This window comes from Flagellimonas sp. CMM7 (assembly GCF_021390195.1).
Lineage (GTDB): Bacteria > Bacteroidota > Bacteroidia > Flavobacteriales > Flavobacteriaceae > Flagellimonas.
Window position 1 is genome coordinate 2434800 of the sequence record NZ_CP090003.1, and the last position, 57671, is coordinate 2492470.

General features: G+C 36.8%; 55 protein-coding genes and 1 tRNA gene (2 of these 56 cut by a window edge). 20 read left to right on the forward strand and 36 right to left on the reverse strand.

The window, feature by feature from the left end; all coding sequences use genetic code 11:
- Positions 1–1028, forward strand: partial view of an exo-beta-N-acetylmuramidase NamZ domain-containing protein gene (locus LV704_RS11095; protein ID WP_163420119.1) — the 3' portion only. It extends 160 nt beyond the left edge of the window; only the last 1028 of its 1188 coding nucleotides appear in the window; its start codon lies beyond the left edge, outside the window; it ends in the stop codon at positions 1026–1028.
- 256 nt (positions 1029–1284) lie between these two features.
- Here LV704_RS11095 and LV704_RS11100 read toward each other — a convergent pair whose 3' ends face one another.
- From LV704_RS11100 to LV704_RS11165, 14 genes are all read right to left on the reverse strand, one after another.
- On the reverse strand, positions 1285–2316 hold the full coding sequence (locus LV704_RS11100; RefSeq protein ID WP_163420117.1) for an HNH endonuclease: 1032 nt from the start codon (positions 2314–2316) through the stop codon (positions 1285–1287).
- Between the two features lie 150 nt (positions 2317–2466).
- A complete protein-coding gene (gene argH / locus LV704_RS11105) occupies positions 2467–3750 on the reverse strand; it encodes an argininosuccinate lyase (RefSeq protein ID WP_163420115.1) in 1284 nt (427 codons plus the stop codon).
- Complete coding sequence (locus LV704_RS11110) at positions 3747–4157, reverse strand: ACT domain-containing protein (RefSeq protein ID WP_163420113.1); 411 nt, start codon at positions 4155–4157, stop codon at positions 3747–3749. The genes argH and LV704_RS11110 overlap by 4 nt, the downstream gene beginning before the upstream one ends.
- A gap of 4 nt (positions 4158–4161) precedes the next feature.
- On the reverse strand, positions 4162–5238 hold the full coding sequence (locus tag LV704_RS11115; protein ID WP_205597854.1) for a M20 family metallo-hydrolase: 1077 nt from the start codon (positions 5236–5238) through the stop codon (positions 4162–4164).
- Positions 5235–6014 carry an acetylglutamate kinase gene (argB, locus tag LV704_RS11120; protein WP_163420111.1) on the reverse strand — a complete coding sequence of 260 codons (780 nt, stop codon included), beginning with the start codon at positions 6012–6014 and terminating at the stop codon, positions 5235–5237. The genes LV704_RS11115 and argB overlap by 4 nt, the downstream gene beginning before the upstream one ends.
- A gap of 1 nt (position 6015) precedes the next feature.
- Positions 6016–6762, reverse strand: coding sequence for an SDR family NAD(P)-dependent oxidoreductase (locus LV704_RS11125; RefSeq protein ID WP_163420109.1), 747 nt, complete (start codon positions 6760–6762; stop codon positions 6016–6018).
- Between the two features lie 4 nt (positions 6763–6766).
- Positions 6767–7705, reverse strand: coding sequence for an acetylornithine carbamoyltransferase (locus LV704_RS11130; protein ID WP_163420107.1), 939 nt, complete (start codon positions 7703–7705; stop codon positions 6767–6769).
- Between the two features lie 101 nt (positions 7706–7806).
- Entirely contained in the window at positions 7807–8931 is a 1125-nt protein-coding gene (locus tag LV704_RS11135; RefSeq protein WP_163420106.1) for an aspartate aminotransferase family protein, read from the reverse strand.
- A gap of 106 nt (positions 8932–9037) precedes the next feature.
- A complete protein-coding gene (proC, locus tag LV704_RS11140; protein ID WP_163420104.1) occupies positions 9038–9832 on the reverse strand; it encodes a pyrroline-5-carboxylate reductase in 795 nt (264 codons plus the stop codon).
- A 13-nt stretch (positions 9833–9845) separates the two neighbouring features.
- Positions 9846–10820 (reverse strand): N-acetyl-gamma-glutamyl-phosphate reductase, encoded by a 975-nt coding sequence (gene argC / locus LV704_RS11145; protein ID WP_163420102.1) that lies wholly within the window; start codon positions 10818–10820, stop codon positions 9846–9848.
- Positions 10813–12003: an argininosuccinate synthase gene (locus LV704_RS11150; protein ID WP_163420100.1), complete on the reverse strand. Its 1191-nt coding sequence runs from the start codon at positions 12001–12003 to the stop codon at positions 10813–10815. The genes argC and LV704_RS11150 overlap by 8 nt, the downstream gene beginning before the upstream one ends.
- Entirely contained in the window at positions 12000–12614 is a 615-nt protein-coding gene (locus tag LV704_RS11155; protein WP_163420098.1) for a GNAT family N-acetyltransferase, read from the reverse strand. The genes LV704_RS11150 and LV704_RS11155 overlap by 4 nt, the downstream gene beginning before the upstream one ends.
- Before the next feature lie 217 nt (positions 12615–12831).
- Complete coding sequence (locus tag LV704_RS11160; RefSeq protein ID WP_163420096.1) at positions 12832–14196, reverse strand: mannosyltransferase; 1365 nt, start codon at positions 14194–14196, stop codon at positions 12832–12834.
- Between the two features lie 124 nt (positions 14197–14320).
- Positions 14321–14782, reverse strand: a complete 462-nt coding sequence (locus LV704_RS11165) for a GyrI-like domain-containing protein (protein WP_233782024.1) — start codon at positions 14780–14782, stop codon at positions 14321–14323.
- 225 nt (positions 14783–15007) lie between these two features.
- Here LV704_RS11165 and LV704_RS11170 point away from each other — a divergent pair, with 225 nt between their 5' ends.
- Positions 15008–15703: a GNAT family N-acetyltransferase gene (locus LV704_RS11170; RefSeq protein ID WP_163420094.1), complete on the forward strand. Its 696-nt coding sequence runs from the start codon at positions 15008–15010 to the stop codon at positions 15701–15703.
- A gap of 308 nt (positions 15704–16011) precedes the next feature.
- Here the strand turns inward: LV704_RS11170 and LV704_RS11175 are convergent, their stop codons facing one another.
- Both LV704_RS11175 and LV704_RS11180 read right to left on the reverse strand, forming a co-directional pair.
- The gene (locus LV704_RS11175) at positions 16012–16734 is read right to left on the reverse strand and encodes a YafY family protein (protein WP_163420093.1); all 723 of its coding nucleotides are present in this window, start codon (positions 16732–16734) and stop codon (positions 16012–16014) included.
- Positions 16735–16851: 117 nt separating this feature from the next.
- Positions 16852–17727, reverse strand: a complete 876-nt coding sequence (locus tag LV704_RS11180; RefSeq protein ID WP_163420091.1) for a winged helix-turn-helix domain-containing protein — start codon at positions 17725–17727, stop codon at positions 16852–16854.
- Between the two features lie 121 nt (positions 17728–17848).
- Here LV704_RS11180 and LV704_RS11185 point away from each other — a divergent pair, with 121 nt between their 5' ends.
- Positions 17849–18961 carry an alpha/beta hydrolase gene (locus tag LV704_RS11185; protein ID WP_163420089.1) on the forward strand — a complete coding sequence of 371 codons (1113 nt, stop codon included), beginning with the start codon at positions 17849–17851 and terminating at the stop codon, positions 18959–18961.
- Here the strand turns inward: LV704_RS11185 and LV704_RS11190 are convergent.
- From LV704_RS11190 to LV704_RS11210, 5 genes are all read right to left on the reverse strand, one after another.
- Positions 18958–20442, reverse strand: coding sequence for a cellulose synthase family protein (locus LV704_RS11190; RefSeq protein ID WP_163420087.1), 1485 nt, complete (start codon positions 20440–20442; stop codon positions 18958–18960). The two genes, LV704_RS11185 and LV704_RS11190, sit on opposite strands and share 4 nt — an antisense overlap.
- Positions 20443–20445: 3 nt before the next feature.
- Positions 20446–21135 carry a glycosyltransferase family 2 protein gene (locus tag LV704_RS11195; RefSeq protein WP_163420085.1) on the reverse strand — a complete coding sequence of 230 codons (690 nt, stop codon included), beginning with the start codon at positions 21133–21135 and terminating at the stop codon, positions 20446–20448.
- Positions 21136–21618, reverse strand: coding sequence for a toxin-antitoxin system YwqK family antitoxin (locus tag LV704_RS11200; protein WP_163420083.1), 483 nt, complete (start codon positions 21616–21618; stop codon positions 21136–21138).
- Position 21619: 1 nt separating this feature from the next.
- The gene (locus LV704_RS11205) at positions 21620–23224 is read right to left on the reverse strand and encodes a 4Fe-4S dicluster domain-containing protein (protein WP_163420081.1); all 1605 of its coding nucleotides are present in this window, start codon (positions 23222–23224) and stop codon (positions 21620–21622) included.
- A gap of 63 nt (positions 23225–23287) precedes the next feature.
- The gene (locus LV704_RS11210; protein WP_163420079.1) at positions 23288–24637 is read right to left on the reverse strand and encodes an NAD(P)/FAD-dependent oxidoreductase; all 1350 of its coding nucleotides are present in this window, start codon (positions 24635–24637) and stop codon (positions 23288–23290) included.
- 237 nt (positions 24638–24874) lie between these two features.
- Here LV704_RS11210 and LV704_RS11215 point away from each other — a divergent pair, with 237 nt between their 5' ends.
- From LV704_RS11215 to LV704_RS11235, 5 genes are all read left to right on the forward strand, one after another.
- On the forward strand, positions 24875–25597 hold the full coding sequence (locus LV704_RS11215) for a DUF547 domain-containing protein (RefSeq protein ID WP_163420076.1): 723 nt from the start codon (positions 24875–24877) through the stop codon (positions 25595–25597).
- 21 nt (positions 25598–25618) lie between these two features.
- Complete coding sequence (locus tag LV704_RS11220; protein ID WP_163420074.1) at positions 25619–26482, forward strand: hypothetical protein; 864 nt, start codon at positions 25619–25621, stop codon at positions 26480–26482.
- 46 nt (positions 26483–26528) lie between these two features.
- A complete protein-coding gene (locus tag LV704_RS11225) occupies positions 26529–27545 on the forward strand; it encodes a glycoside hydrolase TIM-barrel-like domain-containing protein (protein WP_163420072.1) in 1017 nt (338 codons plus the stop codon).
- 17 nt (positions 27546–27562) lie between these two features.
- A complete protein-coding gene (locus LV704_RS11230; RefSeq protein WP_233782025.1) occupies positions 27563–28825 on the forward strand; it encodes an outer membrane protein assembly factor in 1263 nt (420 codons plus the stop codon).
- Between the two features lie 86 nt (positions 28826–28911).
- Entirely contained in the window at positions 28912–29844 is a 933-nt protein-coding gene (locus LV704_RS11235; RefSeq protein WP_163420070.1) for an N-acetylmuramoyl-L-alanine amidase, read from the forward strand.
- 4 nt (positions 29845–29848) lie between these two features.
- Here LV704_RS11235 and LV704_RS11240 read toward each other — a convergent pair whose 3' ends face one another.
- The 5 genes from LV704_RS11240 to LV704_RS11260 all read right to left on the reverse strand — a co-directional run bounded on the left by LV704_RS11240 (position 29849) and on the right by LV704_RS11260 (position 33498).
- On the reverse strand, positions 29849–30559 hold the full coding sequence (locus LV704_RS11240; protein ID WP_163420069.1) for a TIGR04283 family arsenosugar biosynthesis glycosyltransferase: 711 nt from the start codon (positions 30557–30559) through the stop codon (positions 29849–29851).
- Positions 30546–31445, reverse strand: a complete 900-nt coding sequence (locus tag LV704_RS11245; protein ID WP_163420067.1) for a DUF547 domain-containing protein — start codon at positions 31443–31445, stop codon at positions 30546–30548. The genes LV704_RS11240 and LV704_RS11245 overlap by 14 nt, the downstream gene beginning before the upstream one ends.
- A 109-nt stretch (positions 31446–31554) precedes the next feature.
- Positions 31555–32370: a purine-nucleoside phosphorylase gene (locus LV704_RS11250; protein ID WP_163420065.1), complete on the reverse strand. Its 816-nt coding sequence runs from the start codon at positions 32368–32370 to the stop codon at positions 31555–31557.
- Positions 32367–32990 carry a TIGR04282 family arsenosugar biosynthesis glycosyltransferase gene (locus tag LV704_RS11255; protein ID WP_163420063.1) on the reverse strand — a complete coding sequence of 208 codons (624 nt, stop codon included), beginning with the start codon at positions 32988–32990 and terminating at the stop codon, positions 32367–32369. The genes LV704_RS11250 and LV704_RS11255 overlap by 4 nt, the downstream gene beginning before the upstream one ends.
- Complete coding sequence (locus tag LV704_RS11260; RefSeq protein ID WP_163420061.1) at positions 32971–33498, reverse strand: rhodanese-like domain-containing protein; 528 nt, start codon at positions 33496–33498, stop codon at positions 32971–32973. The genes LV704_RS11255 and LV704_RS11260 overlap by 20 nt, the downstream gene beginning before the upstream one ends.
- Positions 33499–33587: 89 nt before the next feature.
- Here LV704_RS11260 and LV704_RS11265 point away from each other — a divergent pair, with 89 nt between their 5' ends.
- From LV704_RS11265 to LV704_RS11275, 3 genes are all read left to right on the forward strand, one after another.
- Positions 33588–35138 (forward strand): glycoside hydrolase family 32 protein, encoded by a 1551-nt coding sequence (locus LV704_RS11265; protein ID WP_163420059.1) that lies wholly within the window; start codon positions 33588–33590, stop codon positions 35136–35138.
- Between the two features lie 128 nt (positions 35139–35266).
- The gene (gene gap, locus LV704_RS11270) at positions 35267–36259 is read left to right on the forward strand and encodes a type I glyceraldehyde-3-phosphate dehydrogenase (protein WP_163420057.1); all 993 of its coding nucleotides are present in this window, start codon (positions 35267–35269) and stop codon (positions 36257–36259) included.
- Positions 36260–36657: 398 nt separating this feature from the next.
- Positions 36658–37107, forward strand: a complete 450-nt coding sequence (locus LV704_RS11275; protein ID WP_163420054.1) for a hypothetical protein — start codon at positions 36658–36660, stop codon at positions 37105–37107.
- Between the two features lie 39 nt (positions 37108–37146).
- On the opposite strand, the gene LV704_RS11280 is transcribed toward LV704_RS11275, so the two are convergent.
- Together LV704_RS11280 and LV704_RS11285 are read right to left on the reverse strand one after the other, a co-directional pair.
- Positions 37147–37374, reverse strand: coding sequence for a hypothetical protein (locus tag LV704_RS11280; protein ID WP_163420052.1), 228 nt, complete (start codon positions 37372–37374; stop codon positions 37147–37149).
- A 153-nt stretch (positions 37375–37527) separates the two neighbouring features.
- Positions 37528–37600: transfer RNA gene (locus tag LV704_RS11285), tRNA-Phe, on the reverse strand.
- 110 nt (positions 37601–37710) lie between these two features.
- Here LV704_RS11285 and LV704_RS11290 point away from each other — a divergent pair.
- The 7 genes from LV704_RS11290 to LV704_RS11320 all read left to right on the forward strand — a co-directional run bounded on the left by LV704_RS11290 (position 37711) and on the right by LV704_RS11320 (position 45478).
- Positions 37711–38439 (forward strand): type III pantothenate kinase, encoded by a 729-nt coding sequence (locus LV704_RS11290; protein ID WP_163420050.1) that lies wholly within the window; start codon positions 37711–37713, stop codon positions 38437–38439.
- On the forward strand, positions 38440–39696 hold the full coding sequence (locus tag LV704_RS11295) for a hypothetical protein (protein ID WP_163420048.1): 1257 nt from the start codon (positions 38440–38442) through the stop codon (positions 39694–39696).
- A 102-nt stretch (positions 39697–39798) separates the two neighbouring features.
- Entirely contained in the window at positions 39799–41169 is a 1371-nt protein-coding gene (locus LV704_RS11300; RefSeq protein WP_163420046.1) for a hypothetical protein, read from the forward strand.
- A gap of 1 nt (position 41170) precedes the next feature.
- Positions 41171–41773 (forward strand): LPS export ABC transporter periplasmic protein LptC, encoded by a 603-nt coding sequence (lptC, locus tag LV704_RS11305; RefSeq protein WP_233782026.1) that lies wholly within the window; start codon positions 41171–41173, stop codon positions 41771–41773.
- Position 41774: 1 nt separating this feature from the next.
- A complete protein-coding gene (locus LV704_RS11310) occupies positions 41775–41978 on the forward strand; it encodes a hypothetical protein (protein WP_163420045.1) in 204 nt (67 codons plus the stop codon).
- A 5-nt stretch (positions 41979–41983) separates the two neighbouring features.
- Positions 41984–43273: a hemolysin family protein gene (locus LV704_RS11315; RefSeq protein ID WP_163420043.1), complete on the forward strand. Its 1290-nt coding sequence runs from the start codon at positions 41984–41986 to the stop codon at positions 43271–43273.
- 84 nt (positions 43274–43357) lie between these two features.
- The gene (locus LV704_RS11320) at positions 43358–45478 is read left to right on the forward strand and encodes a SurA N-terminal domain-containing protein (RefSeq protein ID WP_163420041.1); all 2121 of its coding nucleotides are present in this window, start codon (positions 43358–43360) and stop codon (positions 45476–45478) included.
- Positions 45479–45547: 69 nt separating this feature from the next.
- On the opposite strand, the gene LV704_RS11325 is transcribed toward LV704_RS11320, so the two are convergent.
- The 4 genes from LV704_RS11325 to LV704_RS11340 form a co-directional block, all read right to left on the reverse strand.
- A complete protein-coding gene (locus LV704_RS11325; protein WP_163420039.1) occupies positions 45548–46126 on the reverse strand; it encodes a GDYXXLXY domain-containing protein in 579 nt (192 codons plus the stop codon).
- Positions 46116–47402, reverse strand: a complete 1287-nt coding sequence (locus tag LV704_RS11330; RefSeq protein ID WP_163420037.1) for a DUF2157 domain-containing protein — start codon at positions 47400–47402, stop codon at positions 46116–46118. Before LV704_RS11330 ends, LV704_RS11325 begins: the two co-directional genes overlap by 11 nt.
- Positions 47403–47585: 183 nt before the next feature.
- Positions 47586–48497, reverse strand: a complete 912-nt coding sequence (locus LV704_RS11335) for a GYDIA family GHMP kinase (protein ID WP_163420035.1) — start codon at positions 48495–48497, stop codon at positions 47586–47588.
- Positions 48497–49813 carry a hydroxymethylglutaryl-CoA reductase, degradative gene (locus LV704_RS11340; protein WP_163420033.1) on the reverse strand — a complete coding sequence of 439 codons (1317 nt, stop codon included), beginning with the start codon at positions 49811–49813 and terminating at the stop codon, positions 48497–48499. The genes LV704_RS11335 and LV704_RS11340 overlap by 1 nt, the downstream gene beginning before the upstream one ends.
- Before the next feature lie 157 nt (positions 49814–49970).
- Between LV704_RS11340 and LV704_RS11345 the strand changes: the two genes are divergently transcribed.
- Positions 49971–52130, forward strand: a complete 2160-nt coding sequence (locus tag LV704_RS11345; RefSeq protein ID WP_163420031.1) for a S9 family peptidase — start codon at positions 49971–49973, stop codon at positions 52128–52130.
- An 18-nt stretch (positions 52131–52148) separates the two neighbouring features.
- Complete coding sequence (locus LV704_RS11350; RefSeq protein WP_163420029.1) at positions 52149–53681, forward strand: peptide MFS transporter; 1533 nt, start codon at positions 52149–52151, stop codon at positions 53679–53681.
- Here LV704_RS11350 and LV704_RS11355 read toward each other — a convergent pair.
- The 4 genes in view from LV704_RS11355 to LV704_RS11370 are tightly spaced (at most 32 nt apart) and all read right to left on the reverse strand, a layout consistent with a single transcriptional unit that may run on beyond the window.
- Positions 53675–55702: a ComEC/Rec2 family competence protein gene (locus tag LV704_RS11355; RefSeq protein WP_163420027.1), complete on the reverse strand. Its 2028-nt coding sequence runs from the start codon at positions 55700–55702 to the stop codon at positions 53675–53677. The genes LV704_RS11350 and LV704_RS11355 overlap by 7 nt on opposite strands.
- Positions 55702–56247: a C40 family peptidase gene (locus tag LV704_RS11360; protein WP_163420025.1), complete on the reverse strand. Its 546-nt coding sequence runs from the start codon at positions 56245–56247 to the stop codon at positions 55702–55704. The genes LV704_RS11355 and LV704_RS11360 overlap by 1 nt, the downstream gene beginning before the upstream one ends.
- 32 nt (positions 56248–56279) lie before the next feature.
- Complete coding sequence (gene lpxB, locus LV704_RS11365) at positions 56280–57392, reverse strand: lipid-A-disaccharide synthase (protein ID WP_163420023.1); 1113 nt, start codon at positions 57390–57392, stop codon at positions 56280–56282.
- Between the two features lie 19 nt (positions 57393–57411).
- Positions 57412–57671, reverse strand: partial view of a hypothetical protein gene (locus LV704_RS11370; RefSeq protein WP_163420021.1) — the 3' portion only. Its footprint extends 25 nt past the window's final position; only the last 260 of its 285 coding nucleotides appear in the window; the start codon falls outside the window, past its right edge; the stop codon is at positions 57412–57414.

Here is a 57671-nt window from a genome sequence, read left to right on the forward strand (position 1 = left end):
AAAAGATTTTTGGGCCTCAACATGGTTTCTCTACCGATGCCCAGGATAACATGATTGAGACGGATCATACCGTGCACCCCTATTTCAATATACCTGTATATTCTTTGTATTCTGAAACTCGTGTGCCAACAGATGCAATGCTGGAAGGAATAGATCATTTTTTTGTGGATCTTCAAGATGTGGGCTGCCGCATGTATACGTATATCTATACATTGACACTTTTATTGGAAAAATGTGCAAACAAGGACATTGAAGTGATCATTTTAGATCGTCCCAATCCGATCAATGGTGAAACACTTGAAGGGAATGTATTGGATACGGCATTTGCTTCTTTTATAGGAAGACATCCCATACCTGTAAGGCATGGACTTACCATAGGAGAATTGGGATTAATGCACCAAAAATTATGGACCAAGGAGAAAGCGAACGTAAAGGTAATACAAATGCAAGGATGGGAAAGGCAGATGTACTTCTTAGATACGGGGCTTTCATGGGCATTGCCCTCTCCAAATATAGCTAGAGCAGAGAGTTGCCTTGTTTTTCCTGCAACGGTGATGTTTGAGGGAACTTGTTTAAGTGAAGGCCGGGGCACCACCCAACCCTTGGAAATTATGGGGCATCCGAAAATTGAACCCTTTTCACTTTTTGCAGACCATTTAGAAAAAACAATGATGCGTTCGGGATTAAAAGGTTTTGCTATAAGACCCATACTATTTCTTCCCACGTTCCATAAATATGTTGATGTAGTTTGTGGTGGGTTTCAAATCCATGCTACGAACAAGACAACTTTTCAACCCTGGCGGGTAGGGCAGTTGATGTTAAGGGAACTTTTTCATCACTTGGGCACTGAATTTAAATGGTTGGAACCGCCATATGAATATATTCATCATCTAGAGCCTATTGACATTCTCAACGGAACCGATAAACTAAGACATTGGGTAGAAAAGAAGGGTTCCTTAGAGGATTTGGATGACTTGGAACAGCTGGATCTATATAAGGAACAACACCAATTAATCAGTCTTTATTAAAAGAGACTAGATTTTAGAATAATAGGGGATTGATAAAATAAGCTTCTTTAAAAGAATTATAAGGAGAGTTATTTTGTAGTTACACTTATCGTTTGAGCTATGAACAGTACGGGAGTAAGCTAGCGTTTGCTTTCCTCCACGTACATAGCAAAATCTTTTTGTTTTTCCCTTTCCTTGTTTAAAGCAAAATCCAAAAGATTTTGCGGACTTCATAAAAATACACAAACCCTGCGATTAAGCCCGAAGCCCGTATTGTTTATAGGTTGTGTTGTGCGCTGGCTTTTTTTCTGTCGTCCCAAATTAAAGCGGAACAGAATACTTTACTTTCATCTTTTAAATCAAGAAAAGGTTCCATAGTCGTAATTTCCATATCCAATTCTCCACCTTCATTAGAACATAATGTTTTGTTTATATTTTCATAAATAACGGCGTCTTCTTTATTATAGCCGGGGAATGCAATACTAATTTGAGCATTTCGTGATTTAGTTTTGAGAACGAAGGTGTTTAAAAAGCAAAGTAACTCACTTGGTTTATTAATAATGTTTACTCCTAAATACATTTCTGGAAACTCAAAATTTATCCAGAAAGGGTCAGTAATCAGGTTCTTTTCTGGATTTAATATTTGCTCTCGTATTTTATCGAGATTCTGATTGAAAAGGAAAATGTGGCCGTACTTTTCAAAACCTAATAAATAACCAATTTTCAATAAAGCTATTGAAGCTAACCTCATATTTCCATTATCAGGAATTTTCAAGTTGAATTGTAATTTTTTTGTAGCGAATTTTCCCAACTCCCCCTCAATTGGGAATAAACCTCTTTCTTCACTTTCTAAAAAATCATTATAGTCTTTTGGATTAGAATATTTACTTTGAAGATTTAAAGTCATTTTTCCATCTCCATCAAAACTTAAATCTGCTGTTACTTTTGAACCTTTATTATTTTCTAACTTAGTTCTATGCTTAGAATTAGGGCTAAAACTTTTAAAATCCTGTTCTAAAAGAAAGGTTAGTAATTCAACATCAGTTTTATGCCCACTTTGGTTATTACATTTTTTGCATGTCAAAATATTGTCTTTACCTCCTAAAGATTTTGGCGGATTATGTTCCAAGGTCAAGTAATTTTTTTCACTTGGATTTAAGTCGCTTTCAAGAAAAACCTTCAAACATAAAGGACATAAAACACCTTTGTCAAATTCAATATCAAACTTGGCATTCGTCTTTTCCTTTATCCATTTCAGGTTTTGAGAATAGGCTTCAAATATTTTCTTTTTCTTCTTTAATTTGCTCATTTTTCAGCTTGCGCACAACTAATAAGGATATGAATTCGTTTTAATGATTTATATCCAACGATAAGTGAAGTTCGGGAATTTTAGCTTAAAAAGCTATGTATAATTCATGGAGCTACATTATAGCTTGGCGAAAAGAGCGGATGAATTTTTTTAGGCCAGGACCTTTTCCATTTTCTTTTTGATTTCATCCAAACATAAATTCCCCAAGCTGCCTTCGTGGACATGTTTGATATCTTTTTTGGGTTTAAAAGTACCTGCCTCAATTTCTGCTCCCATTTTTTTATAAGCGTCTCGGAAAGGCATGCCACTATTAACCAATTCATTTAGCGTATCTACGCTAAAAAGATAATCGTATTTAGGATCATCTAGGATAGTGTTATTCACTTTGATCTCCTTTAAACTGAAATGGATCAACTCTAAACACGCTTTAATGTCTTGAATGGAAGGAACAATAATTTCTTTGACCAATTGTAAATCTCGGTGATACCCACTAGGAAGATTATTGGTGATCAACGTTAACTGATTGGGTATTGCCTGAATCTTATTGCATTTGGCCCTGATCAATTCAAACACATCTGGATTTTTTTTATGCGGCATTATGCTACTTCCGGTGGTCAACTCATCTGGAAAAGAGATGAAATCAAAATTTTGACTCATGTACAAACAAATATCCATAGCCAATTTAGATAGTGTTGCCGCTATGCTAGAAATTCCAAACGCTGTGGCTTTTTCTACTTTTCCACGTCCCATTTGGGCAGCGACTACGTTATATTTCACTGTTTCAAAACCCATTGCAGAAGTGGTAAAAGTTCGATCTATAGGAAAAGAACTTCCATACCCCGCGGCACTGCCCAAAGGATTTTGGTCTGCTATCTTGTGTGCGGCATTAATAAAATATAGATCATCAATTAAGCTTTCTGCATAGGCAGAAAACCAAAGCCCAAAAGATGAAGGCATGGCAATCTGTAAATGTGTATAGCCTGGGAGTAAGACAGATTGGTGCTTTTCTGCCAACTCCAATAGCAAATCAAAGAAGGTCTTGACTTCATTTTTGATTTCGGTCAACTCGTTTTTAAGATATAGTTGCATTGCCACCAAGACTTGGTCGTTTCGGGATCTGGCAGTATGGATTTTCTTTCCTGTATCACCTAATTTTTGGGTGAGCAAAAATTCGATTTTGGAATGCATGTCCTCAAAATCATCCTCTATGGTAAACAGCCCATCTTCAATACAGTTTGTAATTTTATCCAATTCCCTTACCAAGGCATTGGCCTCTTCATTGGTAATCAATCCTACTTTACCCAACATTTTGGCATGCGCCTGCGAAGCAATCACATCATATTTTGCCAAGAGCAAATCCAAGTCTCGATCATTGCCTACTGTAAAATGGTCTATTTTTTTATCGGTGCTAAAGCCTTTGTCCCAGAGTTTCATTTTTTCAATTTAGTGGTGTGTGTCATTTTTAGTAAAACGTTCATAGCTTTCTTTGCATCTAATTTGTCTACAAAGATGTGGTCATGATAATAAGCGGCAACTACATTACAACTGATTTGCTCTTCTGCCATGGCATTTGAAATTGCAGCTGTAAGTCCAACGGATTGTAAGGAGGAATGGACCATTAGTGTAATACAAGAGGCAACATAGTCGTAATTAAGATTTAGATTGTCTGCATTCTCTTTTTTTAAAATAAGGGTTGTTCCTTCTTTTTCTTTAAAAGTGCCATGAACTATGGCTAAGTCTATTTGAAAAGACTCTGGGACACTAACAAAAACGTAACTTTCTTCATGGAGAAAGGGTTTCATTTTGGATAAAAGTGCGACTAGATTTGTTTCTCCTGACATAGAATTATGAATTAACTAGAAATCCTTTTAAAATTTTGATATATAAATCTATTCCTTCCCCAATCTCGTTGACATAAATAAATTCATTGGCGGAGTGTGATCTAGTGCTATCCCCTGGCCCCAATTTTACAGATTGACAGCTTAAAGCGGCCTGATCTGAAAGTGTTGGGGAACCATAGGTCTTTCTTCCCAATGCAATACCGCTTTTCACCAAATCATGTTCAGGGTTTATAGCGGAAGAGTTTAATCGTAACGAACGCGGTGTCATTTTGCAAGGAGCTTCATTTTGCAAGATTCCGGCAATTTCCTCATTGGAATAACAATCGTTCACACGAACATCCACTACCAAATCTACTTGAGCGGGTACGACATTGTGTTGACTTCCTGCTTTTATTTGGGTCACTGTTAACTTTACCTCACCAAGAGCATCGGAAACCTTTTCAAAAGAATAGTCTTTAAACCAGTCCAATACTTTAATGGTATTGTAAATGGAATTGTCATCATTTGGGTGTGCAGCATGCGATGGTGTGCCTTCTACCACAGCATCAAAAACCACCAAACCTTTTTCAGCAATGGCCAAATCCATTAAAGTGGGTTCGCCAACCACCGCAACATCTATTTTGGGAAGAATAGGCAATAATGCCGTTAAGCTCTTTTTGCCAGCATCTTCTTCTTCGGCAGTTGCCGCCATGATAATGTTATGGGTCAAATGTTCATGCTCATAAAATTGTACAAAAGTGGCCAAAAGGGAAACCAAGCAGCCACCTGCATCATTACTGCCCAAACCAAATAGTTTTCCATCTTCAATATGCGGATTAAAAGGGTCTTTTGTATAAGCGCTATTGGGTTTTACGGTATCGTGATGAGAGTTTAAGAGCAATGTAGGTTTACTATCATCAAAGTGCTTGTTAAAGGCATATACATTATTGAATTGCCTTTGGGTTTTAACGTCAAAGCTCGCCAACCATTCCTCAATGGCATCTGCGGTTTTGTCTTCTTCTCCAGAAAAAGAAGGGGTAGCGATTAATTGCTGGAGCAATTCAATAGCTCTCGTGGTCAATATTTCTTGATTGATGTTCATAGGGTCAAAGTGGTGAAATTTGTGTTTGTTCCTTGAAGCATGGTATTATCTCCGATGCAGACTTGCTTTACATTCTTTTGAAGTGCTTGGAAGCAATTGTGCATTTTTGGAAGCATTCCGTCCGCTATAATGCCGTCCGCCAACAGTTCTTTGTATTTTTTAGAGTCTATGTGTTGAATTACTGAATTTTCATCATCAATGCTTTGTAGTACACCTTTCTTTTCAAAACAATAATATAAGGTGGTTTCAAATTCGGTTGACATGCCAGAGGCCAATTCAGCAGCTATGGTATCTGCATTGGTGTTGAACAATTGCCCTTTGTTATCATGGGTCAAAGCGCAAAAAACAGGTGTAAATTCTGCTTTCAACAAACTAGTAATATTGTTTGAGTTTATGGAATCTACGTCTCCTACCAAACCAAAATCAATTTCTTTTACTGGTCTTTTGTGTGCTACAATGGAATTTCCATCCGCACCGCTCATGCCAATCGCGTTACAATCAAAAGCTTGAAGTTGGGCAACAATTTTTTTGTTTACCAATCCGCCATAGACCATAATTGCCACATCTAAACTTTGAGCATCGGTTATTCTACGGCCGTTTGTCATTTTGGCTTCAATACCAAGCTTGTTGGCAATTTCAGTTGCTTTTTTACCACCGCCATGAACCAATATTTTATGTCCATCCATTTGGGAAAACAATTCCAACAAATGTGAAAGCTCTTTTTCATCCTCAATGATGTTACCTCCTATTTTTATAATGGATAGTTTTTGTTTCATTTTATGTATTTAGAATTCCGCCGTCTATGGTCATTGCTGTTCCGGTAATCCAAGAAGAATCATCCGAAAGCATAAAAAGAGCCAGTTTGGCAATGTCTTCTGGAGTACCTAACCTTTTTAATAAAGTTGCATTTTTAGCATTTTCAACAGCTTCCTTGGGTTTGTCAAAAGCCTTTGCAGAATCCCATATTAGTGGGGTGTCTACAGGGCCGGGACATATTGCGTTCACTCTTATTTTTGGGGCATATTCAACGGCCATCTGCTTCATTAAGGCGAGCGTTGCACCTTTTGATGCACAATAGGCTGGATGATTGGGAAAACTCTTAAAAGCTGCTATGGAAGAATTAATCAAAATAGTGCCTCCATCATCTTCCAGTAGATGCGGAATAGCATATTTTGAAAGGTAAAAAACAGAACTTAAATTGGTTTCCAATGTATTTAGCCAAGAAGAAATGGTAAGGTCAACAACATTACCCAATCCTAAGACTCCTGCATTCAATGACAGCACATCCAGTTTTCCAAACGTATCAAGTGCCACATTTACAAGTTCTTCATTGTAAGCGGCATTGCCAACATCACCAGGAACAAACACGGATTTTTCAAGGTTTTTGGCCAGGGCTTCCCCTCTTTTTAAATTTCGGCCGGAGAGTACAAGTTTTGCACCCTCACTAGATAGGGTTTCTGTTATGGCCTTTCCCATGCCACTTGTTGCTCCGGTTATGATACAAACTTTATCTTTTAGTTTCATATGTTTAAAGGGCTTCTAAAATTTTCTTAAGTACAACTTGCACTGAGAATATTCTATTATTAGCTTGTTCGATTACCAAGCTTTGGTTACCGTCCAGAACAGCATCCTCAACCACTACATTTCTTCTTACTGGTAGGCAGTGCATGAATTTGGCATTACCTAGTTTTTTTTGAGTCATCATCCAATCAGTATCTTGGCGAAGTACTTGTCCATACTTAGAATAACTGCTCCAGTTTTTTACATAGACAAAATCAGCATTTTCCAATGCTTTCTCTTGATCATATTCAATTTGGCAACCTTTGGTGATTTCCGGATTAAGTTCATACCCTTCGGGGTGGGTAATTACAAATTCGGCGTCTTGTTTTTGCATCATTTCCACAAACGAATTGGCCACTGCATGGGGCAGAGCCTTTGGGTGAGGTGCCCATGATAAAACCACCTTAGGTTTTAGTTTGGTGTTGTGTTTGTTAAGGGTAATCGCATCTGCTAGGGCCTGTAGGGGATGAGCAACAGAACTTTCCATATTTACTATTGGAATGGATGCATGTTTTGCAAAACCCGTTAGCACCTCTTCAGCCTCATCTTTTATTTTATCTTCTAATTTGGCAAACGCCCTGATAGCAATAATATCGCAAAATTGTGAAACCACTTGGGCAGCTTCCCTAATATGTTCAGAGGTTCCTTGATCCATTATAGTACCATCTTCATACTCCAATGCCCAACCTTCGGCGCCAAAATTCATGACCATGACTTCCATGCCCAAATACATTGCCGCCTTTTGGGTGCTTAACCGAGTTCTTAGACTATTGTTGAAAAATAACAGACAGATTGTTTTTTGCCTGCCCAAATGTTGAAATTGATAGGGATTTTTTTTAAGTGTTATTGCTTCATCAACCCAATCGGGAAGGGAATCAATATCATTTATGGATAGGTAATGTTTCATTTTTTACTTTTTTGTCACCTCGAGCGGGGTCGAGAGGTCTGTACTATTTTTTAAAAGGTCTCACATCTCGACTCCGCTCGATATGACAGCTCGACCAGATATTATAATTCTTTTTTTAGGGCTTCAAAAAACAAATCAATATGTGTTTTTGTAATGTTTAAAGCGGGCAAGAATCGGAGTAGTTGCTTATTCTTTGCGCCACCGGTAAAAACATGTTGATTGTAAATCAACCTTTTTCGTAAATAAGCAACTTCAAAATCAAATTCAAGCCCCAACATTAACCCTCTCCCCTTTATTTTTTTTATCTGTGGAATTTCCATTGCCTTTTCCTTGAAATAGATTCCTAAAGCGTCTGTGTTTTCAATCAAAGCTTCTTTTTCCAATACTTCCAAAACCGCCAAAGTAGCTGCACAGGCCAAATGGTTTCCGCCAAAAGTGGTTCCTAAAAGGCCATAGCTTGCTTTGATGTTTTCATGAATTAAAACACCGCCAACAGGAAAACCATTCCCCATTCCCTTTGCTATGGTAATAATATCTGGTTGAATGCCATGATGCTGAAAAGCAAAAAACTTACCGCTTCTTCCAAAGCCCGACTGCACTTCATCAGCAATTAAAACAACATTATTTTCCTTGCATTTTTCTGCAATAAATTGATAAAACTCTGTTGTTGGTTCGTCCAATCCGCCAACGCCCTGAATCGCCTCCAAAATCACTGCACAATATTCATTTGAGCTAATTGCGTTTTCGAACCCTTCAAAATCATTGAATGAAAGAAAGGTTACCTGTTGCTGTTTGTTTATTGGTGCATTTATATGGGGATTATCTGTCGTGGCGACGGCTGCAGAAGTTCTTCCGTGAAAGCTATTGTTGAATGCAATGACTTTGGATTTTCCAGTTTGAAAGGAAGCCATTTTTAATGCATTTTCATTAGCCTCGGCTCCAGAATTACACATGAATAAATTATAGTCTTCGCATTTAGAAGCACCCCCTAATTTAGTAGCAAGTTCTTTTTGCAAGGGGTTTTGAACAGAATTACTGTAGAACCCAATAGTATCCAACTGCTCCTTAAGTCGGTTTACGTAATGCGGATGCGAATGCCCTATGGAAATCACCGCATGCCCGCCATAAAAATCAAGGTATTTCTGGCCTTTATTATCGGTTACCTCAATACCTTTTGCAGATACTGGAGTAACGTCATAAAGCGGATATACATAAAATAGTTTCATAGTTGTTTTTTTTGTCACCTCGAGCGCAGTCGAGAGGTTTTGTAATGTATTTTTTATGGGGCTCGCATCTCGACTCCGCTCGACATGACAGCTCGACCTAAAATTTTTATCCTTTTTTGATGTGGCTTATTTTTTCAAATGAGGCTACAATTCCTCTAATCAATGAGGAACTTAACCCTTGATGCTCCATTTCATTTAACCCTTCAATGGTGCAACCTTTAGGTGTTGTTACCCTATCTATCTCTTCTTCTGGGTGACTACCAGAGTCTATTAAAAGGCTAGCAGCACCGTTACATGTATGCATGGCCAATTCTTGAGCCTCCTTGGCATCAAAACCAAGCTGAATTGCTCCTTGTGTAGTTGCACGTATCAAACGCATCCAAAATGCAATTCCGCTTGCACATATTACGGTGGCTGCTTGCATCTGATCTTCTGGAATTTCTAAAGTATGTCCCATTCTGTTGAAGATGGCCTTGGCCAAGTCGATTCGTTTTTTTCCAAGTTCATTTGTACAAAGACAAGTCATGGAATTGCCAACAGAAATTGCCGTATTGGGCATACTGCGAATAATGTATCTGTCCGAACCTATAATCTCTTCAATTTTGGAAATACTAAACCCGGTTATGGTGCTTATAATGACATGCTTTTCGGTCAATAAATCTTTGGCCTGTTCTAAAATGGACGCAAAATGACCTGGTTGAACTGCAAAAATTAGAACATCCGAATTTTTCACGGCTTCTTCATTGTCAGAAGTGACGGTGACATTCCCGTACTTTTCAAAATCTTTTATTTCTGAAGTATTTCTTTTGGTAAGATACATAGTGGTTGCCCCATTGCTATGCAAAATTCCTTTTGCGATTGCCAGTCCTAAATTTCCTGCACCTATTATTGCTATTTTCATTTTGTTTTTCTTTTTAAAATACCCCTGCTTTTAATTGTAATCCTAGACTCTCATTAAAACCGAATATTAAATTCATGTTCTGAACAGCTTGCCCGGAAGCCCCTTTTATCAAATTGTCTATCGCAGAAGTCACTAACAAAGTGTCTTCATGTTTATGTAAATGGATATGGCAGTGATTGGTGTTCACCACTTGTTTTAGATGAATGGGTTCTTCAGAAATATGGGTAAAAACAGCGTCGGAATAAAAACCTTTAAACAGTTTTTTCGCCTCATCCAATGAACCTTCAAACTTGGTATAGGCCGTGGCCAAAATACCTCTGGTAAAATTTCCTCTATTGGGCAAAAAGAACAGTTTGCCAGTTGGGTTTCCAAAGGAATCCAAACTCTCTCCTATTTCCCCTAAGTGTTGATGGGTAAAGGGTTTGTACCATGAAACATTATTATTTCTCCAACTAAAATGTGAGGTAGATGATAAACTTACCCCAGCACCCGTACTGCCAGTCACGGCATTTACATGAACCTCATTGTTTAATAGACCTGCTTTGGCCAAGGGCAATAACCCCAATTGAATCGCTGTTGCAAAACACCCGGGATTGGCTATGTTTTCAGATTTTTTAATTTCTTCCTTTTTCAACTCAGGAAGTCCGTAGGTAAATACTTTTTTGCTTAAGGTATGGTCTTTTTGTAATCTAAAATCATTGCTCAAATCAATGATTTTAGTGTTGACCGCAAAGCTGTTTTCTTCCAAAAACTTTGTTGAATTGCCATGCCCCAGACATAGAAAAACGACATCCACCTTGAGGTTTACTTCTCCGGTAAACGTTAAGTCTGTCAATCCCAATAGGTCCTGGTGGGCAGAACTAACCAATTTTCCTGAGCGCGTGGTGCTGTAGACAAAGTCAATATCGGTTTCTGAATGATTCAATAAGAGCCTGATCAATTCTCCGCCGGTATATCCAGAACCGCCTATAATTCCTGCCTTAATCATTGTTTTGATTTACATGGTTTGCAATTTTTCCAGAATTGGAAAGTATTTTGATAAACCCTTTTGCGTCATCAGAAGTCCAACCTTTGTTCATTTCACCATAGCTTCCAAAAGATGCATTCATTAGATCATTTTTTGAAGAGATTCCATTCAATTCAAACCGGTAAGGATGCAGTGTTACAAAAACATCTCCAGTAACATTTTTTTGAGTGTCTTCTAGAAACACTTCAATATTCCTCATCACTTCATCTAGATAATTTCCTTCATGCAAAAGCATGCCATAAAAATTTCCAAGCTGCTCTTTTTGATATTGCTGCCATTTGCTCAAAGTGTGTTTTTCAAGTAAATGATGGGCCTTAATGATAATAAGGGGAGCTGCAGCTTCAAAGCCCACTCTTCCTTTAATCCCTATAATGGTATCCCCTACATGAATGTCCCTGCCTATGGCATATTTTGTTGCTATTTCTGAAAGCTTTTCTATATTCTCAACGGGAGTTCCAGTTTCACCATCGATAGCCTTTAGTTCCCCTTTCTCAAAGCTAAGTTTGAGTTCCTTGGAGAATTCTTTTTCCAATTGACTGGGGTAGGCTGTTCCGGGTAATGGTAAATGCGAGGTCAATGTTTCATCGCCTCCAACGGAAGTGCCCCATAAGCCTTTATTAATAGAGTATTTTGCTTTTTCCCATGGATAGTCCACACCATTTTTTTGTAAATAATCAATTTCAGCTTCCCTGGATAATTTATTATCCCTGATTGGAGTGATGATTTCAATTTCTGGGGCTATAATTTGAAAAATCATATCAAACCGTACTTGATCATTTCCTGCCCCAGTGCTGCCATGGGCTATATAATCTGCACCAATCTTTTTGGCATGGTTTACAATTTCAATGGCTTGGACAATACGTTCTGCGCTTACCGAAAGAGGGTAGGTGTTGTTCTTAAGCACATTTCCAAAGATGAGATACTTTACCACTTTTTCGTAAAAATTGGAAACAGCGTCTATGGAGGTGTAAGATGTGGCTCCTAAATCCAGCGCTTTTTGCTGTATGCTTGTAATTTCCGCTTTGGAAAAACCACCTGTATTTACACTTACAGCATGGACTTCAAAGTCTTTTTCTTTTGATAAATATTTTGCGCAGTAGGATGTGTCCAACCCTCCGCTATAGGCTAAAACTAATTTTTTCATTTTGCTTTCTTTTTTAGAAAGAGGTTTTCTTTAATTCGTTTCAATCTTTGAAACGCTTTGCCGTTAAGTCTTTTTGATTCCGTTTTTGAGGTATTTGGGTTGTATAGCATTCCAGTACACAGGCACATATTCCGCTCAGTTCGGGTAAGAATGTCAAAGTTCTTGCAGGTTTGGCAACCTTTCCAAAACTCTGGATCATCTGTAAGCTCTGAAAATGTAACTGGTTTATAACCTAGTTCATAGTTCATTTTCATTACGGCCAATCCAGTTGTTATTCCAAAGATTTTTGCATCTGGAAATTTTTGTTTGGAAAGCTCGAAAATGGCTTTTTTAATTTTCTTGGCCAATCCCTGTTTTCTATAATCAGGATGTACGATCAAGCCAGAATTTGCTACAAAATTTTTATTTCCCCAGACTTCAATGTAACAGAACCCAGCGAATTTTTCACCATCCAATGCAATTACTGCATTAGCGTTCTCCAGGCGTTTTATAATATATTCTGGGGTACGCTGGGCAATACCGGTACCACGGACTTTTGCCGATTCCGTAATGGTATCGCTTATGATTTGAGCGTATTTAAAATGTGATTCGTTAGCAACTATAATGTCCATTGCTACTTTGTTTTAAACTAATAAATAATTGAAAGCTGTTTGATGTATTGCGGAAATGGACTCACCTATTTCCAGGAATATAGTGCACCCTTACGGGCGACGGCGTGGAGAGAATGGACGTACTGGAGCAAAGATGCTCAATGTAGATAATATGTTCTTTTGTCCTTTCATTATGGGTTAAATGTACAAATTAATTCCAGTTGACATAGAAAAGCATTTATTTTTTAAAGAAATGTAACTTTTTTTCTCCTTTACCTATTAATTCATAAATAAGGAACCCAAAGACCAAAATATACTCAATGGCCAAAAGCCAAAGATTTTCAATGTAATCTGAATTTGAATAGGCATAATAGCTTAAAACGGCAGTAAAAGACCAAACAATGGCATATTGATATCTGGTAAACATACTTAGCACTACTAAAAAAACAATATACCAGGGGTGTACTGTGCTCGATAGAAAATAATAGCAGGAAAGTACCATCAGCATTGAGGTAATTAAAACGTTGTATTTCTGGTTTTTTCTAAAGAAGGCAATCAATAGTGTTCCAATGATTATTGAAATGGCAACAATTTTACCATAGTCTTTTATTAGTTCCCAGGGCTTGGCATCAAAATAATTGACAGCAAGCTTTTTTACTGCATTATAGATTCCGGCATTAAACTCAAAATTGGAGAACCATAGGCCTACAGTTTCTGAGTAGTTGTTTATGAATACTTGGGAGTAAAAAGGAAGTAGGAGAATAATACATGTAGCTCCCACTAAAACATAGAACAGCATACTTTTCTTAAAACCGAAGTATTTTAAAAAGAGTGGTAAAAAGAGAATGGGCACTAGTTTGACCATTATGGACAGGGCGTATAGGGGAGCACCCCAAACCCATTTGTTGACCGCAATCAGATATAACGACCATACAAAGAAAAACAACATGACTCCTTCAAAATGAAGATTCCCTGTTAACTCAATAATGACCAGTGGATTTAGAAAATACCAAAAAGCCATATGATTGGACTTATTAAGATTTTGGAGCAATTTTCTTCCAAAATAGAGAATGCCAATATCTGCGAGAATGATGGTAAACCTCATTACAATTATGGAACCAAGTATACTTCCACCGCCCAATAAAGTCGATATGGTAAAAATGAGTTGATTTACAGGAGGGTAATTGCTAAAGTGTTTTGCGCTTAGATCACCCATGCCGGCAAATAGCTCTGGGGCATTTGCGATGGGTAAACTATCTTGTAGGATGAGTTCGTTTGGTAAATGGATATATGGGTTGATTCCGTTTTTGATCAATTCTCCATCCCAAATGAATCGATAAAAATCTTGAGAGAGATTAGGCTCAACAAATAGAAAAACCAAACGAAATAGAATTCCAGTGACCAATAAGAACTTAAAGTTCCATTTTTCAAATTGGATCAATTTATAATGGAAGAAAAAAAGAGCAGCGAACAGCCCCAGCAATTTTGGGAAATCTTCTCGATCTAAATCAAAAGCAAAAACAGCATAGAACAGCGTGCAACCTAACGCTATCAGAATAGCGTAGGCATGAAGCTTCCAAAACTTTATAATTTGATGCGGCATCGTAAACGAACATCTCTTGTGCCTGCAAAGAATATAAAAATATATTTGATTCTAAAGATTTGGGAAGGATAATAACCCGTCGCGTTTGTAAAACTAAAAACACAACGGGAAGTTCTAGTTAGTCTTACTCTGTTGCAATTAGTATTTCAGCCTCACCGTTTGTTGGATTTATTGCCTTCTCGCCATAAACTTCAATATCTGTGGTATATGTTCTTTTCAAGTCTGTGTTCCAAATATCCATCCAAGTGTTGATTACCGCATCTTTGGTTAGATCTCCTTTGGCAGTAAACTGTGTATAGTTGGCCTCCGGAATCATTTTTACGGTCATATCCTCAGGAATATTGTCCAGATTGGATACACTGCAACCAATAACTATGGTATAAGGTTTTGTATGATCACCTTCGTAATCCGTATAGATAGCATAAACAGTTTCATCAGTTTTACTTGGGATTCGGTTCAATGTGTTTTCCGATATAAATCTTTTCCAAAGTTGTGGAATGTCTTTTTCAGCTTTCCCTTTGTTGTTAGATGTTCTGGCGGAAAGACCAACGATGGTCAATGCATCTCTTTTTGTGATAGTCATCATGATAAATTTAAGATTTGAACAAAAATAGTAGCAGGTTATGACAAGGGTATGTCAGGGGTATTTAAAATTGCTCAATTTATCCGTTGTATCCATTAATTTAGCTTGGATTTTTCATTAAAAATTCCCGAACTTCACTTATTCAGTTGCTAAAGAATCATTAAAAAGATTTTTGGCTTATCGTTATGCATAATTAGAGGAAGGTTTAGAGAATTAGATTAAAAATTGATGGAGCTTATAAAACTCAATAATATTACTTATGGATTTGTTAGAAATTTTAAACATGACAAAAAAATAAGAGCAAGTTTCAATAGATTAACAGAATCCGTCTTTGGCTTCAGTTTAGAAAATTGGTACCATGATGGCTTTTGGGGCGACTATTATATTCCCTATTCGCTGCTTCATAATAATAAGGTTGTATCAAATGTTTCAATTAATAAGATTGAATTTGATATTGAAGGCAAGAGAAAGGCAGGTATTCAAATCGGAACAGTAATGACGGACGAAAAATACCGGAATAGGGGACTTAACAAGTACTTGATGGAAAAGGTAATGCATGAATGGAAAGATCAGACTGATTTTGTCTATCTCTTCGCTAACGACAGTGTGCTTGATTTCTATCCGAAGTTCAATTTCAAGGTAGTAGAGGAATATCAACACTCGAAAACAATAGATACACACAGTGCTTCATCATCCTGGAATAAACTGAACATGGAAGACCCGACTGATGTCGCTTTTTTAATGGGAAGAATTAAGGATTCAGCTCCTGTAGCAAAGATATCTATGCGCTTTAATGCGTCATTGATCATGTTTTACAGCAATTCCTATAAGAAAAGCAGCATTTTTATATTAAAGAACTTGATGCAATTGTCATTGCAGATTTTGAAGGTGACACCGTGTATTTGGATGATATATTCTCAATAAGTCCAATAGAGATCAATAGCGTGATCCATAGCATATCTGATAAAAGGATTCTACGGGTAATTTTGGGATTTACGCCTTTGGATGATTCTGGATTTGAGAAACATTTATTGAAGGGCCCTGATACGCTTTTTATGCTAAAGGATAAGTTTGAATTTTTCACAAATAAACACTGGATGTTTCCAGTTTTATCTCATGCCTGAAAAAATTTATGGTATAAAATATAAGCAATAACTATACAAGACCGATAAGTGTCATCCTAAAACTTGGACCTCTACTAGTGAATGTTTTGATCTAAGGAGTACACACAATTATTTCCCGTTTAGATCAGAGGTATCTTGGTAATATTTGTCGTACGATTTATAATATTCCTCCAAGGTCATGTTATGGGATTCAAAATGCTTGTAGGTATTGGTAATCTTTTGAATGTGGTCAATTCTAAACACCCTAAAAGCTTTCCTGAGTCTGCAGTATGCAATAAGCAACCATTTTTCTTGTGAACTGTATAGGGCAAAGGGCTCTATGTTTCTATTGGTAGATTGTTGATTCAGGGACAAGTAATCAATATTCAAGACCTCAAAATTGGTCAAGGCAGATTGGATACGCATAAGATAATTACTTGTTTTTTGGTTCAAATAGTTGTCAGCAAAATAGATGCGCTCTTTGAGCAGGCTTGCCTTATCTTTTTGAGGACCTTTTAGCAGTGCCTTTATTTTTAAGATAGCTTCGGAATAATACTGTACAAAAGAGGCATCCTTGTTTTTTAATATCAATTGCTCAGCGGTTATCAATGCATTGGCCTCATCTTCCGTGAACATTACTGGAGGTAATTGATAACCCTCCATCATGGAATATCCCTTTCCCTCTTCCGTGACTATGGGAACCCCAGATTTTTCCAAGGTACGAATGTCTCTGTAAATGGTCCTTATGCTAACCTTATGCTTGTCTGCAAGCATTTTTGCCGTTACGATCCTTGAGGATTGTAATTGGGTGAGAATAGCCGTAAGTCTAGAAAGTCTTGGTTTTTCTTCCATACAGAACTATAGTGTTTATTTAGATATTTTTAAATTTGATGCTTCTGATCAGGGCCGTATAAATCTAACAATTTTGAATTGGCCCTGCTGTTGATAACGACATTTGGTGAAATGTAATCACCATTTAAAATCACTTATTTTTTTATCATTAAAAAGAACTTTAATGGTATCATTGTTTTCGTAAGTTATGTAATGAACGGTACTATTGCGTTGCGATAATTTTTTATGATCCAAAGATTTAGATGGAGAACCTTGGGGCTTAAGACTCGAAAATGTCATGCCTTCTTCTTTGGGAAATTTTATATAGCTAACCTTTTTAGTTAAAAGATTGAACACATTTATTGAATAGAAATCGGTTTTAGCTAAAGTCGTGTTATAGATGATACTGGTATTATCAGATGACCAACTGATCACTGTGGATTCGGGTTTTGAAAAAGAATCTAGCGTATCCACTTTACCATTTGTAATGTTTTCGGTAAACAAGGCATAGTTTGCCCCATCTTTTTTTATTGAAGCAATAATTTGTCCATTTGGGGATAAAATCTTTTTTGCCTCGGTGTTTTTATTGAAGATATAGATGATGGCGACTATAGACAAAACTAGTAGTGGTATGCCCCATTTTAACCAGCTTCCTTTTTTTATAACTGGAATAGCCTGGTTTTCGATTTCAACTTTTTTCAGGGGCGCGATCAATCGATATCCTTTTCTTGGAAGTGTCTCTATAAATTGGGCGTTTGCTCTTGAATCCCCAAATACTTTTCTTAGTTCTGATACGGTTTTGTCTAAAGAGTTTTCAGTGACAATAGTATTTGGCCAGGCTTTTTCAAGAAGTTCTTTTTTTGAGATTGTTTGGCCATTGGCTTTGATAAGTTCAATCAGGACTTTTGCCACTTGATTTTGCAAATGAATTTTTTCGCTCCCATTTGTCAACTCAGAAGTAATTGGATCAAATGTCCAGTCTTTTATTTTATAGTGATACTTTTTTTTAGACATTGATATAGTGAAAATGGAATACGCCTTTCTTGAATTCAGAAATAATTCAGGTTCTAGCAGATTCAAATAAATACTATTGCCATATTATTGGCAGATGTATATGCAAAAAATAAAATTTACAATGCAAAATATAAAACTAATGGCAATGATTGTTTTGTTGGGCAACATTAACGTGTTTGCCCAGTCCAAAACAGTAATGATAAATTCAGAAATTCTTGGAGAGGAAAGACAGGTTTTAGTAGGACTGCCAGATTCATATAATTATGATGCAGATACTTTCAAGTACCCTTTGTTGTTGCTTACAGATGGAGAGTGGCATTTTGATATGGTTTTAAGAGCCACAAAGCTGTTGTATCAAAATGGATTTCCAAAAATTATTGTCGCAGCCATAGTGAACACCAATAGAGGTAGGGATTTAACACCTACCAACACCGAGGAAATTCATGAAAGCGGGGGTGCGCTTAAGTTTCATAGGTTTATAAGCGAGGAATTATTGAAGAATTTGGAAGAGAATTATAGAATATCCAATCACAGAACGTTGATGGGGCATTCCCTAGGCGGGTTATTTGCAGCATATTCCTTAACTCAGGATATAAATGTTTTTGATGCAATAATTGCTGTGACACCTACCATACGATGGGATGATTTTGAGATTTTACAGGATTTTACACCGGACTTCACTGATAAACTGATTCAATCCAATAAAACGTTCTTTATGGGTATTGGAGATGAGGTGGGGCCAGAAAGAGATGGAGTATTACGATTAAAAGAGCTATTCGAAACTGCGCATGTTTCTAGGTTTACATACAAAGAATATCCAGACGAATCTCATGTTACCGTTCCTTGGAAGGCTTATTTTGATGGGATAAAAACCGTTTTCAACCCTTTTCTTTTGCCTGAGGAATATAACAAAGAAGATTTTTCAAAAACCATGGCATATTATCAAAATGTGGGAAGTTCTTTTGATTATGATCAAAGAGTGCCACAGCGTATTTTGTTCAATAGGGGATATGGTGCCTTGGAGAGTGACATCATAACTGAAGCAAAAGAAATATTTGAATATTACAAACATGCTTACCCAAATGTTCCTATTCCTTATACCGTCTTAGGAGATATTAATTTTGACCTAAAGCAATATAAAATTTCAAAGGAAAATTATGATATGGCACACCAGCTTTATCCTTCGGATTATCTAAAGGAACGAATTAAAACTCTTGAAGAAATTTTGAATTAAGCCTTAGCAGTAAGCGATTTAAAGAAGACAAAACCAAATCCTAAAAACAACATTAAATGAAAAGGAAAAAGTCCGTAATCATTTAAAGGAACCGCACTGTACATCCCAAATAGGAAATAGACCATCAAGGCAAATTCCAAGATCATATTTGGAGATAATTTTTTGGCTAAGTATTTGTTGCCTTTCCAGCTATCTGTTAAATTGTTGATGTTGAACTTTGGTGTGCGTACAAACTCACTTCGCTTGCCCATATGGCCTTCCAATACTGCAACCGTGTTGTGTAAAGAGAAACCTAATGCCACAGAGAAAAAGGTGAAGAACAGTTTTATGTAATCTATAAAATTATCAAAACCGCTACCTTGAATACTTTTATAGGTGAACCAGTAGCAGATGAACAGAATAATGGTACTTACTATAAAGAAACTGGTTACTTCAAAAATCCAGCCTAAGTGACCATAGCTGTTTTTAATGTACAGCATGGGGATGCTCAATAGTGCCACTATAAAAACACAAAGGAACATAGAGCTGTTGAGCAAATGCATAACACCATGGAACTTTGTTTTAAATGGAATATTTTTCGCCGTGATAACGCTCCAAACCGTTTTCCTAAAGTTTTCAGCTCCACCTTTGTTCCAACGGAATTGTTGTGAACGTGCAGCACTGATAACAACGGGAAGCTCTGCGGGAGTCTCTACATCTTCCAAGTATTTGAACTTCCAATTTTTTAGTTGGGCACGATAGCTTAAATCCAAGTCTTCGGTCAAAGTGTCTCCTTCCCAGTTACCTGCATCAAAAATGCACTCTTTTCTCCAAATTCCGGCTGTACCGTTAAAATTGATAAAATGCCCTTTGGAATTTCTTCCTACTTGTTCCAAGGTAAAGTGCGCATCCAAAGCAAAAGCTTGAATTCTTGTTAGTGTGGAATAATCTCTGTTGATGTGTCCCCACCTTGTTTGGACAACACCTATCTCTTCATCCTTAAAATAAGGAACAGTCTTTTTTAACCAATCACTTTCAGGAAGAAAATCAGCATCAAAAATGGCTATAAATTCTCCTTTTGCAATTTCTAAACCTTCTTTAAGTGCACCTGCCTTAAAACCTTGTCGGTTTTCTCTGCGAATGTGCGTTATGTCCAAACCGGTTTTTTGAAGGTCTTTTACTCTTTGGGCTGTTTCAATTACGGTATCGTCTGTAGAATCATCCAAAACCTGGATTTCCAGCTTACTTTTTGGGTATTCAATTTTAGATATGTTTTCCAACAAGCGCTCCATAACGTATTCCTCATTATAAATGGGGAGTTGTATGGTGACCAATGGAATTTCTTTGGGATCTAAAAGATTGAATTTTGGAGCTTCTTCGTTTCTTCTTTTGTTGCCTAAATAGTTGACCAAAAGATTTAATTGCGCCAAGCTATAACAGAAAATTAAAACTAAGGCCGTACTATAAATAGCGATGATAATAAAAGCGATCGTAAGTCCCATATATTATTTTATACTGTATTTAAAAATCCAACCTAGAATTTTTATGCCTGCAAATATAGCACCTTTTACGGTTCCTGAAACTTTTGAGACACCTATTCTCTTTTTATAACGTACTGGTACTTCGGTATATGCTAGTTTTTTGCGTAAAGCTTTCAACTGCATCTCTACAGTCCAGCCATACGTTTTGTCCTGCATTTCCAATTCTTTGAGCTTATCGTATTTAATGGCCCTAAAAGGCCCTAAATCTGTAAATTTTGCCCTAAAAAACAAACGCATTAAAAAAGTAGCTAATTCGTTACCAAAGATTTGAGGAAAAGTCATTGATCCCGCTTCGCGTAGTTCTTTTTTTCGTGCACCTATGACAAAATCCATGTTCTGGTTTAAGATTGGGGCCACTATTTTATCCAGTTCTTCTGGATAGTCTGAATAGTCTCCGTCAATAAATACGATAATATCCGGGGCTTTGGATTGTTTGTCGATGTAATCCATTCCTTTTAGACAGGCAAAACCATAGCCACGTTGGCTTTCTGTCAATACTGTAGCACCCGCTTTCTGTGCATTTTCAACAGTATCGTCCGTTGATCCATTGTTGACCACAATAACTTCTGAAACTGATTTTGGCAATTCTGAAACTACCTTGCCGATAGAATCTCCCTCGTTTACTGCGGGAATTATGACTTTAATATCTGCCATTTACTTTAAATCGGATAGGTTGTTTTCTTTCTTAAAACTTCTGAAGTCATACCATTCCTTTACTTTTTTTCCATTGTTATATTTTTGAGCAGAAGTCAGTTTTTCATTTTTATATTTAAGACAGTATCCATTTTTCACGCCTTTTTGAAGTTGGCACTTGTGATTTACTTTTCCTTTTTCATCATAAAATAACCACCATTTAACCATTTTGCCTTTGGCATAATGTCCCTCCATCTCTAAAGTGCCGTTTTTAGTATAAAAATACCAATACCCAATACGCTGATCGTTTCGGAAATGTCCTTGCTCCATAAGATTCCCATTGGGAAAGTAAAATTTCCAGAAATCCTCTCGAGAATCACCGTTTTTCCAACCTTGGGCCTTAACCTGTCCATTTGCATGAAACTCTCTGTGATACTCTTTTTTAAATATATCTGTTGAATTAATACTAAAAAGTATCAAACCGGCTATAAGAAATCTTAGCATCTTACTTTTTGTTCACCAATGTCATTAAATCCACATCATTGCCCAACAATACTTGGTTGCTGTCTATACGACCTTGCAGAGGCCCGTTCTCCAATTTTAAAACACCTCTTGGACATACAGCAGAACAAATACCGCAACCAACGCAGCTGGAACGAACAATGTTCTCTCCTTTTTGGGCATATGCACGAACATCAATACCCATTTCACAGTACGTAGAGCAGTTACCGCATGAAATGCATTGTCCACCATTGGTAGTAATTCTAAATTTTGAGAACAAACGTTGTTGAAAACCTAAAATAGCTGCCATTGGACAACCAAAACGACACCAAACACGGTTCCCGAAAATAGGATAGAAACCTGTGCCTATCACACCTGAGAAAATACTTCCTATTAAAAAGGAATATGATTTACGTAGTGTCTCTGATTTGAACAGGAAGACTTGGCCTTCACCACTAAAAAAATGAAAACCAATTAGAGCAAGAATAATGACCAAATAACCAACAGCTCCATATTTTGCATCTTTTTGAAATTGTTCTCTTTTGAAAATCATTACCAAAGCAAAAACAGAGGTCAATAGAACGCCAACGCCAATTAAGAAAGTACTCTTTGTCAACCAATATTTGCTGGTATCATTGCCCAAATAAGAATAAATGACCGCAGTGGTCATTAAGGTTACAAAAACCACTACACTATGCACTACCCATCGCTCAATTTTCCAAGCTTTTACGGTTTTATCACTTAATTGTCGGAAAGAGTCTCCGGCAGTCTCAGCTAGACCACCACAACCACAAACCCATGAACAGTACCAACGTTTTCCAAATTTGTAGGTTAAAATTGGACTGATTACAAAAATAGAAAGCACCCCAAAGATTAAAAGTCCAAATCCAATATCACCTGAGCTTAAAAAACCTTTAATGCGATATCCTTCAAAGTTGTAATAATTTAAAGGCCACATATTTTTAAGATCATAATACGGCAGACTACCACCATTAAGGACCGAACTTCCGTTCAACCTAGCCATCAATTCAGGAATAATAAAAGCAAAGGCAGTTTGAAAAAACATGACACTCATGGTGCGAATACGCTCATAACGGTTATGACGATATTTCCATATAAATTTTATCCCAAAAGCAAGTATTGCCACCGTGTAAAGTGTTCCATAGACAAACCATTGACTGGCCGGGTTACCGCTTAACGCTCTACTTAAGGGATCAAACAAGCCAATAACTCCTGTATTGTCTCCTTTTTGAACAAGGCCCAAGTACTCTGGGTAGAAATAAAGAATGATATAAAATGAGGTCAAGGAAATACCGGCAATCCATCCCCAAAAACCTTTGCTTGAAATTGATTTGAACCAAACACCATCATTCTTAATTCCAGGTTCTTTTTTGGAATACATATCCCAAGAAAACCAAATAGTTCCAGTAGTTATTGCGGCTAAAGAAATACTTAACCAAAGTGCCTTATTTGGAAAATCAACGTTAAAAGCAGCCAACAAGATAATTGCCAAACCTGATAAGCCGATAAGGGTCGCTATTTTTTGGTTTCTGCTTAGTTCTTTAGGGGGTTGACCTGTTAAGGCCATGCTTCTGTCGTAAGTGCTCATGTTTTCTTATTCAAAGTTGAATGGTAAATAGTTGTTTTAGATTTATATTGATGGTAACAACCACTATCCAATTGCAAATATTCTTTTTAAACTCTTCTTTTTTGTTTTGATGGATTTTCCAAAATCAGCATTGTATTTGGAAACGATCTCCGTTTCGTAATTTTTATAGAACTCTGGATCAAAATTGGCATCTATAAGATGTTCCATAACATAATCAACATCTTTTTCTTGGGTTAACCACCTGTCAAAAACTTCATGCCGCATGCGAATGCCAAAGGTGTTGATTCCCAAAAACTGATTGTTTTCCTTGTTGAAGGAAATGGTAATACATACTTTCTCTTCAGAATGTCTCCAATGAAAGTGCTCTTCATATTCTTTCATTCCTCTTTCGGAAAATACCCAGCCATAGGTTTGGTATTCAATATCCAAGAATTTGGCTGAGTTGAACCAATGACCCGGTTTGTATTCTATTTGGTTGCCACAAATGGTTTGCGCAACCGTTTCACCCATCATTCTTCCCGTATACCAGACAGCTTCAATGGGTCTTCTATTTCCAATGGCTTCATGCTGCTCTGCACAATCGCCAATGGCATAAATATCTTTGATGTTTGTTTCTAAAAATCGGTTTACCTTAACACCGCGCCCAACTTCAATTCCAGAATCTTTTAGAAAATCAATATTGGGAGCAACACCTGCTGTGAGCCCAACCATATTGCAAGGAAGTTCTTCTCCTGTTTCTGCTATAATTACCGATTTGACCTTTCCGTTTTCATCAGCTACAATCTCCTTCAGGTTTGTTCCAAGACGCAGGTCAATATGATGTTCTAAAATGTGCTCATTTATCAATTGCGATTCTCCACTAGGAAGAACACCGTTCCAAAAGCTATTTTCTCTAACTAAAAAGGTTACCGGTATGTCTCTGCTTCTTAGCATCTCTGCGAGCTCAATACCAATTAAACCGCCGCCTACAATTACGGCTCTTTTACATACTTCTTTGTTGGGAGCATTTACTTCTAAAAGGTCTAAATCTTGCTTAGAATAGAGTCCTTGTGCACCATGCAAATCTTGACCTGGCCATCCAAATTTATTGGGTTTGGAGCCTGTTGCGATTATTAACTTATCGTAATTGACAGCTCTAGAGCCATCAATTAACAATTGCTTTTCGTTGGGATTCACTTTGGTTACATACCCTCTTACCAATTCAATTCTATTCTTTTCCCAAAACCAATTTTCATAAGGTTGAATATGGTCAAATTTCATATGGCCCATATAAACATACATTAGGGCGGTCCTTGAAAAGAAATAATCTGTTTCCCCAGAAATAATAATGATTCTCTTATCTGAAAGCTTTCGGATATGTCTTGCTGCAGAAACTCCTGCAATACCATTTCCGATAATAACAATGTTCTCCATGAGATTGTATTGGTTGTGGATAATGTGTCGTCCCTAAATATAGGAACTTAACACGAGGTCTTAATTTAGAAAGAATTTAAATTCTAATGGTTGTCGTAAGGTTATTCCATAAATACGAACGCCTAAGTATTTGATTTATAATTTCTTAAATAAATCATAAAATGTTAAAAGTGCTGTATGTAAAAAAAAAAGGATGCGACAGAAGCTGCAGTTTAATCAACGAAAAAGATTTAAAAAATGAGATTACAGAAAATACTAACCACTTTTTTGCTGGCAATCACCTTTCAAATAGGTTTTGCGCAAAACACCTCTGAATTTTTCAGCAAGACGGATATTTTTTTTAAGACCTATGTTAAGGATGGAAAGGTTGCATATCAAAATATAAAGTCAAATCCAGAAGGTTTAAATGAGCTTTTAGATTTGGCCAAAGGAATTTCCATTTCTAAAAGCGATGCAAATACGTACCAAGCTTTTTGGATCAATGGATACAACTTGTCAGTTATAAAAGGAATTGTAGATAATTACCCTATAAAATCACCTTTGGATAAAGCGGGTTTCTTTGATAAGATAACATATGACATTGGAGGAAAGAACACGACTTTAAATGATATTGAGAATAAATTGCTGAGAGAAAATTTTCCTAAAGAAGCCAGATTTCATTTTGTACTTGTCTGTGCTGGGCTGGGCTGTCCGCCAATAATAGACAATGCTTATTTGCCAAATACTTTGGATGCTCAATTACAGAAGCAGACAGAATTATCCTTGAACAATCCAAATTTTGTAAAGCTTAAAGGTAAAAAAGTAGGTCTTTCGCAAATTTTTGAGTGGTACAAAGGTGATTTTACCCAGAATGGAACTAGTCTAGTGGATTTTGTAAATGAGTATAGAAAAGAGAAAATAGAACCTAAAACTAAAGTAAGTTATTACCCTTACGATTGGACTTTAAATGAAACCAAGTAAAAATTTTAAACAACAACAATCATGAAAAATTTTAGAAACTATATATTGTTATCAGGAATTCTTATGTGTTCTTACATAGGATTTTCTCAAGATGATCCAGTAGGAAGCAATATTCAAAATTTAACTCCATCAAAACTAATTGGAAAAGGACAATGGGATATTAAGTTATTTAATAATCTATATACCCAAGATGATAGTACTTTTGAATCTGATAAGGGAATTCGACAAAATTTCTTTACTTCAACGCTAGAAGTTTTTACAGGAGTGTCAGACACACGAAGAGTAAATGTGGGTTTAATTGCCGAGTATAGAGCAAACGGTAGGGATTTTCTGCAGGATGATGGAAGCTTTGAAAGAAGAAATACTTCAGGACTCACGTCAATTGCGCCTTCCATTAAGTTTGTTCCTTTTAAGAATGTGGGTAATTTTTCAATCTTAAGTTCTTTATCTATTCCGTTGGTCAGTAATGAAAATGATGAGGATACAGGGGTCTTCTTAGATCAAAAAGGGTTTACCTGGCAAAACCGTTTTTTTTATGATTATACCTTTCCTGGCAAGAAATGGCAATTATTTACTGAATTAAATACAGAGTTAAATTTTGGGGATAAGGAAGAAAGTTTTGCCAACAATAGCTTAAACCTAGTTCCAGGGGTGTTCTTAAGTTATTTTCCAAGTTCAAAATTTACAGTTTTGGTTTTGGCGCAACATAACCAACGGTTGGATTTAGGAAACGATTTCACTCAAAACTTCACTGCACTGGGTGGTGGTGCTAAATACCAACTTACCAAAGAATTAAACCTAGAAGTACTTTACACAAACTTTGTTAGGGGAGAAAACACCGGTCTTGGTGAAACTTTTAACATAGGATTACGGGCTGTGCTCTAGATCTAATGACATAAAAGAGTATTTTAGGAGTCTTAATTTTTTAACTATGAAAAGATTAGGGCTCCTTTGCTTATGTCTACTTCAGTTTTCATGCAATAGTCAAAAAAAAGAAAAAATAAACGGGATTAGCTTTGTTGGTTCCAGAGATGAGGTTGCTCAGGTACATGTGGATCCTGTTCTTGACGTAAATGCCAATTATGCAGCAGTAATGCCTTTTGGTTTTGCTAGAAATTTAAATTCACCAAATATCATTTTTGATACGGACAGGCAGTGGTTTGGAGAAACAAAGCGAGGCGCAAGACAGTATATTGAGTTACTTCAGAAGAATGGAGTGAAAATAATGCTGAAACCTCAAATTTGGATATGGAGAGGAGAATTTACGGGTGACATGACAATGAAATCTGAGGAAGATTGGAAAATTCTTGAAAATTCCTATAGCAAATTTATTTTAACCTATGCGGAACTGGCCGAAGAAACAAACGCAGATATTTATTGCATAGGAACCGAGTTGGAAGAGTTTGTTAAGAGTAGGCCCTCCTATTGGCAAAACCTGGTAAACGAAGTAAGAAATGTATATAGCGGTAAACTCACCTATGCTGCCAATTGGGACGAATATGGGAGAACGCCTTTTTGGGAGAAACTGGATTACATAGGAGTGGATGCTTACTTTCCATTATCGCAGGAACGTTACCCAACCTTGGAAGAGTTAAAATCTGGATGGCAACGTTGGAAATCTAAGTTGATTGACCTATCAGAAAAAAATGGAAAGCCAATTCTTTTTACGGAATTTGGGTATCGCAGTATGGATTATACGGCTAAAAAACCATGGTTGGTAGATAGAAATCAGATGGATGTGAACCTTGAAGCTCAAGCCGATGCAACACAAGCTATTTTTGACGAATTTTGGAAGGAAGATTGGTTTGCCGGGGGGTTTGTCTGGAAATGGTTCATTCACCATGATGTTTCTGGAGGGGAAGAAGACAATAGGTTTACTCCACAAAACAAACCAGCCGAATCCGTAATTCGCAAACACTATACAACTTTGCAAGAATCCAAATTCTAATTGACCGTATAACAACCATGATGCGCATTGTCTTTGCTTTTTTTCTTATGCTATTTGTGGGCAGGGCATATGGTCAAAACAAAGTTGTTGATCTAAAGGTTCAAGGAAATAAAAGAACCAAAACTGCTTTTATAAAAAAAATCACAAAGCTTAAGCCGGGAATGGAATTGGATTCTTTGCTTATTGAAGAAGACATTTATAGGTTAAAGCGATTGCCTTCGGTATCCCATGCTTATTTTCAAGTTTTTCCAGCGAATACGGAAGGTAATTACAATGTTTTTTATGGTATAGAAGAGAATTTTACATTAATCCCTTTTGCTAGTGTGTATACCTCCAATAACGATGAATTTGCCTTTAGGGTGGGTTTGCAGGAATTTAATGTTTTTGGGAACAACATCACCCTAGGTGGATTTTATCAAAGGGATATTTTTAATTCTATTGGAGCACATCTAAGAGCACCATATCTATTCAGCAATAAATTGGGACTGGCATTGAGTTATCAAGATTTAACTACTCAAGAACCTGTTTTTTTAGAGGCTGGAACTGCAGATTACAAGTACAATAATGAGTCTTTTGAAGTCCTTGGGCTTTATGAGATAAACTTTAGGCATAGATTGGAGTTTGGAATCAACTTTTTCACCGAGGATTACCGATATCTTTCAGGAAGTACGGACCCCAACGTACCTCAAGAATTAAATGTAAATAAATACCTATATAAGTTTATTTATAATTATGATGCAATAGAATATTATTATCAATACTTATCTGGTTTTAAGAGTACACTTAATTTTCAGTATGTAAAAAGTACAGACCAACAGCTCCCAGATTTCTCTATTGGATTTAACGATTTTTCATATTTCATAAGAGTTGGCCAAAAGGGCAATTGGGCCAATAGGTTGCGCCTGGGCCTTTCCAGTAATTTAGATACTCCATTTGCCCCATTTGCGGTAGATAATAACCTAAATATTCGTGGAGTGGGAAATACGATTGACAGAGGTACCGCTGCGATAGTTTTAAACACCGAGTATAGACACACACTTATTGATAAAGATTGGTTTGTGCTACAGAGTAATGTTTTTATTGATGGAGGAACATGGAGAAATCCTGGTGGGGATTTTAGTGATTTTGGAGATGATCAAAACCTAAGGGTTTACCCTGGAGTTGGAGTCAGATTTATCCATAAAAAGATTTTTAATGCAATTTTCAGGATAGACTATGGCCATGGTATTACCAATGGGGCTTCCAAGGGGATTGTTTTTGGAATTGGACAGTATTTTTAATTTTTTTAGATGTATTTCATCGATGATTTTTGCATTTCATCGATTTTTACCATATTTGCAGAGCATCCCAGCAACAAGATTTAAATATGAAGTTAATACCGGCATTTATGTTATGGATAAGCATGTCTTTCATGCTTCTTGCACAGGATAATTTTTATACTGTTACTGCGGAAAAAGGAGACGGAATTTTTTCCATGCTCAGAAAACAAGGATTGGACCCTGCCAAGCACTATGAAGCTTTCATTACTTTAAATATTAAAGACATTAAAGATGGAAGTATGCTGCATGTGGGTCGGGAATATAGAATTCCAAAGACGATGGATTCGTTCAAAAATACAGGAATGAAGGTGCAGATATCAGAAGGGACGGAAACACCTATTTTTGATGCCGAACTTGCCGATATGTCGCATGAAAGCAGCACGCTCAAAGATGCTGTATATTATTTAATAGCAGAAAACCAGACAAAGGAGGAAAACAAATTTGTAAGTGATATTACAAAGAGCCTGGCAGCGGACCTTATGGTTCACGGTGCAACAGTTTTCATAGTAGAAAATAAAAATGAAAAGATTACTGACAGCGAGTCCTTGACAGAAGTAGAAAGAATGGGCTGGTATGTTGAAACCATAAACAAACGTTACCTCCAAAATACTGGAAAATATCAGAGATTACTGATTATTAGAGCAAATGGCCTAATAAAGAATGGGAATGTGGATGTAGCGGTGTACCATCATAACAAAAGCAAAAAAGGACAGCGTTTTGCTCAAAACATCCAAAATGTCTTTAAGGAGAACAGTATCTCAAACCGTTCTTATAAAGACATCAATATGATTTTTAAAGATAAGAGCAGCCTCTATTTGGCTAAAAATACATTGCCCGCTGTAAGCTTATTGACCATAGATGGCAGTGCCAAAACTGTTGGGAAAGACGCAATTCCTGTGCATTCAGATAAAAAATCTTTTGCAAACTTGATTACCAATGGAATCCTTAAGGATTATGCAGATTTAGAAATAGAAAACTAATTTTCTATGGGTTCAAGATATGTTTTGAATAGTATTGGAAAAGTTCATCTGGTCCAGCTCCAAAATAGCTTTTTAGGTGAATCATGGCAAAGTGGAACTGCACTCTTATCCATCCTATTTCTCGGTATTTTCTGGCTGAGGTAATTACATGTTCCGGAAGAATTTTAAATACTGTTTGCTGATAGAGTCTCCGTATAAATTCTGTGTCCTCGTAAATTAGGTAGTCCTCATTGAATCCTTTGGTCTTATTGAATAGACCGCGTTTAATAAAAAGTGACTGATCACCTCCACGGCATAATGTGTGGTTTATTCTTGAAAGCCAGGCAAAAGTTCGTAAGATTGGATTTTTCGTGTCAAACTGCATTCTAAAACACCCAGATTCATGACCTTGTTCAATGGCTTCAAGTATAAGTTTGTCAAAACCTTTTGGAGGGTACGTGTCTGCATGTAAAAAATAAAGAATTTCTCCAGAGGCATAGTTGGCTCCAGAATTCATTTGTCTGGCACGACCTTTTTTGGAATGAACTACCGCAGCGCCATGTTCTAAAGCAATAGAAGTGGTTTTGTCTGTACTGCCACCATCAATACAAATCACCTCCAAAACACTTTTTGTAGTGCTATTGTAATTTAAATGTTTCAGTAATTTGCCCAGATAGGCTTCCTCGTTAAGTACAGGGATGAGAATGCTTATTGCTTTTGATTTACTTTGCTTCATTCAAACTCCAATCATAGTCCAAGTATTCAACCTTTGCATCTTTTCTTGTCGGGTTATCCAAGTACCTGTTTATATATCCCAACAATGAAGTTTCTCCTGTAAAATCGTTTTTATACCACTTGAATATTTTTGAAAGTCGCGCGGTGTCACCCTCAAACCGATTTCGTTTTTGGTCATTGACAAAATCGATAGTAGCCTTAGAAAGTAGCCTTTCCATGTTTTGTTCAGTAAACGCGGTGTTAAGCAATTTTGGACAAGAATAAGAAGCACAGTTAATTGCAAAATGAATTCTTGGTTCGCCCATTTTACGCAATACTTCATGTTCAATATCATTTAAAGAAGTAACGTCTCCGTTTACAGAAATCCATTCTTTCTTCCAACGATTAGGGATATCCTTAATGCTTTTGGTAGGGTAATTGTCAACAATCAATTTTACCGTTGCAGCATTGTACAGGTTAATATAGAATGCCAATTTTTTATTTTTACCCCAAGAAGGCAAAGGTGCATTCTGCGATAATAATGCCAAATATGCTTCTAAACCACCAATATTCTTTTTAAATCCGGCATAATTCACATTGCCATCGTCATCCACAAATTTTTTCAATAAATCATTCCAGGTACTATGGTCCAATACTAAAACTTCAGATTTTACTTTTTTACTTTTAATTTTAGTCTCTGAGATTACTTTCTTTGGAGGCTCAACTATTTCAAAAGTGTCTTTTGCTACTTTTACTGCCTTGGAATCGTTACTTTCCGGTTGAATAGATTCATTGACCGCCGCGGTTTCGATTCTTCTTTCGTTTGAACCGGTATCAGAATTAACTTTTGCACTACCACCACATGCCACAAGTAAGAACCCAAAAACTAGGTTTAGAATGATATTCATGAACAATTTTATTTTAGGGCAAATACAATACCTTTAAAGAAGTCAGAAAAAATGAACTAACCTTTCAATAAGTTCAAAAAATATTTTTTGAATGATAATGGACTACTCTTTAAATAACCTTAATTAGCTCTTTGAATAACTGTATCATTTTAGGCTCTGTCTTACCGGCTATTTCAATGATTTCTTGAATATTCACAGGTTTTAGATTATCTGGATCGCATTCATCCGTTAAAACAGAAACAGCTACAATGGGCAGCCTTAAATGATTTGCAACAATAACTTCTGGCACAGTACTCATGCCAACCGCGTCTGCCCCCAATATTTTTAACATGCGATATTCTGCTTTTGTTTCTAGTTGAGGACCCACAACAGAGGCGTAAACTCCTTTTTGAAGAGAAATACCTTCTTTTTCGGCGATAGCTTCAATTTTATTCCGCATGTCTAGATTATAAGGTTCGCTCATATCTGCAAAACGGTCTCCAAATTCTGCAACATTTTTAAAAGCCAAAGGTGATCCTCCTTGAAGATTGATATGATCCTCAATCAACATAATATCCCCTTTTTTGTAATTGAGGTTAATTGCTCCCGCTGCATTGGAAACAAATAAATTTTTGATTCCAAGTTCCCGCATTACACGAATGGGATAAGTGACATCCAAGAAATCATAACCTTCATATAAATGAAAACGACCCTGCATCACCACAACCTTTTTATTGGCAATAGTACCGTAAATTAATTTTCCGGTATGAAACTCCACGGTAGCTAGCGGAAAATAGGGTATATGGTTGTAATGCGCTTCAATGGAATCTTCAATTTCATCTACCAACTGCCCTAATCCAGTGCCCAGTACAATTCCAATTTCTGGAGCTTCAAACCCTTTCTTTTTTAAATATTCAACGGATTCGTCTAGTTGCTTTTTAGTCATTCTTCTATATGTTTTAAATAGGGTTGAAAAGCTTCAATATCTTTAATATCCTCATAAAGGTCAACATCATTTTTAGCTTCCAACAAAAAGTGATTTTCAGTTTTCACATCTTCTAAGGTATGGGATAATACAGTATCTGTTCCCCAAGCCTTATTTTCGAAAAGTTCTTTTTTAAAATTGGTCATTCCTAAAAGGTAATAGCCGCCATCTTCCGCAGGCCCTATTACGTAATCATGATCATCAAGTTTTGCAAATGCCTTTTCCATATCCTCTTGGGAAAGGTCGTACATATCACTCCCAATAATAATGATTTTTTCAAAGCCTGAATCAAATCCATCTTGAAAAGCATTCTGCATCTTAACCCCTAAATCTAAACCATTTTGAAGTTTTTTTTGGTAGATGTGGTTGTCCCATATGTCATTTTCCCAAATAGCTTCAGAATAGAACACCTGTTTTTCAGCTTCTAGTTTCCGGGTAAAGGAAACCGTGTGTGCAAGCAAAAATTTATAAATCTCCAATGCTGCTTTATTACCCACTTTTGCCGCTAATCTTGTCTTACATTTTCCAAGCTCAGGATTTCGTGTAAAGATTAAAAGTAGGTTATTGTTCTTTTTGCTCAATAGTCTCTTTTTTGGATTGATATACTTTTTCCGCGTTGGTCAATAGAATGCCCCAATACTTACTAAAAGCATGCACTTTTTGGGTTTCTATATTATCTGTGTCATAGACTGGATATCCTTTGTTTTTCCATTCAAAAATTCCACCGTAAAGATTTTTAACATTGGTATAGCCTGCTTGCTCTAATTCTTCACCTATATCTTCGGATCGTACTCCTATGGAACAGTATACAATCAATGGAGTATCCTTATCTGGAATTGACCCCAGGACCTCCATTATTTCAAAGCTTTCATACCCAATCCAAATAGCATTTTTTAAATGGCTAACTTCAAATTCTTCCTTTTCTCTTGCATCCAATAAAACAGTTTTTTCCATACTGCTTAGTTCCTCCGCAGAAACATATTCAATGGTGTTGTTATTGAATTTTTCCAGTATTCCAGAAATGTATGTTTGTGCATACGAAGTGGAAATTGAAAGAAGTAAAAATAAAAGATTTAAGGGGAATCTCATGAATAAGAAGTAAGGGTCAAAGATAGTGTTTTGTGGATTTTGATAAATAATTATTGCTATCTTAATCAACAAATTCCAACTATAACCTCATGCAAAAAACAGTACTGTACTTCCAGATATTTTTGTTGCTTCTTTCCTGTAAAAGCAAGACTAAAGAAAAAGAAGTAGTTCAAAAGAAAGAATCGAAAACCTATACAGAGCAGTACCGTCCGCAGTTTCATTTTTCACCACCAGAAAAGTGGATGAACGATCCGAATGGGTTGGTCTACAACGAAGGAACGTATCATCTTTTTTATCAATACTATCCAGAGGATATTGTTTGGGGGCCAATGCATTGGGGGCATGCCATAAGTAAAGATATGATGCATTGGGAACATAAGCCCATTGCTCTTTATCCAGATGAGCATGGACTCATTTTTTCTGGAAGCGCAGTGGTGGATAAGAAAAACACTTCAGGATTTGCTACAGATGGGGAAACACCACTGGTGGCAATTTTCACCTATCATTCCATGGAAGGAGAAAAAGCGGGTAAAAAAGATTTTCAAACTCAGGGGATTGCTTACAGCTTGGACAATGGTGAGACCTGGGTTAAGTATGAAGGCAATCCTGTAATTGGTAATGATGGGGTTAAAGATTTTAGGGATCCCAAGGTTTTTTGGCATGAAGAGTCGCAAAACTGGATTTTGGCTTTAGCCGCGGGAGATCATGCTAAGTTTTATAAATCTAGCGATTTAAAAGAATGGAAACACCTAAGCGATTTTGGAAAGAGACAAGGCGCTCATGGCGGTGTTTGGGAATGCCCTGATTTATTTCATTTAAAAGTTGAAGGGTCTGATGAAGAAAAATGGGTATTGATTATAAGTATCAATCCTGGTGCACCAAATGGAGGAAGTGGCACGCAATATTTTATTGGAGAGTTTGATGGTAAGAAATTCGTTTCAGATCAAAAAGAAGCCAAATGGTTAGATTTTGGCACTGATAATTACGCAGGGGTTACATACAACAATACGCCCAATGACGAAAGAATTTTTATTGGCTGGATGAGCAATTGGGATTATGCCAGGGACACTCCAACCAAAAAGTGGCGAAGTGCTATGACCGTACCTCGAAAATTGTCACTCAGAAAGGTTGGGGATGATTATTTACTGGCAAATTACCCTTTAGAACAAATGGATAAATTAACATCAGAAGTTTTGGAAAAGGGTATTAGTGTTCCTACAGATACCTCACTAACCTTCAATGTCGATGGTTTAAATCAATCTCAGCTAAAGTTTACAACAGCTTCTAAAGATTTTAAACTGATTTTCACCAATGATTTAAATGAAACTTTGGTGCTTGCCATGGATTCTAAAAACGAGGCCTTTATGTTGGATAGAATGAACTCGGGAAAGACTGGTTTTCAATCCGAATTTGGTAACAAGAAGCATTACATGTCCGTTGAGTCTCTTGGAGTTGGGGCCTACGAAATAAACATTTTATTGGATTGGTCATCTATAGAAGTTTTCATTGATAATGGGCTTTACGTAATGACCCAACAAATCTTCCCAACTGAACCATATAATAAATTGATCATTGAAAATCTAGATGACCAATCTGTTATCGAAAATGCTCAAATAAACAAGATGGAATCTACTTGGTAAGTGCACTTAACTCCTTAACTATTTGATTGTATTTGATATTCTTATGTATGAGCTTCTATTTGTAATTTAAGTAGTGGTTTTCAGACTAATAAAACCGATAAAACAAGTAATAACTTAAGAACATTAAAATGAAAATAGGAATAAACGGAATGGGCCGTATAGGTAGGGCTGCTTTAAAGGTAATCAATGAAACTCCCGGTTTAGAGGTAGTGGCTGTAAACGATATTGTTTCCATAGAAAATACCACATACTTGTTAAAGTATGATACAATTTATGGAGTATATGAAAAAGAAGTCTCCCATGAGTCAGATACATTGGTGGTTGATGGGCGGAGAATTCAATATACTTCAATAAGAAATCCGGAAGAATTGCCCTGGGCAGAAAACCAAGTAGATTTAGTAATTGAAAGTACAGGGGTTTTTACAACAGGCGATGATGCTGAACGTCATTTAAAAGCAGGCGCAAAAACAGTTATAATCTCTGCGCCTACCAAAAGTACGGATACCCCAACAGTGGTGCACGGGGTAAACTCTCAAGATGGGAATACCAGCGTTTTCTCATGTGCTAGCTGTACTACAAATAATATAAGTCCTGTGGTGGAAGTTCTAGGGAGAAGGATAGGAATTAAAAAAGCAATTATGACTACTGTTCATGCTTACACCGCTTCGCAAGGAATGGTGGATGCTCCTTCAAAAAAGAATTTTAGAATGGGTAGGGCAGGTGCTCAAAATTTAATCCCAACTACTACGGGTGCGGCCATTGCAACTACAAAGGCGCTGCCAGAATATGCAGGAAAGTTTGATGGGGTCGCAATACGGGTTCCAGTTCCAATAGGATCCATCTCAGATTTGACTTTTGTAACGGAACGACCAGTTACCGCCGAAGAAGTAAATAAAATTTTAATTGAAGAGGCAGAAACGGAACGTTATGCTAATGTTTTAGATAAAACAGATGAGCCTATTGTTTCTTCAGATATTATAAAAAGTCCATATGCTTCAACAGTGGACCTTGCAATGACTAGGGTTGTAGATGGCGATCTACTTAAGGTAATGACTTGGTATGATAACGAGTGGGGATTTACCAATCAAATGATACGCCAGATTTTGGAAATTAAGGGGTAAGGTTAAGTTCATTGAATAGGGGCATCATTTAGTTGATGCCCCTATTTAATTTATATAATGATATAGGCAATTAATGAAAGTGCCCACAGAGCAAGCAATCACAAAAAACCAAAATAAATAGCCGACTTTTTCTTCTATAGTGTTCATTTAAAATATGTTTGTTCTTGGTTGAGGTTTTGATTATACTTCGAAATTAAAGAAATAGACTCCTCAAAGTTTTACATTTTTATTTGTTGCAGGGAAAAAGATGTATTTGGTAAAAATTACCTTGTGAATTGCAAAACCCTGCAAAAAAAGAACATTAAACTTATTTTAGCTATGGTTATGGTGAAGTTCTACAATTCTATTCTAGTTTAGCAAGATGTATTTTTGGAGCATATTTTGTAAAACAATAAACTATGATGGAGTATCGGGATATTGATCAGAACATTGCGGGAAAGATGCGCAAATGGGGATTGCCAGCTGTTCGTATTTCGTTTGCAGTTATATTTTTTTGGTTTGGGATTTTAAAACCCTTTGGCTTATCTGCAGCAACAGAGCTTTTAATAGCAACAGTAGCCTGGCTTCCTTTTGGAGAACCAGATACTTGGCTTTTGGTAATAGGATGGTGGGAAGTTGTTATAGGGATAACCTTCCTTTTTAGGAAAACGACAAAAATTGCAATTGCTCTATTGCTTCTTCAAATGGGAGGAACTTTTATGCCTTTGGTATTTTTGCCTGAGGTCACTTTTCAAAACGGAAATTATCTTTTGCCCACACTGGAAGGTCAATACATTATTAAAAACGTAATGATAATCTCTGCAGCGTTAATTGTAGGAGGGACCCTTTATAAATCAAAAAAAGATTAGTAATCCATCTCTAATGGGAAGAGATGGCAAAACTTAAAACTACACTAAAGGTGTTCCTTTTAAACGTTTTTCAATTTTACGTTTCTTCTCTGTAAGGGTTTTCATAACATCCATTAGATTGGAGTCCTTAGTTTCCTTATAGATTTCGTTAATGGAAAGTATAAGCGCTTTAGCCTCTCTTGAAGCTGCTACCCTGTCGCTAGTCGACATATGACTCAAAGTTCTGCCTTCAAACTCTTTTGCCTTTTCTAATAAGTCTTCAGTCATTTTTATTTAAAGTTAATCTAGATTGGCTAAATATAAGGGTTAGTTTGATATTTTATGCCTATATAGCTATTCGATTTTTATATTTATGAAATTATTAAGAATATTACTACATCTTAAAAAACAAAAAAACCGGCAAATTCGCCGGTTTTTTTGTGGTACCTCCAGGAATCGAACCAGGGACACACGGATTTTCAGTCCGTTGCTCTACCAACTGAGCTAAGGTACCTTTAAAAGCCTTTTGCAAAGGCGGGTGCAAATATAATTTCAAAATTAGGATATACAAACAAAAACTTAAAAAAAGGCAAGGGTTTTTTTTCAATTCTCCATCTTTGTACTATGAATCTTGTAATTGACATTGGAAATACACTGATAAAGTATGCCGTTTTTGAAAATAACAGAATTGTGTTTGATCAAAACTCGGAGTCCGGATTGTTTTTATCCAAAGTCAAAGCACTTTTTGAATTATACCCGAAAATTAATCATACGTTAATTTCTTCAGTTGGTGCCTTAGAAGGAAAGGAACAGGATATTGTGTCATTATTCTGTAAAGTTCATGTGCTTACCAGTGCATCCAAAGTCCCTTTTAAAAATAGTTATGCTACTCCGCAAACCCTGGGAGTGGACCGAATTGCTTTAGCGGCTGCAGCATTTTATCAGAATCCAAGAGGGAATACCTTGGTCATAGACGCAGGAACTTGTATTACATATGACATGGTAAACGATTCGGGTGAATATGTCGGGGGAGCCATATCTCCTGGAGTTCAAATGAGATATAAAGCTATGCACAATCAAACAGCAGGGCTGCCATTATTGCATACTGAGGAGATTTTAGATTTTATTGGGAATTCTACGGAAACATGCATGCACAGTGGGGTGGTCAATGGTGTTTCGTTAGAAATTGATGGAGCAATAAGTCAGTACCGTTCACGCTTTCAAGATTTAACAGTTATTTTAACAGGCGGGGACTCCCATTTTTTTGCTAAACGGCTAAAAAATACCATATTTGCGAATTCTAAATTTCTCTTGGAGGGGCTAAATTACTTGCTGGAATACAACAAACGCTAGATGATTAAGAAATTTTTGATTGCTTTTTTTTGCGTAGCTAGTTATGGCATTTTTGCGCAAAACGGTACAATATCACCCTATTCATATTTTGGAATAGGAGATTTAAGAAATAGTGGTACCGTAGAAAACCAGATGATGGGGGGGTTGGGTATGTATGCAGATAGTATCCATATAAACCTCACAAATCCAGCTGCATATTCCAAACTAAAGCTAACTACGTATACCGCGGGAATTTCCCATACTGCATTTACTTTACAAAGTTTTACAGAAGAGGAGAAGGTTGGTGTAACAAACTTAGATTACTTGGCTATTGGTTTTCCCGTGGCCAATAATGTTGGAGTGGGTTTTGGATTAATGCCATTTTCATCCGTTGGCTATAATCTGACTGATGTGAGTGGTGATGGATTAATTACCAACGTATTTGCTGGAGAAGGAGGTCTGAACAGGGCTTACTTATCCGTTGGTTTTCAGCCCATAAAAGATTTGAGTTTAGGTGCTACGGTGAACTTTAATTTTGGAAGACTGGAATATCAAAGGATACAGAGTGTTGAAGATGTGCAGTTTGGAACATTGGATAGACGCGAATCCCGAATTAATGGATATGATTTTAACTATGCGGCCAACTACACCCCAACGATAAAGGAGAAGTATACGTTATACACTTCTTTAATGGTGAATACGCAAGTTAATCTAACTTCGGAGAATACAGAGCGTCTTGGTTCTTTCTCTTTGGTCAACGGACAAGAAATAGAGGTTATTGATGTTGATTTGGAAGCTAACAATCTTAGGAACACGGAACTTAAGATACCAACTATAACAACTTTGGGATTAGGTTTTGGAGAGGAAAAGAAGTGGTTTATTGGTGGAGAATACAGTTTTCAAAAATTTAGCGATTTTGAAAATGCATTCTTAGGATTGGATAATGTAACCTACAATGATGCCAATAGTATGGTCCTGGGAGGTTTCTTTATTCCGGATTATCGCTCACTTTCCAATTACTTTAAAAGGATTACATACAGAGCGGGATTACGTTATGACGTCACTGGACTTGAAGTGAATAATAAGGAAATAAACAATTTTGGCATAACTTTTGGATTTGGGTTACCGTTGGGCAACAATTTCTCCAATCTTAATATAGGTTTTGAGGCAGGAAAAAGAGGCACAACGGATGCAAACCTTATCGAAGAAAATTATTTTAAATTTAACGTTGGCATATCTTTAAACGATAAATGGTTTGTTAAAAGAAGAATAAATTGATGGCGTTTTTTTTGAAATATCAATAAATAACCGTTGATATCTGTACCATTAAGATGATTTTTTCACGAAAATTTGTACATTAACCACTTTAAAATTAGCAAGATGAACAAGAAACACTACTTAACGATGATAGCGATCCTTATGTCGATGGGATTAAGTATGGCTCAAGCGCAAAATCCTGAGTGCATGACCAATCTTTCCATTTATGCAGAGCACGCAAAAGTTAAAAACTATGATGCCGCATATGAGCCATGGAAAATGGTTTACGAAAGTTGCCCAGATATTAATAAGGCAAATTTCTCATATGGAGAAAAAATTCTGTCCCATAAAATCAAGAATTCCTCTGGAGCAGATAAAGATGGATATATCCAAGATTTAATGTCTTTGTATGACAATAGCTTAAAATTTTTCCCTCAGAAATTTAGTAAAGCTGGTGTTGCAATTGACAAAGCTCTTTTATCCTACGACAACAAAATGGCCTCTAACGATCAACTTTATGATATGTTGGGAGCAGCTTTTCAAGGAGACAAGAAAAACTTCAAAAACCCAAAAGCACTTTACCTTTACTTCTCAAGTTTGGTAGATTTACATGGAGCTGGTAAAAAAGACCTTCAAGAAGTATTTGATGTTTATGATGATGTAACGGAGAAAGTTGAAGATGAGAACAAGAAATTGACAGCTATTGTTACCAAATTGCTTCCAAAAGATTCTTTGGGAACATTAACATCAAAAGAAAAAAGACAACTTAGAGCGGCTACTACAAACTCAAAGTCTTATGGTAAGATTGCTGGGAGTATAGATTCTAAATTAGGTGCTCTTGCAGATTGTGGAAACTTAATTCCACTTTACCAAAAAAGTTACGAAGCTAAAAAAGGAGACGTAAAATGGGTAAAGCGTGCCGTCGGAAGAATGTTCTCCAAAGATTGTACGGATGACCCATTGTTCAGCACAATGGTAGAGCTTCAGGCAGAACTAGATCCATCTGCGGACGTTTATGTATATCTTGGGACACTTAAGACCAAATCTGGAGATAGCAAAGGTGCGATTGCTGACTTTAACAAAGCGGTAGAATTGGAGACAGATGCATATAGAAAATCCAATATCCTATATAAAATTGCCACTACGGTTAGAAGAAGCAGCAAGTCACAAGCAAGAAGCTATGCCCTTAAAGCTATTAATGCTAACTCTTCAAATGGTAAAGCATACTTATTGATTGCCAATTTATATGCAGGTAGCGCAAACGCTTGCGGTACTACTGCATTTGAGAAAAGAGCAATATACTGGAAGGCTGCGGATATGGCTAGGAAAGCAGGTAGAGTTGACCCATCCTTAAGTGGGCGTGCGAGCAAGTCAGCTGCAAGTTATGCTGCAAAAGCTCCAACCAAAGAAATGATTTTCAGTGCCGCTATGGCCGGTAAAACAGTTACTTTTAAATGCTGGGTTGGTGGTAGCGTTAAGGTGCCTAATTTATAGAGTGAAACAGATTTTAAAAAATAATTTAAAGTGTCTTGCCACGGTTTTTACCGTGGCAATCCTTTTTATGGGCTGTAAGGACAACTATGAAAGAGTAGGTGAAGAAGCAGTAAAGCCAATTTTTCCGCAGGGAGTAGCTCAAAACTTCACTCTTACCTATACGGAGGCAAAAAAAGAAATGAGCACGGAGGATTTGTCCAATTCAAAGATAATCGCCATTCTTACTAGTCCAATTACTGAGGATTTCGATAACCAAAGTTTTAAGTTTCGTACCTTTCCTAAAGGGCTTAAAGTTGACTTTTTTGATGAGAAAAACCAGAAAAGTGTGATTACGGCCGACTACGGCATCGTTTATTCCCAAACTAATTTAATAGACCTACAGGGGAACGTGGTCATAGAAAGTCATGATGGAAAAAAATTGGAAACTCCTCAGTTGTTTTATGACAGGGCCAATAGCTGGATTTTTACAGAAGAAGTATTTACATACACAAACCCTGAGGACGGTACGGTAATGGACGGAGAGGGAATGGATTTTAATAAAGACTTTAGTTTTTTCAAGGCCCACAAAACCTATGGTCTTATGACCATAAAAGAAAAAGAGTAATATGATAAAATTTTTAAGATATACAGAATATTTGTACTTGGCCGTAGCTGCTATTTCAATTTATAAAATTGCGACCTTATGGAGTGTAGACCCAAAAGAAACCTATATTTTTATATTCTTCGCAGTGGTTTCTATCGCCATGTTTCTTTTTAGGAGAAAATACCGTCAACGGTTTGAACAACGAAAAAAGGATAATCAACAATAGTATTATTGGATTCCTCTATAATTATTATAATTCTTTCATTGCTATTTTCAGCATTCTTTTCAGGAATGGAAATAGCTTTTATTTCTGCGAATAGGATTCATATTGAAATTGAAAAAAAACAGGAAGGGTTCTTTGCCAAGATACTAACATGGCTTACTGAAAAACCCTCCAAGTTTATAGCCACCATGCTTATTGGGAATAATATTGCATTGGTTATTTACGGGTTTTTCATGGGGGATGTGTTAATGGATTGGTTTAAAAAACTGGTTCCCACATCCTATGAATTTTTGAACTCTCTTCTTACAGATTTCAGTTTACTTTCTCAAACAGTGATCTCAACGTTAATAATTTTGTTGACGGCCGAGTTCCTGCCCAAAGTGCTTTTTCAAATATATTCCAATACACTTTTAAAGGTATTCGCCATTCCAGCCTACTTTTTTTACGTGCTGTTCTCGTTTGTTTCTTGGTTTGTAATAAAGATTTCAGATTTTGTTCTTCGTGTTTTCTTTAAAACTGAAGGTGATGAGGTTCAATTTGCATTTACAAAACTGGAACTAGGGGATTATATTACGGAACAAATGGAAACTGTTGAAGAAGAGGATGAGGTAGACTCTGAAATTCAAATATTCCAGAACGCTCTGGAATTTTCTGCTGTTAAGGCACGAGAGGTAATGGTGCCTAGAACCGAAATTATGGCGGTAGAAATAGATGAGACTCCTAAAAACCTAGCCAAAATATTTTCGGAAACAGGGTATTCCAAAATATTGGTATACAAAGAAAGTATAGATGAGATTATTGGATATGTACATTCCTATGAATTGTTTAAAAAACCGAAAACTATCAAGAATATTCTACTTCCTGTTGAATTTGTGCCAGAAACCATGCTAATTCAGGATATTCTTAATGTACTTACTAAAAAAAGAAAGAGTATTGCAGTGGTTTTAGATGAATATGGTGGCACTTCTGGAATTATGACAGTGGAAGATATTGTTGAAGAGTTATTTGGCGAAATTGAGGATGAACATGATACTACGGATCTTTATGAGGAGCAACTAAGTGAAAATGTATTTAAGTTTTCTGCTCGGCTAGAAGTAGATTACATTAATGAAAATTACAAACTGGAATTATCAGAAAGCGATGAGTATGAAACGTTGGGTGGATTGATCATGAACGAGACTGGCGAAATTCCGGAACAGGACTCAGAGATAAAGATCGATAACTTTTTATTTCATATTCTAGAAGTGTCCAATACCAAAATCGACTTGGTTACGGTGCATGTTCTTGCTGAAGATTAACAACTTCCATTCTTTTTTTGGCTTTCCTAATTGAAAAGAAAATGGTATTTTCGCCCACTGAAATTATAGAAAACAAGCAGTAAAATGGCAATATTAGAGAATATTAGAAAACGAACAACAGTACTAATTTTAATTATTGGTTTGGCGTTGTTTGCATTTGTAATATCAGGAGTCTTTACCAGCAATGATTTTGCAGGAACAAAAGTAGGCTCTGCTGTAGCAGAAGTAAATGGTGAGAATATATCCATTGACGATTTTAGAAAAGAGGTAGAGAATGCTTCTAGACGATTTGGTCCAAGCCTTTCTTCTACACAATTGGTAAACAGAGTGTATGACCAAGAGGTTAGAAAAGCAATTTTGGGACAGCAGTTTGAAGACTTGGGAATTGATGTTGAGAGCGATCAGATTATAGAATTTGTAAAAACCTCTGGATATGCCCAAATACCAGATTTTCAAGATGAAAACGGAATTTTCAATGCTGAAGTTTTTAAAAGCGCCATTGCAGACTGGAAAGTAAACGATCCATTACGTTATGATGCTTGGTTACAGGATGAGAAGACAATAATTCAATCCGCTAAGGAGCGTATGTATTTTAACCTAATAAAAGGAGGTGTTGGTGCTACGCTTTCAGAAGGTGCTTTCGATTATAAAATGTCCAATGAAAAAGTAGATATCCAATACGTTCGTGTTCCTTACACTTCAATTGCGGATAGTACCATACAAGTTTCAAAAAGCGAGATACAAGCATATATAAACGAACATAAAGAAGATTTCAACCAAGAAAAAGCAAGGGATATTCGTTTTGTGTATTTTGAAGAAAAAGCTTCTTCAGATGATGAAAACGCCATAAAAGATGCAGTTACGGCACTTTTAAGTGATACTGTTGAATATTCTGAAGAAAATGACGCCACAGATACTATCGCTGGTTTTACAAACACCAAGGATATGGCGGCTTTCTTGGATAGGAATTCAGACGCCAAGTTTGATACTATATTTAAGGCTAAAAAAGATTTACCTTCTACGGTTGCAGACACACTTATGGCGTTAAACGTAGGTGAGATATATGGACCTTATCGGGATGGAGACTTTTTCAAAGTTTCCAAAATGATGGACAGAAGATCCAATGGGACGGTAAAGGCAAGTCATATACTTTTTACATATGAGGGAGCTGAAAGGGCTAACCCAAGTATTACTAGAACTAAGGATGAGGCGGAAGCAAAAGCCAAAGAGATTTTAGCTGAGGCTAAAAAAGAAGGAGCTGTATTCACCACATTGGCAAGAGAGAACTCGGATGGCCCTTCAGCACCAAGAGGAGGAGATTTAGGATATTTCCAAGAAGGTGTTATGGCAGATGAGTTCAATGATTTTGCTTTTGGAAACGATGAGGGTACCATAGGTTTGGTCGAGACCCAATTTGGTTTTCATGTAATCAAGGTTGATGACAAACAAGACATTGTTCAAGTAGCTACACTTGCTAGAGAGATTGAGCCATCAGAAGAAACAATCAATACGTTGTTTACAGATGCCACCAAGTTTGAAATGTCCGCTACTGATGCAGAACCCGAAAACTTTGGGGATATTGCAAGGGAAAGTAGCTATACCATTAGACCTGTTAACAAAGTCAAAGAGATGGATGAGAGTCTTCCAGGACTTTCAGCACAACGAGGTATTGTACAATGGGCATTTAATGATGATACTAAAGTAGGTGAGATCAAAAGATTTAATATCAATAACGGATATGCAGTAGTGCAGCTTACAAAAAAGTATAAAGAAGGACTTATGACTCCTGAAGATGCTTCTGCAACGGCCTTGCCAAAAATTAGAAAAGAGCAAAAAGCTGCACAGATTATTAGTGCTAACCAAGGAAAAGCAATGGAAGCTTTTGCCAAGGACAACAACGTATCGGTTTCCAACGCTTCTTCATTAACCATGAAGTCCCCAACAATTCCTGGAGCAGGTAGAGAAGCATTGGTTGTGGGAACAGCTTTTGCATTAGCACAAGATGCCACTTCTAAACTTGTTGAAGGAGAAACAGGTGTCTTTTTGTTAAAAGTGGTCAAGAAGGAAGAAGCTCCTAAAGTAGATAACTTCAGTACCTATGCAAATACCATTAAAACCAACGCTGCAAATCAAGTAAACACGGGAGTATATAACGCGTTAAAAGATGGTGCCGAAATAGAAGATAAACGTTCTACTTTCTATTAGAACCCGTTAAGAATATCAGATATAGAAAAAGCCCCGGATTGGGGCTTTTTTAGTATTACTACTCATGTTCTAGTTTTCGTCTTGCTTTGCTTTAACCAGTTCCCTTATGGGGATACCATCAATCAGAACATCTTTTAGTACGGCGTCTCCATTTTTCACATTGACCAGAGCATAGGTGATTTTGGTAGTATCTCTTTGAGATTCCCTATGGGTCAGTTCTGCATCATACGCTTTGGATTCTTCCATATAAAACCTGTCAAAAGGATAATCAATTGTCAATTTTGTAGTGTCAAAAGAAGTTATAAAACCAACTTTGGCTTTGATAAAATTTTGATTAAGGTCGATTTTTTCCTTTGAAACTGATTTTATTTTAGCAAAACCTTTCTTGTCTTCTGTAATGGAAACATAAATAACTTCTCCACGTATCCAATCATGTTCATCAGGAATTTCTATGGTATTCTCATCATAACTTAAGACAATATATTTTCCTCTAAAAGGATCGCTGGGATCAATAGGGGCGGTTTTAAACTTGTATTCTTTTCCGCTATCCAATACATCTTCTTTATCCCATATCATTTTAGCCGGCACATATAATTGCGCCAAGGCCACAAGAATAAATAAAGGAAACAATACTTTTTTACTGCTCATTTGTCTTTCTTTTTTTAAGCATCCAGTAATTTGTGGCAAAGAACCCTACACCTACCGATACAAACAATATTCCTCTTACAACGAAGCTCAGATTTGTGTCAAAAAACCTGCAAATGACCAAAGCCGTAATTATGATGAGGCCATAGTTTAGCACGCCTAAATGGTTTTGTTTGGCTCCTTCCCTAATAGTTAAGAGACCCAATGCAAAAACATAAAAATTGATTAGGATTGCAGCAAATGGAAAAGATAATCCAATGAAAAATGCCACAATAAAGAGAATGAACATTGGGGCCAATGGTTTAATATCGTTCCAAGGTTTATTTTTTTGATATAAATATAGCAGCACTCCAGCGAGTATTGAGATTACAGCTGAAACAAAAAATTCTGGTGTTGAAAGCATCTCACTAAATAAGAAGTATTTCCTTCTCAGATCTTCCCAAAAATCATCAAAACTTAGTATCAAGAGCAATATAATGGAACCGAGAGATCCTATTGTCCTATAACCACTGTTCCTCGTTTTTTGTTCATTAAAAAAATCAAGATTTCCTATCAAATAAAATAGTCCAAACAGACTAAAGTACCCTACAAACATGAGCTCTTCTGTCTTATCGGCAAATGCCCCAAGAACGATGGTTATTGATATTGGAATCACCCAATTATGAAAAACCATAAAATTGCTTTTTGGACTTTTCTTGTACAATAGATAATAAAATGGAAGGATGCCCAAAAGCAACAACCAATAGAGGTATGATTCTGAAGCAGGATAAGACCAATAGTTTGTTTCGCAAGCATAGTAGGTTATACCTATTATAAAGAGCAAAGAAGCTACAGAAGACCTCATTATATATATGGCTGGAAGGCAAATTAGCATCCATGTCAACAAAAAAGAACTCAAATCTCCCGAGATATTGTAAATCTGACTTATTAAAGATATACAGGCTCCAACCCCAAAAAATAAAAGAGTGGTGCCACTTTCTTTCCACGCAACACTGTCTTTTTTTTTGATTAAAACGTATCCGCAGATAATTTGAGCGACTAGCAGCGGTAAAAAGGCAAAGAATGTCTTTATGGTTTTTGAAAGTTCATCCCAATTGTGCGCTATAATCAGGATAATCCCGAGTCCAACTAAAATTGCCCCTAATATCCCAAAAACAACAAAAAGACGGTTGGTAGATGAACTGCCTTTGTTTTCGTAATAGGTTTTAATGTTGTCGGCCGTTTCTTCTGTAATGATTTCAGCCTTTACAAGATTTGGTAAATCCTTAAGAATGCTCATTTCTCTGCCTAGTTTTACCAGCTATTCCTCCTGTTTAAAATTATCCAAAGGATAATATAGTTCCAGTACTAGCTTATTTAATGGGAATATAGTAAAACTGTAGGATCCTTATTTTAAGGACTTGATTATTGTTGGGTCTGGGTTGACGATGGAGCTCAGATTTAAAAGATAAATCGGTCTAGATCAAAGAACCAATTCAGAAAAGGAAATAACGGTTTCAAATCCTTTGGATTTAAAATAACCGGGAGTCTTTTGGTCTCCGGTAGCCATAATGAAATCCCCGCCCCAAGCCCCTAAACTCTTTATGGATCCAGAATAGTCTGGAAAAAGTTTGGATTTTATGGTTTCCAAGCCCAATACTTTGGATAAGATTTTTTCATGTTCCAGCAACAAGGATTCAAACGTTGAGAGTGAAGAAGAAGTTGCCATTTTTTTAGTGATTTCGGAAATGTCTTCTAATAAACTTTCTTTATTAAACTCTTGTTCACGATAGGTTGCAATTGCAGTCTTGCTGCTTTGTTTTTGGTTGAGATATACAAAGTAGATGGCATCTTTAAACGATGGGTTAAAAGATACTTCTTCAATTTTGGGGGCACCGTTCTCTAATTGATAGAAAATAGGATTATCATGTTGCGCACAGGCAATATCATAACCACTACCTCCAAAGGCATTCTTTAATAATTGAAAGGCATCGACCTGAGCCCATTGCGCTATGTTGTTTATAAGTGTGGAAGAACTGCCCAACCCCCATAATCTAGGAAAGTCTAGATGGGTTTCAACCTTAAGTCCACCAATGTTTTGTAAAAAGCTGGGGTTTTTGGATTTTGCTTCAGACAGTAAAGTGATTAATGTCCTTGAAATAGCGTTATCGGTAGAAGAGATTAATGTCAAACCGTCTAAGTTAAGGCTCCCGCTAAACCATACCTTGCCTTTTTCATCAAAACTTGTCCATTCCAATAATCCTGCGGATGAGGTTGATGTCACCTTTAAAGATTGCCCATACTTGGTGGGTACGGCTAATCCAAGAGCACCATCCAAAATTGCATATTCTCCAGAGAGTAACAGTTTACCGTTGCTGTAAAATTCTTTTTGCATTAGTTGGATTGAATCTTTTCCAAGGCTTCTTTTACGGAGGCATTAGTCACTGTATTGTCTTTGAAGTAATCTACAAGCTGTAGTTTTTCACTTTCTGTGGCTCCCATTTGGTTGAGCATATTCAATAAGTGCATTTTCATATGCCCTTTTTGGATTCCTGTGGTTACCAAAGAACGAACGGCAGCAAAGTTTTGTGCTAATCCCGCAACCGCAACTATTTGCATTAATTCTTTAGCTGTTGGATTTTGAAGGATTTCCAAAGCTAGTTTTACCAAAGGATGAAGAGAAGTCAATCCACCCACGGTTCCCAGTGCCAATGGAACTTCAATCCAAAATTTAAAGGTGTCACCTTCAATGCTTGCATGTGTTAAGCTTGAATAACTACCATCTTTAGCGGCATATGCATGGACTCCAGCTTCAATGGCCCTAAAATCATTTCCTGTGGCCAAAACAACAGCATCAATACCGTTCATGATGCCTTTATTATGGGTAACCGCCCTATAAGGCTCAACCTTCGCTATGGCAACGGCTTGCACCATTTTTTGCGCAAATTCCCCTGACGGAATATTGTCCCCATTTAATGAGGAGATTGGACAGCTTACCTCTGCCCTTACCAAACAATTGGGCACATAATTGGATAAGATGCCCATAATAACTTCAATAGCTTTCTCTTCTTCTGTAAAGTCTGAGTGGTGACTTGCTTTTTCTTTTAGAGTTTTGGCAAATTGCTCCAAACAAGAGTTTATGAAGTTGGCACCCATGGCATCCTGTGTCTCAAAAGTGCAGTGCAATTGATAATACCCATCAATTTTATCACTTAAATCTCTAAGTTGGATATTACTGATTCCACCGCCACGCTTTTCCATACTTTTGGTAATGGATGCTGTGTTTTTGTGGAGTTCGGGTTTTATCTCATTAAAAAACTGCTGCAGTTTTTCCGTTTTACCTTTAAATATAAAATGGACTTGTCCTACCTTTTCCGTTCCTAAAATTTCTGTTTTAAAACCTCCTCGGCTTAACCAAAATTTGGCTGCTTTACTTGCTGCGGCCACCACAGAACTTTCTTCAATAGCCATAGGAATAGCATATAACCTATCATTGATTAAAAAATTGGGTGCAATGGCAAAAGGCAGATAATAATTGGAAATAGTATTTTCTATGAACTCGTCATGTAGTTTTTGAACTGCTGAATCCGTATTCCAGTACCGTTCCAACAGCTGTTTTGATTCTTCAGGATTTTTGGTGTAATTAGCTGCGATCCAATCGATTTTTTCACTTTTGGAAAGTTTGGAAAATCCCTCAACAGGAGTGTTCATAGTACTTGATTAAAGGGTTCAAATATAAGGATAATGCAACTTTTCGCTTCTCTTTCAGGAGTCCTCAGGTTTAATTCTTGTTACAATTGTAACACTAAAGTTTAGATTTTGAATAAATATTAGTAAACTTGATAGTTTTTAATCAATTTTAACTTCAATGAGGAAATCAGTTCTCCTATCCCTGTTCGTTTTCGGATTTTTAACCTTCTCCATAGCCCAAAAGAAAAAAATAACCCTAGAAGAAATCTGGGGAGGTGAATTTAGAACCGAGTACATGGATGTGCTTAGATCCATGAAAAACGGGAAACAGTATACCATTCTAAATTTTAATCGTTCTCCTAGGACCAGTAGCTTGGATAAATATGATTATGAAACTTTAGAAAAAATAGAAACCATAGCCGCATCATCAGATGAGGTGCCTTTCTTTAGCTCTTATACATTTAGCGATGATGAATCCAAGATTGTCCTAGCAACGGAGATTGAACCCATTTTTAGACATTCACGGTTGGGAATTTATTATGTGTATGATGTCGCCACCAAAAATATTACAAAGGTTTCTGATGCTAAGATTCAGGAACCTTTGTTGTCTCCGGACGGTTCTAGTGTTGCTTATGTTTTGGACAATAATATTTTTGTTTTTGATATTGCTTCCAGGGCAACCAAACAAATTACCACAGATGGTAAGAAAGGAAGTATAATCAATGGAGTAACGGATTGGGTGTATGAAGAAGAATTTGCTTTTGTTCGTGCGTTTGAGTGGAACAGTAATGGCACCAAGATAGCCTTCCTTCGTTTTGATGAAACCAACGTGCCTCTTTATGCAATGGATGTATATGGGCAGAATCTGTATCCATTCCAACAGGAGTTTAAATACCCAAAAGCAGGTGAGGAAAATGCAAAAGTATCCTTGCATATGTATGATGTTACTGCGGCCAAGACATCAAAAGTGGATTTGGGCAAGGTGGAATACATTCCAAGAATCAAATGGATGAACGATCCTAACTATTTGAGTGTTCAAACCATAAACCGCCATCAAAATCATTTAAAATTGCATGCGGTCGACGCAGCGGACAATTCCGTTTCGGTATTGCTCGAAGAAAAAGATGATGCCTATGTGGACATTACCGACAATCTTACCTTCTTGGCTGATGATAGTTTCATATGGACAAGTGAAATGGATGGTTATAATCATATTTATCTATACGGTAAGGATGGCAACTTGAAAAACCAAATTACCAAAGGAGAATGGGAAGTGACCAATTATTATGGTTATGATAAAAAGGCCAATAAAATCTACTATCAGTCTGTAGAGAATGGTTCTATAAATAGGGATGTGTACAGCATCAGCAGCACTGGGAAAAATAAAAAGCGCCTGACTTTAAGAGAAGGAACCAATGCAGCAGATTTTAGTGCAGACTACACGTATTTTATCAATACATTTTCAAGTGCCATAATGCCCTATGAGTTTACATTGCATAAAGCATCCAACGGGAAAAAACTAAAGGACATCAAAAACAACTCGGTTCTGGATAACAAATTGGAGGGTTACGAATTATCTCCCAAGGAATTCTCCACCATAAACATTAACGGGAATGATTTAAACATGTATATGGTTAAACCTGCTGATTTTGATGAAAGCAAAGAATATCCTCTACTAATGTTCCAATATAGTGGCCCAGGATCTCAGCAAGTTGCCAACCGTTGGTTTGGAAGCAATGACTATTGGCACCAGATGTTAGCATCTGAAGGATATATTGTTGCCTGTGTGGATGGACGAGGAACGGGACTAAAAGGACGTGATTTTACAAAAGTTACTTATATGAATTTGGTGAAACATGAAACGGAAGATCAAATAGCTGCCGCTAAAAAGCTAAGTGAACTTCCTTACATAGATGAAAACAGAACCGGAATTTGGGGCTGGAGTTACGGAGGCCATATGAGTACAAACTGTCTGTTAAAGGGCAATGATACATTTGAAATGGCCATAGCGGTGGCTCCAGTGACTTCTTGGCGTTTTTATGATACAATCTATACAGAACGTTTTATGCGCACACCAGCAGAAAACCCGGGAGGATATGACGATAATTCACCTTTCAATTACCCTGAGCTTTTAAAAGGAAAGTATTTATTGGTTCATGGATCTGGAGATGACAATGTGCATGTACAAAACTCCATGCGTATGATTGAAGCGCTAGTGCAAGCCAACAAGGATTTTGAATGGGCCATTTATCCAGATAAAAACCATGGTATTTATGGCGGAAACACAAGACTTCATTTGTTTTCCAAAATGACCAAGTTCGTCAAAGAAAATTTGTAACCAAACTCAATAATATATATGTCAGATATTGTAAAGCCAGCCAGTGAAAAGCAACTTTTTGGGCATCCCCAAGGTCTTTTCTATCTATTCTTTGCTGAATTGTGGGAACGTTTTAGTTTTTATGGAATGCGAGCCCTGCTCACATTGTACATGGTCAATGTTATATTTGAGGCCTTGTCCAATAGAGATTACGCAGCTGCAGCAATCTATGCTTCTTACGGGTCATTGGTTTATGCCTCCACTGTAATAGGTGGAAAGATTTCAGATTCTATTATGGGAATGCGTTCCTCGATTTTCTTGGGAGGTATTTTAATGGCTCTTGGACATTTTGTCCTGGCAATAGAAAACAATACAGCTTTCTTTTTGGCCTTGGCATTTATCATTGTAGGGAACGGATTCTTCAAACCGAATATCTCAACTTTTGTAGGCACACTTTATAAAGATGGTGATCCAAGAAAAGATTCCGGGTTTACTATTTTTTATATGGGAATCAACATAGGTGGATTTATTTCTCCATTACTATGTGGATGGTTGGGAGAAACATATGGATGGCACTACGGTTTTGGTTTGGCAGGGATAGGAATGCTTGCCGGATTGCTTTTCTTTTGGAGCGGTATAAAAAAGAATGTTTTTGGAGATGGAGGCAAACCGCCGAGTGTAGAAGTTTATGAGAAAAAAGTTATGGGAATCCCCCAAAAACATTTAATCCCTATTATTGCATTTTTATCAGCTCCTCTTATAGCATTCTTGTTGTATTCGTATAAATCTTTAGGTGCAGAAGGCAGTTTTCTAGAAGACCAGAACATAGTCAACGTATTATTTAAATTGATTGCAGTTGCTATTTTGATATATATGGGAATGGTTATGATCAAGAGTACTGTAGATGAGCGGAAAAAGCTCTTCATGGCCTTACTGATTACATTTTTTATGACCATATTTTGGGGCTTTCATGAACTGCATGGTAGTGTAATCACGTTATTTGCGGCTAGAAACGTGAATTTATCACTTATCAATGCGAGCCAGACCAATGCACTTAACTCCATGTTCATCTTTATATTGGCAATACCCATTTCTTTGGTTTGGACATATTTGGCAAAAAAGAAATTAAATCCAAGAACACCATATAAATTTGGAATGGGCTTGGTTTTGGCAGGTTTAAGTTTCTATGTAGTATCATTAAGTGGTGGAGCAGCGGACGAAAATGGAATGGTGCCTTTTTCATACCTACTTTGGTTGTATTTTATCTTATCGGTGGGTGAACTTTTCATGTCACCCGTAGGACTTTCCAAAATCACCGATTTATCTCCTAAGCGCATTGTTGCTTTTATGATGGGAGTTTGGTTCTTGTCATCGGCCTTTGCATTTCAAGTGGTTGGATTTATTTCCAAACAGTTGGCTATTGAAAGCTCAGACAGTAATGTAGGTGGCTTGGATACGCTCAATGTGTATTTAGATGGTTTCCGTTTAATCGCTATCTATGCTTTAGTGGCAGGAGTAGTTGTATTGATATTTGGACCGCTAATGAAACGATTGATGGGCAATGTTCATTGATCTAAGTTAAGCCTAAAAGAATAGTATCCCTTTTCGCCAGTGCTGTGAAAAGGGATTTCTTTTTTTAAACAGGTTTGTTTCCAACGTGAGACATGGCTTCTGTAGTTACTGCCATCTGCGATAACCATTTTAGGATTGGTGGCATCTATCACTCTTTCCAGATTAACCTTTGGAGATTGGGTGAGCAGTATATAATCCTGATCTTTTACCAGCGAATATATTCCTAGACTATCCATAACATATAGATTTTTTCCACTAATGTTGAAGTTGTTTTTTAGTGTTTGATATGAAGCGGACTGAATCCGCTCGGATGTTTTGTAATCATTTGCCAAAGAACCAATAGTACTGCTGTCTGATGCATAAAATTTTAAAGAAGTTCCTTTTTGATGCAACAACAATGTATTCTTGGATTTGTGTAACAATACCAGAGTCTCCTTTTTCTGCACCTGAATTTGATTCCAGATACTCCATCCCTGTAATGTTATAATTCCTATTAGAAGTACAATAGTATTTTTTAGTTTTGGTTTGGAAAGAAACATAACTAGTGTGAGGATAACTAGGTAACCTAAAATCATTTGAACAGTATCAAAAGGAATGTCCTTGATGATAAAGCCTTCTTGTTTGGCTACCCAATCAATAGTGCCATTCATAGTTTTAATAACCACATTATAAATGTCAGTCATGAAATTGGGGAGACTATTGAAAATGGATAAGAGAATAACTAAGATTCCCATTCCCAGAATCAACCCTAAAAATGGTATTATCAGAAGGTTTGATATAAAAAATAACGCTGGAAATTGATGAAAATAAAAAAGACTGATGGGTAAAACCCCTAGTTGGGCAGCAATACTTACCGCTACTAATTGCCAAACTTTACGGATAATCATGTTTTCGGGAAACCAAAAGCGTTGAAGTTTAGGGTATATCCAGACAATGGCAAAAACTGCTGCATAACTCATTTGAAACCCTACCTGAAACAAAAACAGGGGTTTTATCAGCAAAATAAAGAACATGGATAGTGCAATAATGTTGAAAGAGTTTGTCGGTCTATTCAAATGCATGGCATATGCCAGAAAAGAGAACATGGTTACGGCTCTTACAACAGAAGGGGAAAGGCCTGCTATAAATGCATATGTCCAAAGAAGAAGGACAATTAATATCAATTTCAGGGTCTTGCCATTTGGAAGTCGCTCTAAAGGAGACAGCAGAAACTGAAATAGCAATAATAGAATACCAATATGAAGTCCGGAAACGGCTAAAATATGAACAGCTCCAGCGTTTTTATAATTGTTATACGTGCTTTCAGAGATATCATCTCGTTTGCCCAATAGCAATGCCTGAATTACCGCAAGTTCATCTTTTCCAAAGGCTTCATTTTTTAATTTTGAAACAATATGTTCCCTAAATTTTGAAGCCAAACCAAAAATGGTTTTCTTGGGATTCTCTTTTAATTGAATATCATCGTAACCTGTTCGGATTTGATGATAGACCCCTTGCTTTTTCAGGTAGTCTTTGTAGTTAAATTGATGCGGGTTCAATGGAGATTTAATAGCTTCTGCACTAGAAAACACAATAAATTCATCATCAACCTTTAATTTGCTCATTGTGGAATCGGTTGGGAAATTTACAACTAGCTTTCCAGTACTTTTTTCATTTTCCAAAGTAATGACCTTGGCAACATAGCGCTGTGTATAATGATTTGGTTTAAGAACTTCCAAAATTTTAAGCCCCCATTGCTTGACTCCATTTATTTCTTTGTTGGAATAGTGATGGGGAAGTTTTCGAGATTCGGAAATATTAACAATAAAAACACCAAGCAATAGGGTAACGAGGATTGTGGTCAATTCAAAAAAAGGAGGTCCATTACGAGATTGTTTCCTGTTGAACCAAAATAAACACGGGAATAACCCTAGAAGGGTAAAAAAAGAGGCTTGTGGATTTATTTCAAAATAGAACCCAATGATAATGCCTATTACAAGGTATAACGTTAATTTAATAGATACAAAATTGAAAAAGTGCATTACAGAATTCGCATCGCCTTTACAAAAGCATAATTCCAATACCCCTCTCTAAGGGATGATACAATAACTCCTCTTGAGGTGGAGGAGTGGATAAATTTTATGTCATCTCCCCTAACATCAACAACCAAACCTACATGGTTTACGCGCTTTCCGCTTTTACTGGTTTTAAAAAAAAGAAGATCTCCTTTTTGTACCTGGCCAACTTTTATGCGTTTGCCCTCTTCCGCCATTTGGTAGGAGACCCTTGGGAAGGTAATATCGTTTTCTTTTAACGAAACATATAAAAGCCCAGAACAATCCATTCCTTTTCTTGTAGTGCCGCCAAATTTATAGCGAGTACCGGAAAAGGTCATGGCTGTTGCAATTACGTCTTCAACCTTTGAATTTTTCTTTTTCTCTTTTTTTGGTTTTTCCAGTGTCGGGGTTTCCTCAGAAGACCCTTCAACAGAAACAGTTATTGGAGTACGATAGGTTCTTTTTTTCTTGGCTGACCCACAACCAAAAAGGATTAAAAAGGAAAGAAAATAGAGGGCTCTTTTTAACATCCAAGAATAGCTTTTCTTCTTGGAGGCTAAATCTAAGCATTTTCAATGATTAATTTGGCTGCCAATTGACTTGCGCCTTTTCCACCCAATTTTGCTTTAAGCAATTTATAGTCTGCCAAAATACGATTTCTGTCATCACCTTCTATAATTTTTGAAAGCTCCTCTTTGATGTTTCCAGAAGTTAAATCACTTTGAATCAATTCTTTGACTACTTCTTTGTCCATAATTAAATTGACCAGTGAAATGTAATCTAAAGTGATGATACGCTTCGCGATTTGATAAGAAATCCAATTACCTTTATAGCACACCACTTGAGGGATGCCAAAAAGGGCAGTTTCTAAAGTTGCTGTTCCACTAGTAACCAAAGCGGCATGGGAATGTCTTAACAATGAATAAGTTTGATTGGATACATACCCAACATTGTTTTCTTTTACAAAGGAATTATAAAAGTCATCGGGTAAACTTGGCGCTCCTGCAATAACAAATTGATAGTTTGGAAAATCACCTCTTACAGAGAGCATGATATTCAACATTTTTTGTACTTCCTGTTTTCTGCTGCCCGGCAAAAGCGCAATGATAGGTTTTTGTGGATCTAGACTATATTCTTTTCTAAACGAAGCTTCTTCAACAATTTTCGTGTTTTCTATGGCATCGATCAGAGGATGGCCAACAAAGTTTACGGGATAATTATGTTTCTTTTCGTAAAAGTCCTTTTCAAAAGGGAGAATTACGTACATATTGTCAATATCTCGTTTTATCTTTTCAATCCTACCTTCACGAGAAGCCCATATTTGCGGAGAAATATAATAATTGGTCCTAAATTTATTTTTCTTGGCCCATTTTGCAATGCGCAAGTTAAAGCCTGAGAAATCGATGAAAATAATAAGGTCAGGATCAAACTTCTGAATATCCTCCTTGCAAAAAGCAATGTTCTTAAAAATAGTAGGGATGTTCTTTATGACTTCCAAGAAACCCATAAAGGCCATGTTTTTATAATGTTTGGCCAATTCTCCGCCAGCTTGTTGCATTAAGTCTCCGCCCCAACAACGAATGTCCGCAGCTTCATCTTTTTTCTTGATGGCTTTAATAAGGTTGGAACCGTGTAGGTCCCCGGAGGCTTCACCGGCTATTATGTAGTACTTCATCAATAAAGTTCAAACTCGACTAAAAAATTTTATAATATAAAATTACCAAAGCGGTAATTAGAGTTGCAATCATGACTCCTCTGGCTCTATAATCTCTTTTTAAACGTAGGAACCCAAAGAAGGCTATTAAATTTAAAATGGCTCCTAAGGCTAATAAACTTCCAACATGGCCTTGTTTTACAGCGGCGTTGAAGGTTTCTGCTATGCTCAAATCTGAAAAAATTAAAATATACAATAGTGTACCAAGGGTATTTGCAATGATTCCCACTACAAAACCAA

Coding starts and splice junctions, on each gene's coding strand:
- LV704_RS11345 (WP_163420031.1), top strand. CDS start 49,971: ATGAGGAAATCAGTTCTCCTATCCCTGTTCGTTTTCGGATTTTTAACC.
- LV704_RS11245 (WP_163420067.1), bottom strand. CDS start 31,445: ATGAATATCATTCTAAACCTAGTTTTTGGGTTCTTACTTGTGGCATGT.
- LV704_RS11130 (WP_163420107.1), bottom strand. CDS start 7,705: ATGAAACATTACCTATCCATAAATGATATTGATTCCCTTCCCGATTGG.
- LV704_RS11260 (WP_163420061.1), bottom strand. CDS start 33,498: ATGAGATTCCCCTTAAATCTTTTATTTTTACTTCTTTCAATTTCCACT.
- LV704_RS11340 (WP_163420033.1), bottom strand. CDS start 49,813: ATGAACACTCCTGTTGAGGGATTTTCCAAACTTTCCAAAAGTGAAAAA.
- LV704_RS11290 (WP_163420050.1), top strand. CDS start 37,711: ATGAATCTTGTAATTGACATTGGAAATACACTGATAAAGTATGCCGTT.
- LV704_RS11100 (WP_163420117.1), bottom strand. CDS start 2,316: ATGAGCAAATTAAAGAAGAAAAAGAAAATATTTGAAGCCTATTCTCAA.
- LV704_RS11225 (WP_163420072.1), top strand. CDS start 26,529: ATGAAAAGATTAGGGCTCCTTTGCTTATGTCTACTTCAGTTTTCATGC.
- LV704_RS11350 (WP_163420029.1), top strand. CDS start 52,149: ATGTCAGATATTGTAAAGCCAGCCAGTGAAAAGCAACTTTTTGGGCAT.
- LV704_RS11110 (WP_163420113.1), bottom strand. CDS start 4,157: ATGTCAGGAGAAACAAATCTAGTCGCACTTTTATCCAAAATGAAACCC.
- LV704_RS11320 (WP_163420041.1), top strand. CDS start 43,358: ATGGCAATATTAGAGAATATTAGAAAACGAACAACAGTACTAATTTTA.
- LV704_RS11355 (WP_163420027.1), bottom strand. CDS start 55,702: ATGCACTTTTTCAATTTTGTATCTATTAAATTAACGTTATACCTTGTA.
- LV704_RS11265 (WP_163420059.1), top strand. CDS start 33,588: ATGCAAAAAACAGTACTGTACTTCCAGATATTTTTGTTGCTTCTTTCC.
- LV704_RS11250 (WP_163420065.1), bottom strand. CDS start 32,370: ATGACTAAAAAGCAACTAGACGAATCCGTTGAATATTTAAAAAAGAAA.
- LV704_RS11125 (WP_163420109.1), bottom strand. CDS start 6,762: ATGAAACTAAAAGATAAAGTTTGTATCATAACCGGAGCAACAAGTGGC.
- LV704_RS11330 (WP_163420037.1), bottom strand. CDS start 47,402: ATGAGCATTCTTAAGGATTTACCAAATCTTGTAAAGGCTGAAATCATT.
- LV704_RS11185 (WP_163420089.1), top strand. CDS start 17,849: ATGCAAAATATAAAACTAATGGCAATGATTGTTTTGTTGGGCAACATT.
- proC (WP_163420104.1), bottom strand. CDS start 9,832: ATGAAAATAGCAATAATAGGTGCAGGAAATTTAGGACTGGCAATCGCA.
- LV704_RS11335 (WP_163420035.1), bottom strand. CDS start 48,497: ATGCAAAAAGAATTTTACAGCAACGGTAAACTGTTACTCTCTGGAGAA.
- LV704_RS11195 (WP_163420085.1), bottom strand. CDS start 21,135: ATGGCAGATATTAAAGTCATAATTCCCGCAGTAAACGAGGGAGATTCT.
- LV704_RS11280 (WP_163420052.1), bottom strand. CDS start 37,374: ATGACTGAAGACTTATTAGAAAAGGCAAAAGAGTTTGAAGGCAGAACT.
- LV704_RS11310 (WP_163420045.1), top strand. CDS start 41,775: ATGATAAAATTTTTAAGATATACAGAATATTTGTACTTGGCCGTAGCT.
- LV704_RS11215 (WP_163420076.1), top strand. CDS start 24,875: ATGAGATTACAGAAAATACTAACCACTTTTTTGCTGGCAATCACCTTT.
- LV704_RS11300 (WP_163420046.1), top strand. CDS start 39,799: ATGAACAAGAAACACTACTTAACGATGATAGCGATCCTTATGTCGATG.
- gap (WP_163420057.1), top strand. CDS start 35,267: ATGAAAATAGGAATAAACGGAATGGGCCGTATAGGTAGGGCTGCTTTA.
- LV704_RS11165 (WP_233782024.1), bottom strand. CDS start 14,782: ATGATGACTATCACAAAAAGAGATGCATTGACCATCGTTGGTCTTTCC.
- LV704_RS11205 (WP_163420081.1), bottom strand. CDS start 23,224: ATGAGCACTTACGACAGAAGCATGGCCTTAACAGGTCAACCCCCTAAA.
- LV704_RS11210 (WP_163420079.1), bottom strand. CDS start 24,637: ATGGAGAACATTGTTATTATCGGAAATGGTATTGCAGGAGTTTCTGCA.
- LV704_RS11200 (WP_163420083.1), bottom strand. CDS start 21,618: ATGCTAAGATTTCTTATAGCCGGTTTGATACTTTTTAGTATTAATTCA.
- LV704_RS11155 (WP_163420098.1), bottom strand. CDS start 12,614: ATGGACATTATAGTTGCTAACGAATCACATTTTAAATACGCTCAAATC.
- LV704_RS11135 (WP_163420106.1), bottom strand. CDS start 8,931: ATGAAACTATTTTATGTATATCCGCTTTATGACGTTACTCCAGTATCT.
- LV704_RS11175 (WP_163420093.1), bottom strand. CDS start 16,734: ATGGAAGAAAAACCAAGACTTTCTAGACTTACGGCTATTCTCACCCAA.
- LV704_RS11180 (WP_163420091.1), bottom strand. CDS start 17,727: ATGTCTAAAAAAAAGTATCACTATAAAATAAAAGACTGGACATTTGAT.
- LV704_RS11230 (WP_233782025.1), top strand. CDS start 27,563: ATGATGCGCATTGTCTTTGCTTTTTTTCTTATGCTATTTGTGGGCAGG.
- argC (WP_163420102.1), bottom strand. CDS start 10,820: ATGATTAAGGCAGGAATTATAGGCGGTTCTGGATATACCGGCGGAGAA.
- LV704_RS11150 (WP_163420100.1), bottom strand. CDS start 12,003: ATGAAAAAATTAGTTTTAGCCTATAGCGGAGGGTTGGACACATCCTAC.
- LV704_RS11360 (WP_163420025.1), bottom strand. CDS start 56,247: ATGTTAAAAAGAGCCCTCTATTTTCTTTCCTTTTTAATCCTTTTTGGT.
- LV704_RS11275 (WP_163420054.1), top strand. CDS start 36,658: ATGATGGAGTATCGGGATATTGATCAGAACATTGCGGGAAAGATGCGC.
- argH (WP_163420115.1), bottom strand. CDS start 3,750: ATGAAACTCTGGGACAAAGGCTTTAGCACCGATAAAAAAATAGACCAT.
- LV704_RS11325 (WP_163420039.1), bottom strand. CDS start 46,126: ATGAGCAGTAAAAAAGTATTGTTTCCTTTATTTATTCTTGTGGCCTTG.
- argB (WP_163420111.1), bottom strand. CDS start 6,014: ATGAAACAAAAACTATCCATTATAAAAATAGGAGGTAACATCATTGAG.
- lpxB (WP_163420023.1), bottom strand. CDS start 57,392: ATGAAGTACTACATAATAGCCGGTGAAGCCTCCGGGGACCTACACGGT.
- LV704_RS11240 (WP_163420069.1), bottom strand. CDS start 30,559: ATGAAGCAAAGTAAATCAAAAGCAATAAGCATTCTCATCCCTGTACTT.
- LV704_RS11235 (WP_163420070.1), top strand. CDS start 28,912: ATGAAGTTAATACCGGCATTTATGTTATGGATAAGCATGTCTTTCATG.
- LV704_RS11160 (WP_163420096.1), bottom strand. CDS start 14,196: ATGCCGCATCAAATTATAAAGTTTTGGAAGCTTCATGCCTACGCTATT.
- LV704_RS11190 (WP_163420087.1), bottom strand. CDS start 20,442: ATGGGACTTACGATCGCTTTTATTATCATCGCTATTTATAGTACGGCC.
- LV704_RS11170 (WP_163420094.1), top strand. CDS start 15,008: ATGGAGCTTATAAAACTCAATAATATTACTTATGGATTTGTTAGAAAT.
- LV704_RS11115 (WP_205597854.1), bottom strand. CDS start 5,238: ATGAACATCAATCAAGAAATATTGACCACGAGAGCTATTGAATTGCTC.
- LV704_RS11295 (WP_163420048.1), top strand. CDS start 38,440: ATGATTAAGAAATTTTTGATTGCTTTTTTTTGCGTAGCTAGTTATGGC.
- LV704_RS11220 (WP_163420074.1), top strand. CDS start 25,619: ATGAAAAATTTTAGAAACTATATATTGTTATCAGGAATTCTTATGTGT.